Below are 57,671 nucleotides of genomic sequence, written 5' to 3'. Positions count from 1 at the left end.
TCGTGGGGCCTGGGATAAAGTAAGAACAGATCCTGTTCTTAAATTTTTCGTTGTCGCTATTACAGGCTATGGTATGGCTACTTTTGAAGGGCCAATGCTCTCACTTAAAAATGTAAATGCCATAGCTCACTTTACAGACTGGATCATAGCTCACGTTCACGTTGGAGCCCTGGCTTGGAATGGATTCCTAACCTTTGGTATGATTTACTGGTTGATTCCACGTCTGTTCAAAACCAGATTATTCTCAGTAGGTCTGGCTAACGTTCACTTTTGGCTTGGGACCTTAGGTATAGTCATGTATGCTTTACCCATGTATGTTGCTGGTTTTCTGCAAGCCTCTATGTGGAAACAATTCAATCCGGATGGGAGTTTGGTTTATGGTAACTTTTTAGAGACTGTAACTGAGATTATGCCGATGTATTGGATGAGAGCAATTGGTGGCAGCCTTTATATAATCGGTACGTTTGTAATGATTTATAACGTCATTAGGACAGCTAAATCTGGTTCTAAAGTTGAAGATGAACTAGCAGAAGCTGCAGCTTTAAGTCGGGGAGGTAAAAGAAAAAGAGGGGAGAAGTTCCATACCTGGTTAGAAAGAAAGCCTATTCAATTAACCATACTCGCGACGATAGCTATTTTGATTGGTGGTATCGTTCAAATTATACCAACATTATTAGTCAAATCTAACATTCCAACTATTTCTACTGTAAAACCTTACACGCCTCTTGAGCTGGAAGGTCGAGATCTTTACATCAGAGAAGGATGTGTGGGATGTCACTCACAAATGGTGAGACCTTTTAGAAGTGAAGTAGAACGCTACGGAGAATATGCCAAAGCTGGAGAGTTTGTTTACGACAGACCTTTTTTATGGGGAAGTAAACGTACTGGTCCAGACTTGCTGAGAGTTGGTGGAAAATATTCAGACAACTGGCATTTTAATCACATGTATGATCCGCAAAGCACCTCTTCGGGTTCTATTATGCCAAGCTACCAGTGGTTGATTAAAAGTGAGTTGGATAAATCTTCTACAGAAGATAAAATGCAAACCATGGCCGACTTAGGTGTTCCTTATTCTGATGAAGAAATCGAAAATGCACAGGCGTCTATGCTGGCTCAGGGAACCGAGGTTCAAAACAATCTTTATAACGATCCGGATTTTGTAAAAGCTTATGAAGCAGATAAAGCTTATGCAGAGGAAAATAATCTTGATTTTGTAGAGATGAAAAACAGAGAAATTGTAGCTCTTATTGCTTACCTGCAAAGGCTAGGCACAGATATTAAAATAAAGTCTAACGAAGAAGCAACTTCTTCCAATTAAATTCTTTAGTCATGTTGAAATTTATAAAAGGACATATGGAAACGATACAGGGGATAGAGATCTATCCTATTATTTCCCTACTTATTTTTTTCTTCTTTTTTGTAGTGCTTTTTTGGTGGGTGTTCACTGCCAAAAAAGACTATGTGGAAGAGGTGAGTCAAATTCCATTAGATTCTAAAAACGATAACGAATTATGAGAAATCTTGCATCCATTTTCAGAATAATAGTTTTAACAGCCATAGCCTGGGGAGGAGTCGAACTTCTTTTTGAAACTGAACCAGGACAACTGGCAGTTCTGGTATACCCTAAAACCTTGATTTTTATAGGGATGATATTTTTAGTATCTATCGCCATAGAGGTTTCTGTAGCTGCACTTCGATTTACTTTGTTCAGATCACTTTCAGAAGAAAAGCAGGAAAAGTTCCTGGCTTCAGAAAACAAATTGTTAGACAAACTAAAAGCTAAATATGAAAACCTTCCTCAACTTTTAACGCGGTCAAAACCAGTTGAAGAAGAAGGCGAAATTGAACTAGATCACAATTATGACGGCATTCGTGAACTGGACAATAAATTGCCGCCATGGTGGATTTACAGCTTTTATGCTAGCATCATATTTGCAGTTATTTATATGGCAAGATTTCATGTATTTGATGGTTATACTCAAGAAGAAGAATACATGACCGAAGTAGCTCAAGCTGAAATTGATATTGCCCGTTACAAGGAAACGGCCAAAGATTTGGTTACTTTAGAGACAGTAACTCTTATGGCAGATCCTTCGGACCTGGAGGCTGGTAAGCAAATATACGCCAACAATTGTGTGGCTTGTCACAAAGTTGATGGAGGAGGAGGAATTGGCCCTAACCTTACAGATGAACACTGGATTCTTGGTGGTGGTATCAAAAACGTATATCAAACTCTGGTTGAAGGTGGTCGACCTGGAAAAGGAATGGTCTCCTGGAAAAATGATTTCAAGCCTTCAGAATTACAGCAAGTTGCTAGTTATGTGCTCTCATTGCAAGGCACTGTGCCAGCTGAGCCTAAAGAACCCGAAGGCGAAATTTGGATAGAAGAAACTGAGGAGTAATTCATAATGGTCAATAAGTGGATAATCAAGAAAAATTTAGAGATAGCATAGGTACCTTAGATGAAGAAGGCAAAAGAAGTTGGGTATACCCCAAAAAACCTATTGGTGTTTTCTACAAATACAGAAAATACGTCAGCTATTTCTTGCTGCTTTTCTTGTTTGCTGCTCCGTTTATAAAAATTAATGGAAACCAATTTTTACTTTTTAATATATTAGAACGAAAGTTCAACATTTTTGGTTTTCCCTTTTGGCCTCAGGATTTTTATCTTTTTGTCATAGCAATGCTCATAGGAGTGGTGTTTATTGCTCTTTTTACAGTTGCTTTTGGCAGGATATTTTGCGGATGGATTTGTCCACAAACCATATTTATGGAAATGGTTTTTAGGCGCATCGAGTATGCCATTGAAGGGGATCGCGGCAAACAGATTCGCTTAGATAAAGCGCCATGGAACAAAGACAAAATTTTAAAAAAAGGAACGAAGTGGATAATTTTTGCGATAATTTCTTTTTTAATTGCCAATGTCTTTCTTGCTTACCTTATAAGCAGTGATGAACTTTTTAAATACATTACCAACGGACCTTCAAGTCATTTGGGTACCTTCATTCCACTTCTGATTTTCACAGGAGTCTTTTATTTTATTTTTGCCTGGTTTAGAGAACAGGTCTGCATTATCGCTTGTCCTTATGGTAGACTTCAGGGAGCTTTATTAGATAAAAAATCCATAGTAGTTGCTTACGACCATAAGCGCGGAGAACGCGAAGAGGGACGTCAGAGATTCAGAAAAAATCAAGATAGGGCAGCAGAAGGTGTTGGAGATTGTATTGATTGCTCCCAATGCGTTCACGTTTGCCCAACTGGAATAGATATCAGGAATGGTACTCAGCTGGAATGTGTGAATTGTACAGCCTGTATAGATGCCTGCGATTCCATCATGGAAAGTGTGGATTTGCCCAAAGGCCTTATTCGTTATGCCAGTGAAGAAAATATAGAAAAGAAATCTAAATTTAAATTTACACCAAGACTTAAAGGTTACACTGCAGTCTTAGTCATCCTTACTGGCCTGCTTGTTGGTTTATTATTGATTAGGAGTGATGTGGAAGCAAAAGTGCTTCGGTTACCAGGACAACTTTATGAGCAAAAGGAGAACGGAAACATATCCAATGTTTTCACTTATAAACTTTTAAATAAAACCAATACCCTTATGGATAGCATCCATTTCAAATTAGCTTCTATGCCAGGAGAAATTAAAATGGTCAAAAAAGAGTATTTCACTATCGAGAAAGGAGGGATGCAGAAAGGAACTTTTTTCATAGAAATCGATCCTTCGCATCTCAATGATTCAAAGAATAAAATTGAAGTAGAGGTGTATAGCAAAGGTCGAATTATCGACAGAGCAACAACCAACTTCATGGGACCACGAACATTTAGATAAATAATAGTATGAAATTAAATTGGGGAACATCTATCGTTATTGCCTTTGTGGTATTCATTGGATTCATCATGGTTATGGTAGTTCAAATGCTGTCCAGCGATCAACTTGAGTATGATCTTGTGGTTGAATCTTACTATCAAAAGGAGTTGACTTTCCAGGACGATTTGGATTCTGCTCAAAATGCTGAAGATTTAGATAACCAGGTCAATGTGGAGGTTGCCTCACAGGGCGTTCAAATTATATTCCCTTCAGATTTTGATTATTCTCAAATACAGGGAGAGGTTTACTTGTACAGACCATCAGATAAAGCTTTGGATTTTACATTAAAGCTTCATTTAGAGGCCGGTGAGTATGTAGTGCCAAGATCTTTGATGCAAGATGGATTATGGGAAGTTAACCTTAAGTTCAGTTATAAAGGCGAAGACTATTTCATCCAGAAAAAAATAAGAATTTAAATGTTGTGGACGGCTTTCATACTGGGACTTTTGGGTAGTTTTCACTGCGTAGGCATGTGTGGACCCATTGCTCTCCTGTTGCCTGTAGACCGTCATAATCCATGGCGCAAAGCTTTCCAGATCACCCTGTACCATCTAGGAAGAATTACCACTTATGCACTTATTGGTCTCGTATTTGGGCTCATCGGAGAAAGCTTTGCCTTGTTTGGATTTCAGCAGCAACTTTCTATCATCATAGGAGTTATTATGCTTTCTTCTCTTCTCTTCTCTGAATCTGTTTTAGGGAAACTTAATGTGAGCAGACCTCTATTTAAGTGGGTAGGAAAACTAAAGTCCGAGCTTGGCTCTTCGTTGAAAAAGAAAGAGCTCGACACCTTCTTCTATCTAGGTTTTCTGAATGGTTTACTGCCTTGCGGACTTGTGTACATGGCAGTATTTGGATCTATCGCTATTTCAGGCTTGTTGGAAAGTTCTTTATACATGGCTTTCTTTGGGCTGGGAACTATTCCGCTTATGAGTGTCGTTATTTATGCAAAAGAATGGCTTAATTCTGTGTTGAAATTCAATCCTAAACGGCTAATACCTTTGGCGATTGCTGTTATTGGGATTTTATTTATCCTAAGAGGCATGGGTTTAGGAATTCCTTACGTTTCACCAAAACCAGCACAAACACAAGTTTCTTCTTCTGTGGAGTGTCATTAACTCTTCATCTGTCATTTTTTTACTCACTTTAAAACTTCGAAAACGATTAAGTTCAGTTAAAGTTCAATTTTAACATAAAAAACAGTAAATAATACTTGATTCGATAATGACTTTCTATATAATTAACTAGTTTTAGGAGTTAATTCTTAGAATAATAGTTTAATAGTTAGTTATGAAGAGAGATTCAATGTATGATAGTAGCTTCGAACACGATGCCTGTGGAATAGGAAGCGTTATAAATATCGATGGCAAAAAGGAGCATCAGCTTATAGATGATGCTTTGACGATGCTTGAAAATATGGAGCATCGTGGTGGAACTGGAGCAGATCCTGAAACTGGAGACGGTGCTGGTATTCTAATTCAAATCGATGATGAGTTTATAAAGGAAATTGCTGAAGAAATTCAAGTTGATATTGATTCTGAAAAGCCAATTGGTGTTGGAATGCTATTTTTTCCAAAAGTTCAAAGTGTTGCAGATCAATGTAAAGATGTTTTAGAGAAGCATGCTGAAGAGTTAGAAATTCAGATTTTAGGTTACCGTTCAGTTCCCGTGGACTCCAAAGTACCTGGAATGGGAGCAAAACCTGTAGAACCTTCTATTCAGCAAGTCTTATTTCAGCCAAAACAAAAAATGTCTAATGAAGAGCTGGAACGGAAGCTTTTTGTTTTACGAAATTACACGACTCATCATATTGGAAAACACATAAAAGGAAATAACAAGGCCTTTTATGTGTGTAGTATGTCCACAAATACCATTATTTATAAAGGACAGCTCAGAACCAACCAATTAAGAGAATACTTTCACGACTTAAGAAACCCAAATTTAAAGTCGGTTTTTGCGATCATACATTCCCGGTTTTCTACCAATACTTTTCCTAATTGGAAACTGGCTCAGCCTTTCCATTTTATATCTCATAATGGAGAAATCAATACCATTCGTGGTAATGTGACCAAGATGAAATCCAAGGAAGCCAATTTTAAATCTAAAGTGTTTTCAGAAGTAGACCTTCAGCGTTTATTACCAGTTACCAATCCGGAACATTCAGATTCTGCTAACTTAGATAGCCTCGTAGAAATGTTAGTTTTGGATGGTCGTCCACTAGAGCATGTCATGATGATGCTGGTGCCAGAAGCATGGCAGGACAACAAATCCATTGATCCAGAACGGAAGGCATTTTACAAATATCATGCATCGGTAATGGAGCCTTGGGATGGCCCTGCAGCACTAATTTTTACTGATGGTAAGCGAGTAGGTGCTACATTGGACAGGAATGGATTAAGACCTTCACGATATTGTATTACTTCTACCAATCGTCTCATTATCTCTTCAGAAGCCGGGGCACTTCCTGTTAAATCTTCAGAAATAATAAAAAAAGGGAGATTACAGCCAGGCCGTATGATTCTGGCAGATTTGAATGAACATAAAGTTCTTTACGATGATGAGATTAAAAATCAAATTGTAAAAGATAAACCTTATCAGCAATGGATTGTCAATCAGCGCATCAAGTTGAGGCTGCAGCCCGTACCTGAATTTCAAAAAGAACAGCTCACTAGTCAACAACTTCTACTTCGGCAGAATGCTTTCGGCTATACATCCGAAGAATTAAAGGTGATTCTGGCCGATATGGCGGTGAGAGCAACCGAGCCAATAGGGTCTATGGGAGCAGATACACCACTAGCAATCCTAAGTAAACAAAGCCAGCATGTGGCTAATTACTTTAAGCAACTTTTTGCACAAGTCAGTAATCCACCCATCGATCCAATTCGAGAGCGAATGGTGATGTCTTTATTTACCAGAGTTGGAGAAAGTTTAAATATCCTGGACGAATCTGAATTACACACCAAGCAAATTCACATCTCACAACCCGTGTTGCTGGACTCTGATATTGAAAAATTCAAAAACTTAAAAGACAAAGGTTTCGATTATGCTTTTATCAACTGTGTATTTGAAGCGGATGGAAATCCTGGAAGTCTTGAAAAAGGTATTGATGCTGCTTGCAAAGCAGCAGAAGATGCTGTGAAATCTGGTAAGAAAGTTCTCATTCTTTCCGATAAAAATATAAACAAGACACATGCACCCATTCCATCTTTACTTTCTACTGGAGCAGTGCACCACCATCTTGTGAAACTGAATTTAAGAACAAAAGCAGGGATTATTGTGCAGGCAGGAGACGTAAGAGAAACGCATCACTACGCCACCCTAATTGGTTACGGAGCCAGTGCAGTCCATCCTTACTTAGCGCTTCAGTCTATTCAGCATCTCCATGCGGATGGTAAATTAGATGCTGAAATTAATAAAGAAGAAGCCGAAGCCAACTACCAACAGGCCATAGGTTATGGGCTTTTGAAAATCCTTTCAAAGATGGGAATCAGTACTGTTCAATCTTACCAGGGTGCTCAGATTTTTGAAGCTTTAGGCCTGCATACAACTGTGATTGAAAAATGTTTTAAAGGCACTATTTCAAGAATAGAAGGAATTGATTTTGATGGACTTGCTCAGGAAGTTCTGGTAAGACATCACAAGGCTTATCCTAAAAATGATGAGGTGAAAAAAAGTCTGGAAGTAGGTGGAGTTTATCAGTGGAAGTTAAGGGGCGAAAAGCATCTTTTCAACCCGGAGACCATACATTTACTCCAGCGTTCTACCCAAACAGATAACTTTACGCTTTATAAAAAGTTTGCTAAAACCGTCAACGACCAATTGAAGGATTCGCTGACCTTAAGAGGCCTATTTGAGTTTAAAAAACGAACGCCAATTTCGCTTTCAGAAGTGGAACCAGCTGAAGATATCATGAAGCGTTTCGCGACAGGAGCCATGTCATTTGGTTCGATTTCTCATGAAGCACACTCAACCCTAGCCATTGCAATGAATAGAATTGGAGCTAAGAGTAACAGTGGGGAAGGAGGAGAAGATGAAGTTAGATTTGAAGTTAAACCAAATGGTGACTGGGAGCGCTCTGCTATCAAACAGGTTGCTTCGGGGCGTTTTGGGGTGACAAGTTATTACCTCACCAATGCCGAAGAACTTCAAATCAAAATGGCTCAGGGAGCCAAACCTGGTGAAGGTGGTCAGTTACCAGGCCATAAAGTGGATGAGTGGATTGGAAGAGTAAGACACTCTACTCCAGGGGTTGGATTGATTTCACCACCACCACACCACGATATTTATTCCATTGAAGATCTGGCCCAACTTATTTTTGATTTGAAAAACGCCAACAGAAAAGCCAGAATCAATGTGAAATTAGTGTCACAGGCAGGAGTAGGAACTGTTGCAGCAGGAGTGTCTAAAGCCAACGCAGATGTCGTTTTGATATCAGGTGCAGATGGAGGTACCGGAGCTTCTCCTTTGAGCTCTATTCGCCACGCAGGATTACCCTGGGAACTTGGACTTTCTGAAGCCCACCAAACCCTGGTAAAAAATAATTTAAGGAGTAGAATTACAGTTCAGGCTGACGGACAATTGAGAACGGGAAGGGATATTGCCATTGCTACACTTCTGGGAGCGGAAGAATGGGGAATTTCCACTGCAGCCTTGATTGTGGAAGGTTGTATCATGATGAGAAAATGTCATACCAATACCTGCCCGGTTGGAGTGGCGACACAAAATCCAGAATTGAGAAAACTATTTACGGGGAATCCAGACCATGTGGTCAATTACTTTAGGTTCCTGGCAGAAGACCTCAGGGAAATTATGTCACAACTTGGTTTTAGAACGATCAACGATATGGTTGGGCATTCGGAAGTGATGAAAGTGAGGAAAGATGTCCCGTTTTGGAAATTAAAAGATCTGGACTTAAGTCCAATTTTATACCAAGAGCATATCGCAGAACAAGTGGGTGTATTTAAACAGATAGACCAGGATCACGAAATTGATAAGGTTTTGGACTGGCAGCTCTTAGAAGATGCGAAACCCGCTTTTGAAAACGGAAGTCAGGTGAAGAAATCATATTCAATCAGAAATGTAGATCGTGCCACTGGTGCTATTTTGTCTAATGAAATCAGTAAAAAATTCAAAGCCGAGGGATTTAAAGAAGATACCTTGCACTATGCATTTAAAGGTTCTGCAGGACAGAGTTTCGGTTCCTTTTTAGCAAAAGGTGTCACTTTTGAAGTGGAAGGAGAGTCCAACGATTATTTTGGTAAAGGCTTGTCTGGTGGGAAATTAGTCATCTATCCACCCAAATCCTCTAGATTTAATTCAGAAGAGAATATCATTATAGGAAATGTGGCTTTTTACGGGGCAACTTCCGGAACAGCTTACATCAACGGTATGGCAGGCGAGCGATTTGCAGTGAGAAATTCTGGTGTGAATGCAGTTGTAGAAGGAGTTGGAGATCATGCCTGTGAGTACATGACTGGAGGTAAAGTTGTAATTTTGGGAGAAACCGGTAAAAATTTTGCTGCAGGTATGAGTGGAGGTATTGCTTACGTGCTAGATGAGCAAAACACGTTTGAGGCTAACTGCAACAAAGCAATGGTAGGTTTAGAAACACCTTCCAAAGAAAATTTTGATGAGCTTAAAACCTTAATTGAATATCATTTTGAATTAACTGCAAGTAAAAAAGCCAAACAGGTATTAGACCACTTTGAAGAGTTGAAGCCTCAGTTTGTTAAGATTATACCTCACGATTACAAACGTATTTTAGAAGAGAAAGAAGATAAAGATCAACAACAAAAAATAGTAGCATAATGGGACAGTATGATGGATTTTTGAAATATGACAGGGAGTTACCAGACTCAAGACCTCCTAAAGATAGAATTGGAGATTTTAAAGAAATCTTTGAACCCTTCCCTGAAGAAAAGACCAAAACACAAGCTGCCAGATGTATGGATTGCGGAGTTCCATTTTGTCATTCTGGATGTCCACTGGGCAATATCATTCCAGAATTTAACGAAGCGGTTCATGACGAAAATTGGAAAGATGCGGTTTCTATTTTATATTCCACAAATAACTTCCCCGAATTCACAGGACGAATTTGTCCAGCGCCATGCGAAGCCAGTTGTGTTTTAGGGATCAATAAGCCACCGGTTGCTATTGAGCATATAGAAAAATCAATAGCTGAAAAAGCTCACGAACTTGGTTATATAAAAGCAAATCCACCCAAACAACGTACTGGCAAAAAAGTAGCAGTAATCGGTTCTGGTCCCGCAGGATTAGCAGCTGCAGATCAGCTTAACAAGGCTGGACACTGGGTGACAGTTTATGAAAGAGATTCCGGAATAGGAGGCTTGCTGAGGTACGGGATTCCAGACTTTAAACTTGAAAAATGGGTGGTAGATCGTCGAACCCAAATTATGGATGAGGAAGGTGTGCGTTTTAAAATCAATGCCGAAGTGGGTAAGACCATCAATCCAGATATGCTAAAGGAAGATTTCGATTCCATAGTGGTTTGTACAGGGTCTACAGTGCCACGAAACTTACCTATTCCTGGTAGAGAGCTGAAAGGTATTCATTATGCAATGGATTTCCTTAGTCTTCAGAACAAGGAAATAGCAGGGATCAAGTTTGACGACAAAATTACTGCCGAAGGCAAAAACGTGGTGGTTATTGGTGGCGGTGATACAGGATCAGACTGTATAGGTACCTCTCACAGACAAGGAGCGGCCTCTGTTTTGCAACTCGAGCTAATGCCAAAACCTCAAAGCAAAAGAGGAGAGAACGATCCCTGGCCAATGTGGCCGATGACTTTGAGAACCTCTTCTTCCCATGAAGAAGGCGGTGAGCGAAGATGGAGTATCCTGACCAAGGAATTTATAGGAAATGACCAAGGCGAGCTAACCCATATCAAACTTGTAGATATAGAATGGGTCAGCCAAGGTGGAAGACAACAGATGAAGGAAATAGAAGGCACAGAGCGACTGGTTCCCTGCGAACTTGCTTTGCTGGCTATCGGTTTTACTCAGCCTGAAAGTTCACTTTTGGAACATCTGGGTGTTTCTCAAACCCAGTCTGGAATTATAGAAGCCAGTAATTATCAGACCAATGTTGAGTCTATTTTTGCAGCAGGTGATGCCCGCAGAGGCCAATCGCTGGTAGTTTGGGCTATTTCAGAAGGACGAGAAGCAGCACGAGAAGTAGATGAATATTTGATGGGAAGTACAGAACTTCCTTCCAAAAACGATTCGTTTTTAAGCCTGGAAGTATAAAATTATTTTAATTTTGAGAAAAAAATTTGAAAACGATTTCTTACGCCACAGTAAATCAAACCGCATTTCCTCTCATCACCGTCACATTTACTGGTGAGAAAAGTACAAATGCTAATTTCAAGGCTCACTTAAAAGAACTTGACGATTGTTACTTTGCACAACAGAAACTGGCTATCGTTTTTGACGCTTCAAAGGCTGTTGTGCCAAAACTATCTCATCAGATATTGCAGGCCAACTGGTTAAAAGAAAATACTACTTTGATGAAGGAGCTTTGCTTAGGAACAGCTTACGTTATTCCAAACAAGACCATACAATGGGTGTTGAAGATGATTTTTCTGCTTCAAAAACAGCCAGTTCCTTATAAAGTATTTTCTTCATACAAGGAGGCTCAAGCCTGGGCTTGGGGTCAAATTCAAAAGAACTGATTTATTTTCTTCGGATTTTGCCACAGGTTTGATTTCTGTTTAGAAACCTTCCTTAAAACTGATTGAAATCATATAAATCTTTGTTTAAGCCCAAGTTTTCTTGAGTTGTAGACTGTATTTTTGTAATTCAAAATAAGATCAAAAGATATGATTCATCAACTTAATAAAGTAACTGCTGAAGAAGCTGTTTCAAAAGTAAAATCAGGAGAAAGAGTTTTTATACAAGGTGCAGCCATGACACCTTTAAAATTAATAGATGCTTTAGTTTCCAGGTATGAGTCCTTAGAAAATGTTGAAATTATGCATATGCATACTGAAGGTCAGGCTGCTTATTCCGAAGAGCCTTACTCTAAAGCATTCAAGATAAACAGTGTCTTTGTAGGTGGGAATGTAAGAAATTCGTTAAGGAAAGGAAATGGAGATTATATCCCTATTTTTTTAAGTGAAATCCACAGGTTATTCAGACGATCTATTTTGCCTTTGGATGTTGCTTTTATTCAAGTATCACCTCCAGATAGTCATGGTTTCTGTTCACTTGGTGTCTCAGTAGATATTACAATTCCAGCCATTCAGACGGCAAAACTTGTTATAGCTCAAATCAATCCTCAAGTCCCTAGAACTCATGGAGATGGAATAATTCACATGAGTGAGTTGGATTTTGCAGTTGAAGTGAATGAGCCTATTTTTGGTCATGAACAAGCTCCAGTCTCAGAATTGGAAAGCAAAATTGGAGCTAATGTGGCTAGTCTTGTAGAAGATGGTGCGACTTTACAAATGGGAATTGGAGGCATTCCAAACGCGGCGCTTCAAAATTTAGGAAGTCACAAAAACCTTGGAATTCATACGGAGATGTTTTCAGATGGAATCCTGCCGCTAGTAGAAAGTGGGGTCATCAACGGAAGTCAGAAGGAAGTCAAAACAGGAAAAATAGTGACTTGTTTTGCTGTAGGTTCTCAAAAGCTTTATGACTTTATGGATGATAATCCTTTGGTCCATATGAAAGAAGCTGCCTACACAAATGATACAGCAATTATTAGACGAAATCCAAGAGTAACAGCTATTAACTCAGCAATCGAAATTGATCTGACAGGTCAGGTTTGTGCAGATACTATTGGAAAAATGCAGTTTTCTGGAGTGGGAGGTCAGATGGATTTTATTCGGGGAGCATCCTTATCTGATGGAGGAAAAGCAATTATAGCTATGCCCTCAATTACCAATAAAGGGATTTCAAAAATCACTCCTTTCCTCAAGGAAGGTGCAGGTGTGACAACAACAAGAGCTCATGTGCATTATATTGTTACTGAGTATGGAGTTGTTAACCTTTATGGTAAAAACTTAAAGCAAAGAGCTGAGGCCTTGATTTCAATTGCCCATCCAGACCACCGAGAGAGTTTAAATCAGGCAGCTTACGAACGTTTTAAATCTATGTAAGGATTATACTTACCAAACGTCTAATGTTCAAAATTATATAATTATGAATCAAAAATTTAGTGAAATCATACAAAGTGATACGCCTGTGCTAATCGATTTTTTTGCCGATTGGTGTGGACCCTGCAAAATGCTTGCTCCAATTCTCAAAGATGTAAAAGAAGAGCTTGGAGACGCGGTTAAAATCATCAAGATAGATGTTGATAAAAACCAGCAGTTAGCCGCGAAATATCAAGTTAGAGGAGTGCCCACTATGATTGTTTTCAAAAATGGAGAAGAGAAGTGGAAGCAAAGTGGAGTTTTGCAAAAAGATGAGATCGTTCAAGTCATAAAATCCAATTCATAACTCCATTGCTTAAATTCAACTAAATTAAGCACCTTATTTCAAGGTGCTTATTATATGTCATTTGTATCAATTTAAATTTTCAAGGTTAATACAGGTATTTCTGCGTGATTCAACACGTCTTCACCTATGCTTCCGTTAAAGAAATGAGAAAGCCCTTTTCTGCCATGAGTAGGCATAATAATAAGGTCTGCTTTTAAATATTTTGCCCCATTTAAGACTCCCTGTTCTATTGTGTAATCATTAAATATTTCGACATTTTCTTTATTGAGTGGCATCTCAACCTTATTCAAGAAAACGCGCATTTGTTCTTGAATTTCCAAAGTACTGTTAAACTGATTACCAGGTAAATTGACATATAGCATTTTCATTTTCGCACCAAAAGTATCAGCAAACTTTTTTCCTTTTTTATAAGGTTCAAGGTTTTCTAGTTCAAAATCAGAAGCGAAAACTACAGTTTTAATAGCTATGTTTTTAATTTCACTTTTAATGACCAGAACGGGCACTTCAGAATATCTGACCACCTTTTCTGTATTGGAGCCAATTATAATTTCCTCAATACCTGATGAGCCGCTTGAACCCATCACAATCATGTCTATATAGTTTTTTCTTACTACTTCCCGAATAGCCAAAGAGGTAGAACCTGGCTCTACATGTTCTTTAAAATTAACGTCCTTCATATAATCCTTTTTCAAGAAATCTTCAAAACGCTCTTTAGCTAATTTCATAAAGAAGATGATCTGCTGATCATTCACATTAAATTGTTCTGCACCAAACAGGGATTCTGCCAATTCAATCACATGTAAAACATGAAGTTCTGAATTGTTTTTTTTCGCGAGTTCCGCAGCAAACTTGAGTGCATTTTCTGACGGTGTTGAGAAATCAACTGGTACGAGTATCTTTTTCATAAGTCTTGGTTTTAAATAGTCATTGAAAATAATTGCGATTCTGTTTGTTTAGCTTTTAATCTAAGATCGAATGCCATGCATATATTTCTTATGAAAGCCTTGCCATTAGATTTCACTTTAATAACGTCACCTTTTAGTGTTAGCAATCGATCAATTTCAAACTCTGCTAAATCATTTTTGATTTCTGATTGAATATTTAAATCTAAATCTTCAAGGTTAGTTTCAAAATGACACATTAAATCTAATATTTTTCTTCTAATTATAAGATCAGTTTCATCTAAAATATGACCTCTGGAAACCGGCAATTCATTTTTAGATAAACTATCGTAATAGTGATTTAGATTTTTGTGATTTTGCGAAAAGCCAAACCAGCTGTCGCTTATGGCAGAAACACCAAGACCGATCATTTTATCGGTTTTAGTCGTGGTATAACCCATGAAATTTCTATGAAGTGTTTTGTTTTTAAAAGCTACTGCCAATTCATCTTCAGGTAAGGCAAAGTGATCCATACCAATTTCTATATATCCCTGTTCTTCAAGCATTTTTTTACCCGTTTCATACTGCTTGCGTTTCAACTCTGCTGAAGGGAGGTCCTTTTCATCATAACCGCGTTGGCCATTTCCTTTGGTCCAGGGCACATGAGCATAGCTATAAAAGGCAATGCGATCTGGCATCAACTCTGTTGTTTTATGAATGGTTGAGATGACATCTTCAAGAGTTTGCATTGGTAAACCGTAAATCAAGTCATGACTTACGGATTTATAACCCGATGCTCTGGAAAGCTCTGTGATGTTTTTTACCGTTTCAAAAGATTGTATTCTGTGTATTGCGATTTGAACTTTAGGATTATAGTCCTGAATGCCATAACTCACTCGATCAAAACCAAGATGTCTCAAGGTCTCCAGGTGATTTGTTGTGGTGTTATTAGGGTGGCCTTCAAAACTGAAGCTGACATCTTCAGGAATATCACAAGAGTCTTTTATCGTTTTAAGAAGATATTCTAAATGCTTTGGTTCAAAAAAAGTAGGTGTTCCTCCGCCAAGATGTATTTCTTTTAAAACAGGTTTATCTTTAAGAATTTCGAGATACATGTTCCATTCTTTCAAAAGCGCCTCGATGTAAGGGATTTCTACTTCGTGCCTTTTGGTAATGCGCTTGTTGCAAGCACAAAACGTGCATAAACTTTCACAAAACGGAAGATGAATGTATACGCTGATCTCCTTTGATGAATTATCTTTTTGTAAACTTTTTATCCATGAAGATACACTGTAAGTGGATTCATCCCAAAATGGAACCGTTGGATAGCTTGTATATCTTGGACCGGGGACATTGTATTTCTGAATTAACTCTTGCATTTGTATTGCATTTTATTCAAAAATAGCCCGATACATCATTTCTTAAAATGATATAAATCAGAAATCTGCGAAAAATTTCAGCATTGTATAAGTTGTTATCTTTGTATAAAAAGGTAATATGCCCAAAACCAAAGATGTTATTCTAGTTGCCATTCAGTTTTTCCTGATGCTAGTTTATTTTTTAAACGTAAACTGGTTTTCGATCAGTTTTATAGAACATTTTATTTGGTTATATCCAGGTATTTTTGGGGTTGTTATTTCTGGCATAGCTTTCTTACAATTGAATTTTCAACTGTCTCCATTTCCAACACCAAAGCCAAATTCCAAGCTGATAACAAAAGGAGTTTTTAAATGGAGTCGGCACCCTATTTATACGGGGATATTGATCTTTATGTTTTGCTTTTCGTTTTGGCTTGGCGATGGTTATAAGCTTTGCGTCAGTCTGTCGACTTTAGCATTATTTTATTACAAAACGCGTTACGAAGAATCCCTTCTTGAAAACTCTTTTAAGGATTACAAGGCATACAAGTCAAAGGTCGGTCGGTTTTTTCCTAAATTTTGAGTTCTAACTTCTCAGATAACTAGCTCCATTCACGTCTATGATAGTCCCAGAAGAGTAAGCAGCTTCATCCGATGCCAGAAATAAAATGGCATGGGCGACTTCTTCGGGTTTGGCCATACGGTGAAACGGAGTTTCTTTGAGCATGTTTTCTTTTTTGTCTGGAGTCAGGGTTTCCGTTGCCATATCTGTTTCTGTAAATCCAGGGGCTACGACGCCTACATAAATCTTATGCGGAGCTAACTTTTTGGCCAAAGATTGGCTCAACGCATTTAGACCAGCTTTACTGGCTCCATAGGCTGGCTGATCGGGTTCTCCTCGAAAGGCACCTCTGGAAGACACATTGACGATATGACCTCCTCCAGATGTTAGCATGTGTTGAGCCGCTAAGTAAGACAAGTTAGCTGCTGCAAACAGATTGGTTTGTAAGGTTGTTTCCCAGGCCGAAGTCCAGTCGTCGAAGCTTGCCTCATCTATGTTGTGTGATACCGCTATTCCTGCGTTATTAACCAGCACATCTATTTTTTCATATTGGTTTATAAAATCATCGATGAGTGCTTTTGCTTCTTCCTTTTCTGAAATATCCCTCTGGAAAAGACGATGCCCTTCTCCAGAAAGTTCGGCAAGTGTTTTTTTAGCTTCATCCACCCGACTTCTGAAATTGATACCAACTTTAGCTCCTTTGCTGGCAAAAGCGATAGCGGTGGCTTTTCCTATTCCTCTTGAAGCTCCTGTAATCAATACATTTTTATTTTTAAAATCCATAGTCTTAGTATAGGTTCGACATTCTCGATAGAAATAAAAATACAGCTTTTCAAGAGGACGACAGGCTTTATTTTACAAATAATGTAAGCATTATTCCCGATTTAAAATTTAAAAGACTATTGTGATTTATGATACATTATAACTCAAGCTGAGGTCTTAATTTTGCAAATCGTTATGGAAAAATATGTTGACATCTTTTTAAATTCATTCAGTGGATATTTCAACTACTTAATGAATGAAATTCAAAATCCTTCACTTACCAACTACTTTTGGTGGCTGATTGGACTTTCGTTTTTGGTGCTTTTTATGGAAATCATCATCCCCTGGCGAAAAGACCAGAAAATCATCAGAAAAGGCTTTTGGCTGGACGTTTTTTATGTGTTTTTCAACTTTTTTATTTTCTCACTCATTGGTTATAACGCAATTTCCAACGTATTCGTTGAATTATTTAATGACTTTTTGGGTCTTTTTGGGATAGAAAATCTGGTCGCCTTTCAAGTCCAGAATTTCCCGGTTTGGTCTCAGTTTTTAATCATGTTTTTGGTAGCCGATTTTATACAATGGAATGTGCATATCCAGTTACATAAGCGTTCCTGGTTGTGGAAATTTCATAAAGTCCATCATAGCGTAAAAGAAATGGGATTTGCAGCCCAATTCAGATTTCATTTCATGGAGACTATTGTCTATAAAGTGATTCAATACGTTCCTTTGGCCATGATAGGTTTTGGAATTCAGGAATTTTTTATTGTTCATATGTTTGGTGTTTTAGTAGGGCACCTCAATCATGCCAATGTGGGGTGGGATTATGGACCTTTTAAATACATATTCAACAATCCTAAAATGCACATCTGGCACCATTCCAAAGCTTTGCCAGAAGCACGGCCTTACGGAATGAATTTTGGTTTAAGCCTGAGTCTTTGGGATTATCTGTTTGGAACCGCTCATGTTCCTGAAGATGGGAAAGATATTGAGCTTGGGTTTGAGAATGATGAAAACTATCCTCAGGACTTTTGGAATCAGCTTAAAAAACCGTTTAAGGAGTAGATTATTAAACCAAAAGTAACGGTTCAGTATCATTATGTCTCAAACGTTTTCACGCTAAGATCGCTAAGCTTATCGCAAAGGAAGCAATTTATATAGTGATGATTATTATTAATTATCTGCGTGGCTTTGCGTTTTTCTTTGCCTACCCTGTTTGCCGAAGTTACACACAGGCAGATTTGCGTGAAATAAAACTTTGATTTTCAATCTTCAAAATAGACTGATTAGCTACAATCAATCGTTAAACAAGGCTTTCATTAAAGTTTTTATACCTAAAAACATCAAAAAAATAGCTCCTGCACAAGCCAATAAACCCAGAATTAAAATCGGCCAATACAAAGGTTTGTCTTGATTGTTGAACGCACTAAAAATCACAGCAGGACCTATAAACGCAAGTGGTAGAGCGCCTGCAAGAAATTTCACACCTCTGGCTAAGGTTTCTTTATTGGTGTGTTTCATGTTCAATAGCTTTTCTCACACTTCCGTGAGTTTTCAACAGTTCAGCAGCTTTTTCTTCTGAAACTCCTAAAGCTTCAGAAATCAAAAGTCTACCACGTTTTTTGAGTTTGGCATTGCTCAGTTGCATATCTACCATTTTATTATCTTTTACACGCCCTAATTTTATCATGACTGAAGTTGTAATCATGTTGAGCACCAGCTTTTGAGCGGTTCCTGCTTTCATTCTTGAACTTCCCGTGACAAATTCTGGACCTACAATCACTTCAACAGGAAAATCTGAAACTTTGGAGATGGGTGAATGAGGGTTACAGACAATGCATCCTGTTATAATTCCTTTACTCTGGCAAGCCTCCAGTCCGCCAACTACATAAGGTGTAGTCCCTGAGGCAGCAATTCCTATCACGACATCTTCTTTTTGAATGTGATGGGCTTCCAGATCTCGCCAGGCCTGTTTGGTGTCATCCTCGGCATGTTCTACCGCTTTTCTAATGGCCTTGTCACCGCCGGCTATCAGGCCGTTTACCAATTCCGCAGGAACTCCAAAAGTGGGAGGGCATTCACTGGCATCCAGTATGCCGAGACGGCCGCTGGTGCCTGCTCCGATGTAAAATAATTTTCCTCCCTTCTGAAATTGTTTTACAATCACTTCAACCACATCTTCTATGGATTGAATTTCCCTCTGAACGGCTAGCGGAACTAACTGATCCTCTGCATTGATATTCTTTAATAGCTCTTGGGTTGACATCTTTTCTAAATGTCTGTATTTTGAAGACTGCTCTGTGATTTTTTGAATCTCTTTACTCATTACTGAACTGTATAAATAACTTTATCGACTTCTGAAAGTCCAAAATAACCAAAAATTAATTCGTCAGCATCCTTTTCATTTTTAATATTCCCTCTTACGGTGGCCGGTTGCGTTTCAAAAGGGCCACCGGCACTTCCGGCCTGAGCCAGTAATATTTCCAAGAAATTATAATACTCTTTTGAAATTCCATGCAATTGAATGCTAACATCCATTCCAGGCTCGAGGTCTTCTTCTGAAAATAGTCCAAATATCTGGTTGCCATCATTAAACTCATCATCAAATACTGACAAGTCTGGAAACGCTAAAAATGGCGCGAAGAATTTGAATAAATAGTAATTTTCTTCGCCTTCAGGGTCTGTATAAAAAGCTTTAAGTTCGATATCTTCACCAGAGAATCCACCCTGATCGATTTGTTCTATTAAATCTATGGGAACTACAGGTTTCAGTGTTTCCTCTGCACTGTAGACGTCACCATTAAGCTCTATCCTTAGGCTATAAAACTCATTTAGCTCTGGTTCGAAACTACTAGTGACATATTCACCTGGAGAAATTTCCTCAAAATTGAATTCCACATTTGAATTGCTGCTCACCACAACTCTAGCTCCTGAAACTGGCCTGGGCTCCTCTTCAAAAAAACCACGCGTACGACTAAGCTTTATCGTCTGATTTTTACCAGTAGTTCCTTTTTCCCACTGCAAAATAGCATCGACTACAAGTCTTGGCTGTGCTTCTTCCAGGTCGACTTCAACAACGTCTTCGCAGGCGATGAACAGACTTACAAATCCCAGTAAAATTAAAAGTTTTCGCATCATTTAAAATTTAAAGCTATAACTCACAGAAGGTACTATTCCAAAAATAGAAAATCTTACGGCTTCATTTTGACCTGTGCTTGTGTTTTGCTCAAAGTTAAGGGAAGCTGCATTTCTTCGGTTATACACATTGTAAATTCCAAAATTCCATGACGAAGTCCACTTTTTGTTTTTCTGTTCCGGCGTGTAAGTTGCAGATACATCCAATCTGTGAAAAGTTGGTAACCGATTTAAGTTTCTGCCTTCAAACACAGGAATATTAAGATCCTGAAATTCAAACTGACCCACAGGAAAATTAACTGGACGTCCGGTTTGTAGCACAAAATTGCTATTCAACACCCACTTATCACTGAGTTCGTAACTGCTGGTCAAAGAGATGTCATGCGTTTTATCATAACCGTTGAGATACCATTCTCCGTTGTTGATACCAATTTCACCCTGGGTTCTTCCTGGGGTGCGCTGCTCGCTTCTGGATAAGGTATAGGACAGCCAGCCCGTGAGTTTCCCCGTGTTTTTCTTAAGGTAAAATTCAAGGCCATAAGCTCTGCTTTCGCCATTTAGGATCACGCGTTCTATAGCATCATTGGCAATCAAATTGGCACCATCTATATAGTCAATTCTGTTGTTGATGCTCTTGTAGAAGACTTCGGTTTCAAAAGTAAAGGGAATGTTTTCAAAATCTTTAAAAAAGCCTAAGGCATATTGATCTAACTTTTGAGGCTTGATGTAAGTTCCACTCGGAGTCCACACATCAAATGGAGTAGGGGATGAAGTATTGGATAGCAAATGTAGGTTTTGCACCATTCTGTTATAACTTGCTTTTATAGACGTGTTATCGTCCAAAACATAAGATATGCCTAATCTAGGTTCTAAATTGAAATAGCTTTTATTCACTTTGGAAGTATTGCCACTTATAGTTTCAATAGGTTCAGCTTCCACATAAATATCTCGAATATTATCATATAACAACGGATTATCGTTCGCATAACTATCGATAGATTTGTCTTGCATTCTCAAAAAAGCACTGACTCTCATACCATACTGGACGTTTATTCTTTCACTCAAGGACTGACTCACAGAAACAAAAGCAGCATTATCAAAAGCGTATTTATTATTCAGTTGTCTTGGATTAATAGGAGATTCTGGAGTAGTTGGTACAATTATCCCTGGGTTAACAGTATATCGAATAGTACTTAGTCCATAAGATAGACTCAAATCCGGATGGATGACCTGGTCAATTTGATAACTTAAATCGAAGTTGGAAATGTCATTTTGAAAATTGAATCCTACCAGGGCCAGGTCCAGCTCATAGTCATATTGGCTGTAGGAAAAATTTAAACTCGATTTTATATCTTCATTAAATTGGTGCTCCCAGTTCAAGATACCAAATGCATTGCCGTAAATATTGGTGAAACTATCATTGATATTGACGTAGTCCAAACCATAATAGCCAGAAAAATTCAAGGAATTTTGCTCATCGATATTGAAATTCAATTTAGTGTTCAAATCGTAGAAATACGCGGAATTGGCATTGTCTGTCAATTTTAAAAAAAGATGGGCATAAGTCCCACGGCCACTTAAAAAAAATGAACTTTTATTTTTTTGAATGGGGCCTTCCAAAGTCAGTTTACTTGAAATGACTCCGATGCCTCCTTGGCCTTTAAGTTTTTGGCTGTTGCCTGTTTTTTGTTGAATATCCAAAACCGATGCGACTCTTCCCCCATAACTGGCAGGAATGCCACCTTTGTAAAGTTTTAAATTATCAACAGCATCTGCGTTGAAGATGGAGAAAAATCCGAAGAGGTGAGAGGAATTATATACCAAAGCATCATCGATCAATATCAAATTTTGATCTGTAGCACCACCTCTTACGTTGAAGCCGGAAGCCCCTTCACCAGCATTGGAAACTCCAGGAAGTTGGAGCAAAGAGCGAATCACGTCTACTTCACCAAAAATAACAGGGATTTTTTTTATGCTGGAAGCATCGAGTTTACTAACACTCATTTCAGGATCCCTTATGTTGATGCCCTCTATATTATCGGTGACAATGACTTCTTCGAGGTTTTCCGTCTGTGGTATGATAGTGAAGTTTAGTGTTTGGTCTGAATTTAGCTTGATCTGCTTTTCAACAGGTTTGTAACCCAGGTAAGTAACCTTCACTATATAAGTGCCTCCTGTAAGTTGAATAGAGTAATTTCCATTCCTATTGGTGACGGTTCCCAGGTCTTTTTTTATAATAAGTATACTTCCTCCAGATATAGGTTGGCCGGAAATGCCGGTGACTGTTCCTGCTAATTCAAAGCTCTGTCCGAAGCCAAGATGAACCAAAAAAAGAAATAGAAAATGGGATAGAAGTCTGATTGCTTATTTTTGGTCAAATATATTTAACCTGACCTATATAAGTTCTGTATAAACCATTAAATTAAACCAAAAATTTCACTAATTCTTATCGTTTTCTGGAGATGGTAAATCCGTCTCTAACGGGTAATAAGACAGTCTCTACTCTGGGGTCCTCTTTCAGTTTCAGATTATAGTTCAGTAAAGCTTTAGTGTCCTTATCTTTTGGATCAAGTTTTTCAATAACCTTTCCGCTCCATAACACGTTATCCGATAAAATAAGTCCACCAGGTTTCAGTTTATCGATAATCAGTTCAAAATAAAGCGGATAAGAGGATTTGTCGGCATCGATAAAAACCAAATCAAATTCAGCATCGATTTCAGGAACTATTTGTCTTGCATCTCCCGTATATTGGATAATTTGCTCTCCATATCCGCTGAGATCGAAGTATTTTCTTTGTAAATCATAGAGTTCTTCATTGCGGTCTATGGTGTGAAGTTTTCCTTTCTCTGAAAGGCCTTCAGCTAAACTTAAAGCCGAGTAGCCAGTATAAGTGCCTATTTCTAAAACAGATGTTGGATGAACTAATTTTGAGATTAAGCTCAGTAACCTTCCTTGATAATGTCCGCTGAGCATTCTAGGCTGAAGCACTTTTTGCCAGGTTTCTTTAGTCAATTGCTGAAGTAATTCGGGTTCGTCTTCTGAATTTGCTTCTACGTAGGTTTGAAGTTTTGAAGGGATAAAATCCATTAACTGATGATCTTATTGACTAATTCTTCTTTTTTCTTCTGATCGTCACCAAAAAGCCACTGCAGAACGTTATCCGACCAGATTTCTTCTTTTTCTATTTCGGTGATGACGTTTTGCTCTAAAGCCAGATCCAATATTTTACCAGGATAGGAAGATTGCGGCTCGCTTTCCATTTCGCCCAGTGGATAGGGATCATCAAGGCCAGCAAGAATCTGAGAGCTTTTTTGGTTTTCTAAAAGCAGTTTTAAAGACCGGGTATCGTGAACCAGGGTGTCAAAGAATATATTTTTATGTCCAACCGATTTTCTGGGGTGAACTTTACCTTCAAACAAATCTGGCCTTCCATCAAAACCCTGGATTCGTCGACCCAGATTAATCTGTGCCAGTTGTCCTCCGTGTGCAAAACATACCCGCATATTAGGATACTTGTCCGGATAGCCGTTTAAGGTTAAAAAGTGATACGCATCCGCACACTGAGCCAGCATCCAGATGAGGTGAAAGCGCCAGGACGTGTTTTCGAGTTTGATGAATTTTTCCCCGTCGTAGGGATGAATTTCAACTGCCAGATTGTACTTGCTCGCCAGTTCAAAAATGGGTTCATTTTCTTCATCAAAAATACATCGCCAGGTGCCTATGCTATCCATATAATGAGTTGGCAGGCAAAGCAATTTCAGGTCCAGCTCTTCCACGCAGCGCTCAATTTCCCAGAGGGCACCTCGCACAAAACCGGGATGAACGACAAACCCACAGGTGAATTTATCGGGGTGATTTTGTTGAATTTTGGCATTGAAATCATTTTGAAAACGCAGGGCTTTTTTCATTTCTTCTACACGAAGTCCGTTTCCGTAAAGCTGAGACAAGTTGAGAACAACAGCATGGTCGATGTTGTAACGCTCCATCCACTCCAGCTTTTCGTTCAGAAAAAAACTAGAATCGGTAACAGGACGCTTCCATCCTTTTTGAAGCATGAATTTTTTATCTTCATCGATCCAGAAAATTTCCTTTTCCCTCATGAAATCAGGAATTTCTTTCGGATAAGGTAGAAGGTGAGAATGGCCGTTGATTCTGAGTTTTCGTTTTGTCATCTCTACTTTTATTTATACGTTTAAGACATTAAAGTAACTAAATTTAATTCAAAAAAAATTGCAACCGCTTTTAAGAACGATTGCAATTTAATGATAAAATAAAGTATACAACCGAAGAAATTTCTTCAGTAATTTAGGTTTATTGTTTTTTCCAGAATTTGGTGGTTAAACTTCTATCTAGATTTTTGATTTCAAGATCAATGTTTTTGAATTTAGCGGTTTGTTTAAATTCTTCAATGATTTCAAAAATATCGTGGTGAACAAACTTCGCTTCACTACCATCGATAAGGAGTTGGCTCTTCTCTGGGACGTGGTCAAGATACAACATGATGTCTGCTTTGTTCAAAAAGGTAGTTTCCTGTGCTAGTTTTAAAACCTTTTTATCCTTGCTTTTTGAAGTTTTGTCGTGAATGTATGCGTTTTTATAGTTGTCTCTTAAGATAAAGAAAACTGCTACAGAACCACCAACTATAATTCCAGTGATAAGATCAGTGAACATAACGACAAGTATAGTAATGATAAACGGTAAAAACTGTTTTTTACCTTGTTTATAAACACCCTTATAAATACTGAGACTTGTCAGTTTATAACCTACTACAAAAAGCACAGCAGATAAAGCTGCGAGTGGAATTAAATTCAATATGAAAGGGATGGCAAGTACACAAACAAACATGATGACACCGTGTGTTATAGTGGCAGTTTTGGTTCGACCCCCAGCATTTACGTTTGCAGAAGTTCTTACAATAACTGCAGTTACTGGTAATCCACCAATCAATCCAGAAACAATATTACCTATACCTTGAGCTTTCAGTTCTCTGTTGGTAGAAGTTCGTCTTTTATAAGGGTCCAATTTGTCACCAGCCTCTGTACTCAGTAAAGATTCTAAACTTGCAATAAATGCAATGGACAAAGCAATGGTATACATTTCCATGTTTGCAATGACAGAGAAATCTGGAAATTGGAAAAAATTAAAAAATTCTCCTATGGAATCTGATACAGGAAGATTTACCAAGTGACTGGTGTTTAATGCTAGACTTGGAACTGAAGCTTTAAAATATTCGTTCAACAAAATACTCATAATTACCGCAGCAAGCGCTGAAGGGAAGAATTTAAAAAAAGTAAATTTCTTTAAAAAAGGATTATCCCAGCCTATGATAATAAATAGTGAAACTAATGTGATTATCAAAGCACCATAGTTGATATGGCCAACGATATTAAATAATCCAGAAAAGGTGTTGGTACCATCATTGTTTCTAAAACTATCAATACCTTCAAATACTTCATCTACGCCGAAAGCATGAGGAATTTGTTTGAGAATTAAGATCAATCCTATGGAAGCTAAAATACCTTTTATCATCGCATTTGGGAAGAAGTAAGCTACCGTTCCTGCTTTCAAATATCCTAAACCAATTTGAATAATACCTGCAAGTATGATAGCAACTAAAACGGCTTCAAAACTACCTAAAGTTTGAATAGCTGTGAAGATGACCAAAGCAACACTTGCGGCAGGACCACTTACATTAATACTAGAGTTACTTGTGATACCCACAACAATACCACCAACAATACCAGCTATAATTCCAGAAAAAAGTGGAGCTCCAGAAGCTAAAGAAATACCAAGACAAAGCGGCAAGGCAATTAAAAAAACAACAAGACCTGAGGATAGATCTGTTACAAAATGTTTTTTGATGAAATTTAAATTTTCTTTCATAGAATATTAACTTTAATTTTTAAAAGTTGCAAAACTAATGAAAATAAAGAGCTTAGTAGATTAAGATAGTCTTAAACTTTCAATGACTATGAGCTGATTTTCAGTATTACGTATTCAACATGTAATATCCAATGTCTAATAGTTTAACAATCTAAAATCTACTCTTCAATCAAATTTTTCATCTTCCAGGCTTCGTAAGTGTTGAGAATTAAACCTGCAATGGTCATGGGGCCAATGCCACCAGGAACAGGAGTAAGGTAGCCCGCTTTTTTGGAAACTTCTTCAAAATCACAATCGCCAACCAGTTTTCCGGAATCTAAACGATTGATACCCACATCAATTACCACCGCCCCTTCTTTGATCATATCTGCAGTCAGGAAGCCAGGCTTTCCAACCGCTACAATCACGATATCTGCTTTTTGAGATTCTTCTTTTAGCAATTCTTTTGGGGTGTGAATATCGCAGGAGGTTACTGTAGAACGACCCACTTCAAAGTCATTGCCAAGCATGATGGAGATGGGTTTTCCTACAATGTTGGATCTTCCAATGACCACAACATGCTGACTATTGGTTGGAATGTCATAATGCTGTAATAATTTCAAAATTCCATAAGCCGTGGCTGGACGCATCGATTTTTGTCCCAATGCCATTTTTCCAAAATTGAGGGGATGAAATCCATCAATATCCTTGTAGGCACTTATTTCGTTAATGATGGAATTTGGCTCAATATGTTCTGGGAGTGGCAACTGAACTATAAAGCCATCAAAATGTGATTTATTCAGTAATTTGATTTCTGAAATCAAATCAAATGTAGAAATCGAATCCTCAAACCGTATGATTTTATAATTGATTTCTGCTTTTTCACAGGCTTTTGTTTTAGCGCGAACATAGGATTCACTTGCGGCATTATGACCTACCAGAACAATAGCCATGCTGGGACGAGACAAATTATAGCCCAAATGCTTTTGGTCGATGAAATGGTCTATATCTGCTTTTACTTTTTTTAATATCTCCTGGGAGACTGCTTTGCCGTCTAGTAATTTCATGGGTTATGAATTAAGATCGAAAATCAATTCGTTGTGTTCTGCTTTTTTGGAAACTTCAAGCACCAAATTTAATTTTTCTTTAAGACTCATCTCAGGTTTCAGGATATTTTTTCTCAGCATTTCCTGAATCACAAGATCCTGAGCACGTCCCTGACTTATAGCTTTGGAGTAGGGAAGGTCTTCTCTGAACGTAACCAAGGCGTATTTGGAATAATATTCAGTTGGAAATTGGTTTTCAAAATCCAGTTCCAGTTTTCTTTTCTCCAGGAAGACTTCATCGGCCGTGTGAGATTTCATTTCATGAAAATTATCCAAAGCTAAATCAGCAATCGCATCCGCATCTGGCTTTCTGTGTTTGCTGAAGTTGTTGAAAGCAGCTTCTAGATTGAAATCAGATTCAGCTAACATATTATCAAATTCAACCACATCTTCAAAGGAAGCATTCATGCCCTGTCCGTAAAAAGGAACAATGGCATGAGATGCATCGCCCATCAGCAGGGTCTTGCCGTAAGTCCATGGAAAACATCTAACGGTTCCCAGCGGAGCCGTAGGATTTTCAAAAAATTCTGTTTTCAAATCCGGCATCAGTTTATAAGCATCGGGGTACATTTCTTTGAAGTATTCCACCACTTTTTCTTCAGTAGTCAAATTATTGAAATTATATGTTCCGCCTTCATATGCTAAAAATAAAGTTACCGTAAAACTCTTATCCTGGTTAGGAAGCGCAATGACCATGTTTTCTCCTCTTGGCCAAATGTGCAGCGCCCCTTTTTCAGTGGCATAATCACCATCTTTGGAAGCTGGAAAAGTCAATTCTTTATAGCCGTGGGTCAAAAACTCCTGAGAATGACTAAATAGAAATCCTCGTTCGTGTTCCATTTGTTGTCGAACTATAGAGCCTGCACCGTCTGTGCCGATAATGTAATCTGCCTGTAAGGTATATTCTGAACCTGCCCGACTACCAGATTCAGGCGGGTTTGTCTCTGCTGACTTAAAGCTGGCGTTCGCCTGCTTGAGATTGACGTCACAACAGATTTCTTCAAACTTTAAAGTTGCGTTAGCATAAGTTTCCAACTTATCCAGCAGCAAGGCATTAAGACCAGTTCTGGAAATAGAATTGATGTATTCACCTTCACGGCCGCTGTATTTTGAAAGTTGGGTTTCCCCCTGAAGGTTGTGCAGCATCCGACCATGCATCGGGATGCACAGACTTTCCACTTCCTTTTCGAGACCAACAAGTTTTAAGCCTTTAAGTCCGCGACTGGATAAGGCCAGGTTGATGGAACGTCCGGCAGCTAATTTGGCTTTTCGTAAATCTGCTCGTTTTTCGGTTAAGGTAACAGGATAACCTAACTGAGCCATGCGTAAGGCAAGTAAGGAACCGCAAAGACCAGCACCAATTATGAGAATATGTTCTTTATTTGTCATGAAGACAGTGTTTTAAAAGTTGTACAAATTCGTAAACATCCGTAAACGAATTATAGAGAGGGGCAGGAGCAATCCGAATCACATCGGGTTCCCGCCAGTCAGCAACCACGCCTTTTTCTGTGAGCTGATCAAACAGAGAACGGTCGGCATTTTTCATTTGAATAGATAGCTGGCATCCGCGTTGATCAGGTGATCGCGGCGTTAAAATCGAAATATTTTCATTATCGAGTTTATCAATCAGAAACTCGAGAAAGCCGGTTAGTTTGATGGACTTTTCTCTAAGATTCCCAAAGCCTGCCTTTTCAAACAGGTCTAAAGATGAGCGTGTTCCTGCCAAAGATAAGATAGGCGGGTTGCTCAATTGCCAGCCATCAGCCGTTGGTGTAGGGTTGAAATCCACCCTCATATTAAATCGGGAGTCTTTATGATGTCCCCACCAGCCTACAAACCTGTTGATGCTTTGGTTTTGGATATGCTTTTCGTGAACAAAGCAACCCCCAATGCTGCCTGGTCCGGAATTCAAATATTTATAGGTGCACCACACGGCGAAGTCAGCCCCGATGTTGTGTAAATTGGGCTGAATGTTGCCAGCTCCATGGGCCAAGTCGAAACCAACTGTTATGTTTTCGTCCTGACAGGCTTTGACAATGCGTTTCAGGTCAAACGCCTGCCCAGAATAATAATTGGTGCTTCCTACCATCACCAAAGCGATTTCATCTTTGTGAGTTTCCAGAAGCTTTTCAAAATCTTTGTGTCGGCATAAGTGCTCACCTTTTCTGGGTTTCCAAAGAATCAAACCTTCTTTAGGGTCAATGTTATGGAATTTTAATTGGGATTCCACCGCATACTTATCGGAAGGAAACGCATCGCTTTCAATCAGGATTTTGAATTTCTTTTGAGTCGGTTTGTAAAACGACACCATCATAAGGTGAAGATTCACCGTCAAGGTATTCATAATAACGACTTCCTCGGGTTTTGCGCCTACAATTTTGGCCATGGGTTGTGCCAAATCTTCGTGAGAAGTCAGCCAGGGGGTTTTGGCATCGGTATGGCCTTCAACTCCAAAATTTGCCCAATCCTTTAATTCCTGCTGAACATAGTCAGCCGTTTGTTTAGGCTGGAGCCCAAGTGAATTTCCGCACAGATAAATTTTAGGTGAACCGTCTGCTTTGACCGGGAAGTGAAACTGACTTCTGAAGGGGTTTAGAGGATCGTTTTGATCCTGTTCTTCTGCAAAAGCTCTGGAATTGATGTATTTCATAAATTAGTTGACGCTTATATCGGTAAAGAAAATTTTAAACTGGCCTTCTTTGGTATCGTGCATCCGGGCAATTTTGATGCCTTTAAAGTCATCGTAATCTTCCCAGGTGGTCGCCAGTCTTGGTTCATCGCTACCGCTGGGGGTGTATGACCATTCACGAATCATGTTAGTGTCATCCACGTAAACATGGTAGGTGTCGCCAGGGGTATAACCCGCTTTATTTTTATACATGACGGCAATTTCCTGCATCAATTCATCAGAAATCGGTGCTTTTACTTGTTCTGTAACTTTGTGCTCAAAATTATCGTCCCAAACCAATTGAAACGGAAATAACAACCAGTATTTGTCATTGACAAAGCTCCTGTCTGCAAAGGCAATTTCCTCATTAACATCAGATGTATTATAAGTGAGGGTAGTATCTTGAGTCATCATGGTTACCTCCCCTGTTTTAGGCTTCCAGGTCCAGGAACGGCTGGAGATATTCTCACCGTTTTGAGCATTAAAGGTGTAAGAAATAGAATCTACATCAGACCAGTTGTCGTAACCATTGGCATAGGCGATTTCTTCGAGAAGACTCAGGTCTTTTTTAGAGGTCACTTCAGAAGTTGACGTAGCTTTAGAGTCTTCAGACTTTTCTTTTTTCTGCTGACATCCAACTAGGATGAGTAAAGATACACATAATAAAGCAAAATGTTTCATGGTGTTTATTTTTGAGTAAAGTTAAGCGATGCATAAGGCTTAGACAAATAAAATGAAATGGCAAGGAATTTATTTAACAGCTGTCGGAGATCTAAGTATTTGAAATTTTTAAAATATACTTTTGTATTTCAAGACCTGAAATTTAAATATTTATTAATTTCAAACCTTATAAAAATCATAAATTAAATGTGTTTTGAGTTTTAAAAAGAAGATTAATGTCTATCGGAAAAAAGCAACCAAGTCTATAACCAAAAATTTACTAGACCAGCAAAGCATTAATCTATCCGATCGAGAGGATATCAAACGCATTTTGATTACTCGTCCCAATCATCGGCTTGGTAATCAGTTGCTTATTTCTCCTTTAGTGAAAGAAGTACACCGGCAGTTTCCTGGGGCCAAGATCGATTTATTTCTAAAAGGTAATCTTGGTGAAATCCTTTTTAAAAATTATGAGTATGTAGATCATATCATCAGTTTGCCAAAGAAGCATTTCAAAGAATTAGGTCGTTATCTAATCTCATGGTTTAAGTTGAAACGCCTTAAATATGATTTGGTGATCAATGCGGAAGCCTCTTCTTCCTCCGGACGTCTGTCGACTAAGGTGGCGAGAGCTAACTATAAATTTTTTGGTTATGAACGGGAGTTGAATCTTTTCGATGTAGCCAATGTAGATCATATTTCTAAATACCCCATTTACAGTTTGCGTTACTTTCTGAAGCAATCCCTTACAGAAAAGCCCTTACCCGACTTAGAAATTAAATTGACAGCTGAAGAATTAAATCACGGAAAAAAAATATTAGCTGAGTATGCTGATTTAGAAAAACCCACAATTTGCTTGTACACGTTTGCTACAGGTCATAAATGTTTTTCAAAAGCGTGGTGGAATCAGTTTTATACAGCTTTAAAAAATGAGTATCCTCACTATAATATTATTGAAGCATTACCAGTAGAGAATGTATCGTCCTTAGATTTTAAAATCCCCGCGTTTTACAGTAAAAATATAAGAGAATTGGCTTCATTTATCTCTCACACATCCGTATTTATTACTGGAGATTGTGGTATCATGCATTTGGCTGCAGCGACAACCACACCTACCATTGGGTTGTTTAATGTCACCGCAAAAGCGATGTACGAGCCTTATAATGTGGCCTGTTCAGGGATAGATACCAACCAGAAAAGCGCAGAAGAAATTTGCCAAATCCTGAGGACTCACATAGAGAGTCTGGACTTTGCTGAAAGTGAGATTTGAGTTTTTTAAATCAGATGTCAGGGCTCTGCCCCTCAACACATAAGTTGGAAGCGTGTTTTACGAAGATTTGAGGGCTCTGCCCCCTCCGTCGGATGAGTATATGTTCGTGTGGTGATGATTTAGGAGCTGTGCTCCCTTTTAAAAGGGCGTAGTCCTAATAGTCTTCATATCCTAAGGGAATGCATGTAAAAATTTTAGCCCCAATATTCTTTATAACGAAAAACACGCGGAAGGGGGTAGAGCCCCGTCATCTTCTTAGCCAAAGAAGACAGTATATTAAGGAGGGGCGTTAGCCCCGCAATCTTCGTAACCAAAGAAGATGAGGTATATGAAAGGGGCGTTAGCCCTGACATCTTAAAAACTAAGTTTTATAGTAGTCTGTGTATCTATAATTTGTGATAGTTTGAACTATAAATCCTAATAAAACCTAACTAGCACGCGAGCGAGACATTCGCTCTAGCAACGGGATGTTAAAGGTGATCTATAAGTTGTAATCTGGGTTTAAGTTAATTCTTTAATTTTTTTCCCTGATGTAGATGCCAGGGCTCTGCCCCTCCGTACATTAATTAGATACGTGTTTTACGAAGATTCGAGGGCTCTGTCCTCTTTTTTTAAGGGGCATCGCCCCGCAATATTCATAGCCAAAGAAGATGAGGTGTGTAAGAGGGGCGTTAGCCCTGACATCTTCGTAAGAGAAGTATGCGAGTAAACATGATAGGGGCGAAGTCTCGCAATCTTCGTAACCAAAGATGTTGTGGCATATGTAAGGGGCATCGCCCCGCAATATTCATAGCCAAAGAAGATGAGGTGTGTAAGAGGGGCGTTAGCCCTGACATCTTAAAAGCGATGCGTCTAAAATTAGTCACCATCCTAAAACGGACATCACAGTAACACGTGCTGAGCTTTGTAAACTTGTCCCGTCTTTTGGGACAAGTTTACAAGCCTGGACGCTAAGCTGAAATCAACTTAAGCTTTTAAGCTGAGTCTCGTCATGGATTTAAGCCAACTCAAAACAAATTCAGAAAAAAAGATTTATAAATCGAAAGCCTGTTTCAGTTTATCGACGTAATCCAGTTTTTCCCAGGTGAACAATTCGACTTCACGGTGGACTTCACCGGAATAATTGGAACGGAAAATCTTAATTTCGGTGCGTGGTTCTTTCCCCATGTGACCATAGGCCGCTGTTTCACGATAGATAGGGTTGCGTAACTTGAGGCGTTCCTCGATCATTCCCGGGCGCATATCAAAAATCTGTCTGATTTTCTTGGCGATTTCACCATCGCTGAGGTCGATGTGTTTGTTGGTTGTGTTCACCAAAATAGAGGTGGGTTCACTTACGCCGATGGCATAAGATACCTGGACTAAAACTTCGTCGGCAATACCGGCAGCTACCATGTTTTTGGCAACGTGTCTGGCCGCATAAGCCGCAGACCTGTCCACTTTGCTGGGATCTTTCCCGGAAAACGCACCACCACCGTGGGCGCCTTTTCCACCGTAGGTGTCCACGATGATTTTTCTGCCTGTAAGACCTGCATCGCCGTGGGGTCCGCCAATCACAAATTTCCCAGTGGGATTGATGTGGTAGGTGATATCCTCATCAAATAAAGCCTGGGTGTCTTCATCAAACAAAGCTTTGACTCTTGGAATCAGGATGGATTTGATGTTATCGGCAATTTTCTTGAGCATGGCGTCATCTTCATCAAATTCATCATGCTGTGTGGAAACTACGATGGTATCGATACGCTGCGGCACATTATCATCGGAATATTCTATAGTCACCTGCGCCTTGGCATCTGGTCTTAAGTAGGTGATGTCATCGTTTTCTCGACGAAGTTTTGCCAGCTCAATCAATAGTTTATGAGAAATGTCGAGTGCTAAAGGCATGTAGTTTTCAGTCTCGTTAGTGGCATAACCAAACATCATCCCCTGGTCACCGGCGCCCTGGCTTTCTTTAGATTCTTTATCAACCCCCTGGTAAATGTCCTGGGACTGCTCATGAATTAAAGAAATCACCCCGCAGGAATCTCCGGAAAACTGATAGGCGCCTTTGGTATAGCCAATATCATTGATGACATCTCTTGCAATTTGCTGAACGTCCAGGTAGGTGTTGCTTCTCACTTCACCTGCCAAAACCACCTGACCCGTAGTGACCAAAGTTTCACAAGCTACTTTTGAGGTTTCATCAAAAGCTAAAAACGAATCGAGTAAGGCATCACTGATCTGATCGGCGATTTTATCCGGATGTCCCTCAGACACACTTTCCGAAGTAAATAAATATGACATAAATTAAGATTTAAAGTTATAGTCTGGAGGAAAGGAAATTTGGACTACGGTCTTCAAAAAAGTACTGCTTTAGCATTTTAAAAAGAGGTTGCAATCAGTCAAATCTTTCCTCGATGCAAACATAATAAATTTGAGTCATTCTAAATTGTATTAAGTTATTTTTAGCAGAGTTATGATTTAGATTGCTTTTTTTTGTAGAAAAATAGAGTATCATGAAAATCAGTTTACATAAAAAAACCAATAGCGACGTGCATTTTGAAGCTGAAAACAGCTTAGGTCACAAGATTGAACTTTACAATTCCTCAGCTCCCAATCCACAGGCGCCAAGCCCCATGGAATTGATATTGATGGGAACGGCTGGCTGCAGCAGCATCGATATTGTTCATATTCTAAAAAAACAAAACCTGGAGATCGAGGATTTGAACGTGGAGGTGGAAGGTTTCCGAAAGGACACCGATCCTAAAATTTTTCATACCATTAAACTACTGGTGAAGCTCAAAGGCGATATTCCCGCCAATAAAGCCAAGCGTGCCGCTCAGTTGTCTTTTGAGAAGTACTGTTCGGTTTCCAAAATGCTGGACCAGACCGTGGATATTCAGTACCAGGTGGAGCTGAATGGGGAGGCTTTAGAGTAGGTAGTCAGTGAGTTTTTGAGTCACTGAGTTAGGGAGTAGGAGGTTAATTTTTCTCTGTGCTCTCTGTGTCTTTGTGGTGACAAGAATTTTGTGAGTTTATGAGTCAGTGAGTCAGTGAGTTGTTGAGTTTGTGAGTTTGGGAGTAGGTTTTAATATCACATTTTAAAAAGAGACTAGTGAGTCAATTCCCCTCCTTGGGAGGGGGCTAGGGGAGGCTTCTCTTATACATCAAATATGGCTGTATTTTGGCTTTGTAGGTATCCAGGTCAGTTTGCCAGTCCGCTCTTATTTCCCGTGCTGTTTTTCCCTGCTGAATTTGTTCCTGCAGGCTTGAATTTCCTGCCAGTTTATTGAAAAAATCGTTGAAAAATGAGGCCTGGTCCTGGGTGTGATGATACGCCTGAAGCAGCCATTCCAAATTTAAATAATCGAGATCGCTGTGATTTTGAAGACTTCTGCCAAAACATAGCTTATTTTCATGTTTAGGGTATTTGGCGCCGTCCATTGATCGTGGCGTGTATTCAAAATCAAAGACTAAAGGATCCAGGAATGGAGAGCCAAAGATTTGAAACTGCATCGACGTTCCCCGACCGGCATTCACATTGGTCCCTTCAAAAAAGCATAAGCTCGGATACAGGTTGATGGATTTGGCATTGGGTAGATTTGGTGAAGGTTTGATGGGTAAATCATAGGCCATCGATGGTGAATAAGCTTCCATGTCTACAATTTTCAATTCACAGGAAATGCCGTTTTTGAGCCAGTGTTCTCCATTGATCATCTGAGCATATTCAGCAATGCTGAGTCCATGCACCACCGGGACAGGGTGCATGCCTACAAAACTTTTAAATTCATCTTCCAAAACCGGCCCGTCTATATAATGTCCGTTAGGATTTGGACGATCCAAAATAAGCAGTGGAATATCCTGCTCGGCACAGGCTTCCATGATGTAGTGCAGTGTGGAAATGTAGGTGTAAAAGCGTGCCCCCACATCCTGAATGTCGAAGACCATGATATCGATGTCTTTCAGATGTTCAGGGTCTGGTTTCTTCTGACTTCCGTACAGTGAAATGACAGGAATGCCGGTTTTGGAATCTATGCCATCTTTGATGAGTTCGCCGGCATCGGCAGTGCCTCGAAAACCATGTTCTGGTGCAAAGACTTTTGTGATGTTGATATGTCGATTCAAAAGTGAATCGACCAGGTGAACGTAATCAGATTCAGAAGTAAATATCACAGAGGTCTGATTGCCAACCACACCCACCTTTTTATTTTGAAGTAAATCAAGATAGGCTTGAGTTTGATTGGCGGCGACTCCAAGGTTACTAAAATTTTTAGTTTGTGGTTCTTGCGCTGTACACGAAATACATGCTAAAAGAATAAAATAAACTGTATTTTTGAATCTCTTTAAAACCATAGGTCAACTTGAATTTTGAATATTTTATTTCCAAACGGCTAGTTACTAAAACCGATCATAAAAGTAACATATCGGCTCCGATAATTAAAATTGCTATTTCTGCGATAGCCATTGGGATTATCATGATGTTTGTGGCGATTAGCACGGGGTTTGGACTTCAAAATAAGATTAGAGAAAAGATTGCTGCCTTCAACGGCCATATGGTCATCAACAATTTTTCCAACAATCAGTCGAATATCACTCAAAACCCGATCTCTACCCGGCAGGATTTTTATCCAGAATTTGAGGCAGTTCCCGAAATTGAGCACATTCAAAAGGTAGCGACCAAATACGGCATCATCAGAACCGAAACCGATTTTGAAGGCGTTGTCGTGAAAGGAGTAGGAGAAAACTACCGCTGGAAGTATCTAGATGAGTATTTAGTCAGAGGGAAACTCCCGGTTTTCGACGAAAAGATAAGCAGAGAGGTTTTGATTTCAAATTACCATGCCAGTCGGCTGGGTTTTGATGTGGGTGATAAATTGATTGTTTATTTTTTAAGAGAAGATCAGGATCGTTTGCCACGTTCAGTTGGGCTAACGATTTCAGGAATATTCGATTCTAGTTTTCAGGAATTTGATGAAACATACATCATCACTGATTTAAAACAAATCCAACGATTAAACAACTGGGAAGATCATCAAATCGGTCAGTTTGAATTGTTTGTTGAGGACTTTTCAGAATTACAGGAAGTGGGTTATAAAGTTTATCAGGAAGTCGATTCATTTCTCAATGCGAGCACCATCATCGAACTCTATCCCTCCATTTTTGAATGGTTGAAAATGTTTGATTTTAATATTATTCTCATTATCGGCATTATGATTTTGGTCGCAGGTATCAATATGGTGACAGCTTTGCTCGTTTTGATTTTGGAGCGTACGCAAATGATAGGTATTTTAAAAGCTCTTGGCTCTTCCGACTGGTCAATTCGTAAAATCTTTCTCTACAACGCCGGGTTTTTGATTTTCAAAGGCTTGTTTTGGGGGAATCTCATCGGTCTCTCCTTATTACTCATTCAAAAATATTTAAAAGTGATTCCGCTGAATCCTGAAACCTACTATGTTTCACAGGCACCTATTTATTTGAATTGGGATTATATTTTAGTGATTAATATTGGAACCTTATTGTTATGTGTGTTGATGCTTTTGATCCCCTCTGTTATCATTACTAAGATTTCACCGGTGAAAGCCATGAAATTTGACTAAAATATAATTGGAATTAGTCTAAAGCTAATAACTCGGTATTTGACTTTTACTTTTTTATATTTGCACCTCTAAATTAAAACTATGGATTACGCTGAAAATATCCTTGGAACTATTGGTAACACACCAATGGTGAAAATGAACAAAATAGTTGAAGACATCGATGCTTTGGTTTTGGCCAAGTATGAGACCTTCAATCCAGGGAACTCTGTAAAAGACAGGATGGCTTTGCAGATGATAGAGGATGCTGAGGCATGTGGTGCTTTGAAGCCTGGAGGGACCATTATAGAAGGAACTTCCGGAAATACAGGAATGGGACTGGCTTTGGTAGCCATCGTTAAAGGCTATAAAGTGGTTTGCGTCCTGAGTGACAAGCAAAGCAAGGAAAAAATGGATATTTTGAGAGCTGTGGGCTGTGATGTTCACGTCTGCCCTACAGATGTCGCTCCAGATGATCCACGGTCTTATTATTCAACCTCTGCCAGATTGGCTAAGGAAACGCCAAACTCCTGGTACGTCAACCAATACGATAATCCATCCAATTGTAAGGCACATTTCAAAACCACGGGTCCTGAAATATGGGAACAAACCGACGGAAAAATCACGCACTTTGTGGTAGGTGTTGGAACTGGCGGAACTATTTCTGGCGTGAGCAGTTATCTGAAAATGAAAAATCCAGATATTAAAGTCTGGGGTATCGATACATACGGTTCCGTATTCAAAAAATACCATGAAACGGGAATTTTTGATGAAAATGAGATTTATTCTTATGTCACCGAAGGCATTGGAGAAGATATTTTGCCTTTAAACGTCAGGTTTGACGGCATCGATGGCTTTACTAAAGTTACCGATAAAGACGCTGCGGTGTATACACAGCGGCTAGCGAAAGAAGAAGGTATGTTTCTGGGAAATTCTGCCGGAGCTGCAGTGAAAGGACTTTTGCAGCTGAAAAAACATTTCAAGAAAGACGATGTGGTGGTTGTTCTGTTTCACGATCACGGAAGTCGTTATGTTGGTAAGATGTTTAATGATGACTGGATGCGGGAGAAGGGGTATATAGAGTAATTCTAAGATCTTACTTCATCAGGCTAGCGCCTGTTCCATCAGGCTAGCGCCTGATGTTAAGATATGTCGCCCCTTCGGGGCTGAGCAGGTTTGTGCCTGTTCCATCAGGCTAGCGCCTGATGTTAAGATATGTCGCCCCTTCGGGGCTGAGCAGGTTTGTGCCTGTTCCATCAGGCTAACGCCTGATGTTAAGATATGTCGCCCCTTCAGGGCTGAGCAGGTTTGTGCTTGTTCCATCAGGCTAGCGCCTGATGTTGAGGTATGTCGCCTCTTCAGGGCTGAGCAGGTTTGCGCCTGTTCCATCAGGCTAGCGCCTGATGTTGAGATATGTCGCCCCTTCGGAGCTATCTTGAAGCCTTAAGCTATTAGCCCCAACGGGGCGATATGTGTTAATGATGCGCAAAGCGCATCAGAATAATAAGCTGTAACTATAAAGCCCTGAAAGGGCGATATACCTTTCTGATTCAGTAAGTTTTGTCCCATTTAATGTACTAAACAAGCTTTTGAATACGTTTCAATTAGGTTGTAATTTTCTAAAATTAGATTATGGGACAATCGCTTGTTAAAAATTATATCCACATTGTATTCAGCACTAAATATAGGAAACACCTTATTGACGAGGAAATCCAAGAAGAACTATTCGCTTATCTTGGAGGTGTTTGTAATCAGTTAGAGTGTTATCCTATTAAAATAGGTGGGTACACCAATCATGTTCACATTCTTTGTAAACTCTCTCAAAAGGTTCTACTTATGACCCTTTTAAATAAGCTTAAATCTAATTCCTCAAAATGGATCAAAACGAAGGGTAAGCGGTATTCACAATTTTATTGGCAAGATGGATATGGTGCTTTTTCAGTAAACCCTTCGCAAGTGGGTATTGTGATTAATTATATAGCTAACCAAAAACAGCATCACAAAATGAAAACCTTCAAGAGTGAATATAGAGCCTTTCTTCATAAATATAATGTAGATTATGATGAACGTTATGTGTGGGATTAGGTATGTCGCCCCTTCGGGGCTGAGCAGGCTTGCGCCTGTCTCAACAGGCTTACGCCTGATGTCGGGGTATGTCGCCCCTTCGGGGCTAACTTATGGCGGAAAGCAGGTTCCCGGCTCAAAAAACATTAGAACTCAGAGGTGAAATGAAATGTAATGTTAGGATACTTCTGCTGTGTCATTTGCAATGAGAATTCGGAGTCGGCCAGGAATACGAGTTGGTCTGACTTGTCATGAGCCAAAAATTTCGATTTTACACGTTTGAATTCTTTGAACTCTTCACTTTTAGGATCTTTGGGTTCTACCCAGCAAGCCTTATGAACGTTTATGTTTTCGTAAGAACATTTGGCACCGTATTCGTGTTCCAGTCTGTATTGAATGACTTCGTACTGTAAAGCCCCGACAGTTCCTATAATTTTTCTGTTATTCAGTTCCAGGGTGAACAACTGCGCCACACCTTCGTCCATCAACTGTTCAATGCCTTTGTTGAGTTGTTTGGACTTCATCGGGTCAGCATTGTTGATGTACCTAAAATGCTCTGGTGAAAAATTAGGGATACCTTTATACTGAAGAATTTCGCCTTCGGTGAGGGTGTCACCAATTTTGAAAGTCCCTGTATCGTGTAAGCCGACAATATCTCCTGGGAACATCTCATCGACAACTTCCTTGCGTTCGGCAAAAAAAGCATTGGGACTGGAAAATTTTAAATTTTTATTGCTTCTGACGTGAAGGTAAGGCTTGTTTCTTTCAAATTTTCCTGAAACTACTTTCACAAAAGCAAGTCTGTCTCTGTGGCGAGGATCCATATTGGCATGAATCTTAAACACAAAACCGGTAAACTTATCTTCCTCGGGTCTTATTTCTCTGGTGTCACTTTGCTTTGGTCGGGGTGGCGGAGCAATTTCAATAAAGCAATCCAGGAGTTCACGCACGCCAAAATTGTTAAGTGCTGAGCCAAAAAAGACAGGTTGTAATTCTCCCTTTTTGTATTGATCTATATTAAATTCAGGATATACGCCCTGTGCAAGTTCTAGTTCTTCTCTCAGGGTATCTGCTGAATCAGTTCCTATAAGCTGGTCGATTTCATCTGTGGATAAATCGCTGACCTGAACTGTTTCTTCAATGTCTTTTTTGGGATCACCGGTGAAGAGATTGACGTTTTTCTCCCAGATGTTGTAGATTCCCTTAAAATCATAACCCATACCGATAGGAAAACTCAAAGGAGTGACGTGAAGTCCAAGCTTTTGTTCGATTTCATCCAAAAGTTCGAAGGCATCTTTACCTTCTCTGTCCATTTTATTGATGAAAACGATGATAGGGATGTTTCGCATTCGGCAGACCTTTACCAGTTTCTCCGTTTGCTCCTCCACCCCTTTCGCGACGTCAATGACAACAATGACACTGTCCACGGCGGTTAAGGTTCTAAAAGTATCTTCAGCAAAATCCTTGTGACCTGGCGTGTCTAAAATATTGATTTTTATATTTTTATACTCAAATCCTAAAACGGAAGTCGCTACCGAAATTCCTCTCTGGCGCTCTATTTCCATAAAGTCACTGGTAGCTGTTTTCTTTATTTTATTATTTTTTACTGCGCCAGCCTCTTGAATAGCACCTCCAAACAAAAGTAATTTTTCAGTCAGTGTGGTTTTCCCGGCATCAGGGTGAGACACAATACCGAAGGTTCTACGGCGATTGATTTCCTTATTTATTTTCATGTGGCAAATTTAATTTTTTATAGACTGAAATCAATTATTAGAGCTTTTTTGTTGATTATATTTTTTTTTAAAAAAAAGTTAACGAAAAATCATAAAAGTTAAAATATTTGATACATTTGATTAAACAATCTACAAACATGAGAATAACTACTTCTTCTTTTATATTCTTATTTTTAATTTTTTTTCAAAGCTTCTGGGTTAATGCTCAAGAAGAGACCAAATTTACAAATCCCTTTGCAGATCTTATGCAAAAGTTAAAAGCTTCTGGCGTCATAGAAGGTTTTATCTACGCAGATTTTAATGGTAATGGTACACAGGATGCTGGAGAGCCAGGATTAGGGGGCGTTCGGGTTATTATTATTAATTCTGATGGACAGGGTGTGTCTGTATTAACAAATGCTGATGGAATTTGGTCTTTAGCGGTTGAAGAAGGTACTAAATCGATTATAATGGACAGTTCAAGTTTGCCTCCTGGAGCTGTATTAACTGAAGGTTCAGACCCTAACACTGTCCAGGCTATAGCAAACACTACAGTTCAAGCACAAACCAAGGGTTATACATTTCAGGGAGATGCTACAGGTCACTTGTATTTTGATGTCAATGGAAACGAAACTCAGGATGCAGGAGAACCAAATATGCCAAATGTTGATGTTTTTATTACAGATCAATATGGAAATACTCAACCAGTAACTACAGATGCTGATGGAGTTTGGCTGGCAACTGTTCTTTTTGGAAATATAGAAGTTAACATAGATGAAACGGATGTTGATTTCCCAACAGGTGCGCTTCAAACAGAAGGGATCAATCCATCTACACACAACATTCCTCAGGGTCAAACTACATTTACTGAAAATGATGGTTTTTTCGAATCTGGAATCCTTAGGGGAACTCTCTATTTCGATGCTAACGAAAACGGAAATCAAGATGCTAATGAACCTGGTTTACCTGATATTCCTGTTGTAATTCAAACATCATTAGGTGATAATATTACTCTAACTACAGATGTTGACGGATTTTGGGGCACAAGAGTACCTAAGGGATCAACTGTAAGTTCTATTGATGAAACTGTCCCGCAATTTCCTAATGGCGCAACCCAAACGGAGGGCACAAATCCAACAACAACTCAAGTCCTAAATGCACAAACCTATGAGGAGACTGATGGATTCTTCGGATCAGGTATTTTAACTGGTCATTTGTACTTCGATACCAATGGTGATGCTACTCAGAATGCTGGAGAAGCTGATATGCCAGATGTTGATATTTCTATCACAGATCAGTATGGAAATACCCAAACAGTAGTAACAAATGCAGAGGGAAACTGGACAGCCAATGTTTTATTAGGGGCTGTTGTGATTAATATAGACAAAACAGATGCAGACTTTCCTACAGGTGCCTTTCAAACCGAAGGCGATAACCCATCCTCCCATACAACTCTTCAGGGCCAAGCTATTTTTACCGAGAATGATGGATTCTTTAAATCAGGAACTCTCTCTGGAATCTTGTATTTTGATAGTAATGCCAATGGAAACAAAGATGCTGGTGAATCTGGCATCTCAGATGTTTCAGTTAACATTACAACTTCACAGGGTAATAACATTGAAGTAGTCACAAATGTGAATGGATCTTGGAGTACACGAGTTCCTGAAGGTACTACAATAAGTTTTATTGATGAAGATGATCCTGAATTTCCAAATGGAGTTTCACAGACTGACGGAGAAAACCCAACAACTACTGAAGTTGTGAATGGACAAACTTATGAAGAGTTTGATGGATTCTTCGCTTCAGGGATTTTAACTGGTCATTTGTACTTCGACACCAATGGCAATGGTGTCCAGGATGCTGGTGAGGCTGATATGCCGGATGTAAATGTGAGAATCACAAACCAGTATGGGAGTCCTCAAACAGTAGTTGTGACAAATGCAGAGGGAGACTGGACAGCCGATGTTTTGATAGGTTCTGCTGAGGTTAATATAGACGAAACCGATGCGGATTTCCCGACAGGTGCTTTGCAAACTGAAGGAGCCAACCCATCCACTCATACCGTTATGCAAGCTCAATCTACGTTTACAGAAAATGATGGGTTTTATAAATCTGGTATACTTTCTGGAATTTTATATTTTGATAACAATGGAAATGGAACTCAGGATACAGGTGAATCTGGTATCTCAGATGTTTCAGTTGAAATTACAACATCATTGGGTAATGTCATAGATGTAATTACAGATGAGAATGGAGCCTGGAATGCAAGAGTTCCCGAAGGTGATACAGAAAGTCTTATTGTTGAAGAGGATCCTGAGTTTCCAGAGGGAGTTTCGCAAACGGAAGGTTCAAATCCAACAACAACAGAAGTCATAAATGGGCAAACCTATGAAGAGTTTGATGGATTTTTCAGCACAGGCGTTTTGACAGGTCATTTGTACTTCGATACCAATGGCAATGGCGTTCAGGATAATGGGGAGACTAATATGCCAGATGTTGATATTTTCATTACAGATCAGTATGGAAATACTAAAACAGTAACCACAAATGCAGATGGAGACTGGACAGCCGATGTTTTATTTAGTGCTATTGAGGTTGATATAGACGAAACCGATGCAGATTTCCCTACGGGCGCTTTTCAAACTGAAGGCACAAATCCGTCAACACATACACCAATTTTTGGTGAAGTTACCTTTACAGAGAATGATGGATTCTATGAATCTGGAATTCTCTCCGGGATATTATATTTTGACACCAATGGAAATGGAGATCAAGATGCTAATGAATTAGGAATTTCAGATGTTTCAGTAGAAATAGAAACCTCTTTAGGTGAGCCCATAAGCCTGACTACAGATATAAACGGTAGTTGGAGTACACGAGTTCCTAAAGGTTCAACAGTGAGTTCAATCGACGAAACCGACACTGATTTTCCAGATTCAGTTTTACAAACAGAAGGTACAAATCCAACAACAACAGAGGTTATAGTTGGAAAAACCTACCTGGAGTTTGATGGATTTTCAGCTTCAGGAACGATAATCGGTCATCTCTATTTTGATACCAATGGAAATGGAACTCAGGATGCAGGGGAAGCTGATATGCCCGATGTTGATGTTATAATTACCGACCAGTATGGAACTCCTCAAACAGTGACAACAACTGCAGACGGAGACTGGCTTGCTGATGTTTTAATCGGTTCTGTGGAAGTTGATATAGATGAAACAGACACTGATTTCCCTACTGAAGCTCTTCAAACTGAAGGAAGCAACCCTTCTATTCATAGAGTTATTCAAGATCAAATAACGTTCACAGAAAATGATGGATTTTACCAATCTGGAATTCTCTCCGGAGTATTATATTATGATGCCAACGGAAATGGAAACCAGGATACTAATGAATCTGGTATCTCAAATGTTTCAGTTGACATTACGACATCTTTGGGAGATATTATAACCCTAACTACAGATGGAAGTGGAATTTGGAGTACAAGAGTCCCTGAAGGTTCTACAGTGAGTCAAATTGTTGAAACGGATCCTGAATTCCCTGAAAGGATTTTACAAACAGAAGGCACAAACCCGACAACTACTGATGTGATAAATGGACAATCTTATACTGAATCTGATGGGTACATCGGTTTAGGAATTTTAAGGGGGCATTTATATTATGATGCCAATGGTAACGGCACTCAGGATGCTGATGAGGAGGATATGCCAGATATAGATATTGAAATCATAGATGTTTTAGGAAATACTACTATTTTAGTTACTGATGTTAACGGGGATTGGAATATTGAAGTCCCAGCTGGAAATACAATTTCCAACATAGATCAGCAAGACCCCGACTTTCCTCAAAATGTAGTTCAAACTGAAGGTACCGATCCTACAGAAACATTAGTAGTTTCAGATGATGATATATCATCAGATAACGATGGTTTTTTTGAAAACGATCCTCAAATAGAAGGAACCTTATCCGGTCACTTATATATGGATGTAAACGGTAACGGCGATCAGGATTCTGGGGAACCTGATTTACCAAATATTGATATCGAGATTACAGATACATTTGGTGGTAAAACTATTTTGTCTTCAGATGCTAATGGGAATTGGTCCATCGTAGTACCCGCTGGAAATACAATATCGGATATTCTTCAAACCGATCCTGATTTCCCTGAAGGAGTAATTCAAACAGAAGGAACAGATCCAACAACTACTTTTGTGCCTGCAGATGCTGAAGTAGTATCAGATAATGATGGATTTTTTGAACAAGATTCCTCTAATGAAGGAACCTTATCAGGACATCTGTATTTCGATAATAATTCAAATGGCATTCAGGATGCAGATGAGCCAGATATGCCAGATGTTTTGGTTCAGGTCATGGACGAAGCCGGAATAAGCCAAAACTTAATCACAGATGTCAATGGAGACTGGACTGCTCAGGTAGCTGCAGGTTCAGTTACATCAACTATTGATTTAACAGATGCAGCATTTCCTCAAGGAGCTACTCAGACGCAAGGCACAAACCCAACGTCTAGTCGGGTAAATGCGGGAGGTGTAATCGAAGAAGAAGCTGATGGTTTTTATACAACCAACCAAACAGGATTGCTTAGTGGTATTCTCTATGATGATGAGAATAACAACGGAATTCAAGATAATAATGAATTGGGTATTGCTAGCAATGAAATTCAAATTGAAGAATCTGATGGTAGCATAAGTTCAGTAACTACAAATTCTGAAGGCGAGTGGTCCATGGTTGTTTCTATTGGAAACACGACATCTACTATAGATGTTAACGGTCCCAATTTCCCTATAGGAGCAGACCAGACTCAAGGAACTAACCCGACGACAACATTTGTTGGATCAAATGCGAATGTTGCTGAAGTTCCTGATGGCTTTTTCTTTTTAGAAACCCGTGGAACAGTATTAGGAAGGCTTTATTATGATGAAAACACTAATGGAACACAAGATGCTGACGAAGACGGAATTTCAAATGTCAGAATTTTTATTACTGATGCAACGGGTGCTGAATTTGAGACGGAAACCAATTCAGATGGAGACTGGTCTTTTGAGGTTTTAGCTGGTGAAATCATATCAGAAATCGATCAAAACGACATTGATTTTCCTACAAATGTTATTCAGACCGAAGGTACAAATCCAACAACAACTTTGGTAGTAGCTGGGGAAACCATCAGATCTGATAATGACGGATTTTATATCGAAACCATCAAAACATTTAATGCTATTGCCACAGAAGGAAGTATTTCGAATAATAAATTTTTTAGAATCGAGGGTATAGAAAATTATCCTGAGAATTCTGTTCAGATTTTCAATCGACAGGGAGCTAAAGTATATGACGTTACAAATTATGATAATACAAATGTCAAATTTGCAGGTTATAGTGCTGGTAATGTCAATATGCAAAAAGACAAACGTTTACCACCAGGCACTTATTTCTATATTTTGAATTATGTCAATAGAAACGGTAAACCGATGAGAAGAACAGGATATATACATTTAAATTGATACTCAATCTTATGACTAAATACCGAATTGTACATATAAGTTTGTTGTTTTTCTCACTCCTATTTAGCAACCAGGCAGTTGCTCAGCAGGATCCTAATTTCACTCAGTACATGTATAATACAATGGCTATAAATCCTGCTTATGCTGGATCTCGAGATGTATTAAGTGCTGCCGTACTTCACAGATCTCAGTGGCTAGGATTTGATGGTGCTCCAAGTTCACAGACTTTCTCTGCCCATTCCCCGATTAAAGACGGAAAAATGGGTTTGGGCTTTAACCTAGTTAATGACAGAATTGGGGTTACTCAGGAAACAGATTTCAATGCTGTTTACAGTTATGCTATTGAATTTCCTGAAAATACAAAACTATCTTTTGGGCTCAATGCAGGAATAAACATGCTAAGTGTTAACTTTAATGAATTGAGTATTTTCGATCCTAACGATCCTGAGTTTAACAATTTCGAGGATAAAATTTCTCCCCAATTGGGACTGGGCGCATTATGGTATAATGATCAATACTATGTTGGACTTAGCGTACCGGCTTTATTACGAACAGATCGATTTTCAGAAAATTCTGTTGCAGATGCCCAAGTTAGAGACCGCTTGCATTATTACCTGACTGCTGGCTATGTTTATGACATTAATCCTACTTTAAAATTTAAGCCATCCATTTTACTGAGACATGTAAGTGGAGCTCCAGTATTAGCTGAGGTATCGTCAAATTTTTTAATCAACGGCAAATTTACAGTAGGTGCTGCCTACAGAATTAACTCAGCATTCTCTGCCTTATTTGCATTTCAAGCTAGTGATGCCATATTGCTTGGTATTGCTTACGATAGAGACACGTCAAAATTGTCAAATTATAATGATGGTTCCCTGGAGTTTTTTGCAAGATTTGAATTATTCAAGAAGTATAAAAAAATGTATTCACCAAGATTTTTCTAAAATGAAATTGAATTTAAATCATATCTTTTATGTATTGGCCATACTGTTTTCCTGTTTGGGAAATGCACAGGAGGAGAAATTGAAAGAAGCCGATAAGATGTTTGAAGGTTTTGCCTTTATAGATGCTCAAAAAATTTATCTTGAAGTTGCTAAAACCGGGTATAAATCTGAAAATCTATTTAAAAAACTTGGAGACTCTTATTACTTCAATAATGATTTGGAGAATGCTCTGAATTGGTACGCAAAATTATATGAGTTAAACCCCAACCTTCCGAAGGAGTATTTATTCAAATATGCTCAGTCTTTAAAAAGCGTTAAGCAATATGATGAGGCGGATTTAATCATGTTAAAATTTAATGCCTTAAATAAAAATGATAGCAGGGTCTCTAGACTTAAAAACGAACGTGACTATTTGGAAATTATAGACATGCAGTCAGATAGATTCACCCTTAGTGAGACTCCTATAAATTCTGAGTACTCTGAGTTTTCTCCTTCCTTCTATAAGGACAAATTAGTATATGCTTCCAATAAGCCTAAGTTCTCTTTAATGAGAAGAATTGATGAATGGAGCAACCAACCTTACCTTAACCTATATAGCGTAGAACTTTCAGACTCTTTGGAAGTCACATCTCAGCCAATCAATTTTTTAGATGAATTAAACTCTAGATTTCATGAGTCATCACCCGTATTCACGCGTGATGGGAAAACTGTATATTTTACAAGAAATAATCTGGTAGATAATCAACTTAAACGCGGAGATGATGGTGTAAGTTATTTGAAATTATTCAAATCTGAATTAGGTGAAGATAATAGCTGGTCAAAGCCACAGGAACTACCGTTCAATAGTGATAATTTTTCTATAGCTCATCCAGCCTTGAGCAGTGACGAAAAAACCCTTTATTTTTCTTCAGATATGGAAGGCACAAGAGGCAGATCCGACCTTTATAAAGTCGACATTATAGATGACAATACTTATAGCGAGCCCGAAAATCTTGGAGACGCAATTAATACTGAAGGGCGAGAAAGTTTTGCCTTTGTGAGTGAAGATAACATGCTTTATTTCTCATCCGATGGTCATTTAGGTCTGGGAGGTCTGGATGTTTTTGTTGCTGCTATAAAAGAGAATGGAGAACTAGGAGAAGTATTTAATGTTGGAAAACCGATTAACAGCAATAAAGATGATTTTAGTTTTATTATTGACTCTAAAATTAAAAAGGGATTTTTCGCTTCCAATAGAGGAGAAGCAGATACAAGTGATGATATTTATTCATTTAGACAACTTCAAGAATTGATGACAGCATGTTTTCAATCCATAAATGGTAAAATCTATAACTTTAGTACAGACGAGGCTCTCAAAGGTGCTAAAGTAGAGTTATATGATGAGGATTTGAATTTGTTGCAATCCACAGTAACTAGCTCAGAAGGATTATATCAATTTGAAATCGAATGTGGTACTAAGTATGTTGTAAGGGTTTCTAAAGATAATTTTATAACTGAAGAAGAATTCGTCAAAACAAACACCGATTTTGATACTGAGAATTCTTTAAATTTCAACGTGCAGGGTGGAAATGAGCTCGGTGTAACCGAAGTTGATAATGGGGATGATCTTAGCGAATTACTTCAATTAGATCCAATTTACTTCGATTTCGATGCTTTTCAGATTCGTCCGGATGCTGAAGTGGAATTACAGAAAATTATTGCTGTGATGAAATCCTACCCCGAATTGCGAATAGAAATACGGTCACATACAGATAGTAGGGGAGATGATGCGTACAATAAAGCGTTATCAGAAAAACGCGCAAAAGCTACCAGGGATTATATAGTTAGCAAAGCCGGTTTAGAGAGCAGCAGAATTATTGCAAAGGGTTACGGAGAAACTCAACCGGTCAATAGTTGTTCGAATGAATCCGTTTGTACACAAGAAGAGCATGACCAAAATAGAAGATCCGAATTTATTATTTTAAACGAAAATAATACTAAAGAAGATTAAATTTTAAGATTCATCATCTTCAGTCTAAGAACTCTATGCTCATGATAGCGAAGCTTTAGTCAAATTTGGAAGTGCAATCTTATAATGTTATGCCATGTTCTAAAATCTGATTTTAAATACTTTTTTATTTATCAATTTCAAAAAGGATATAAAAAAATTGAGTGTGAAATTGCTCAAGAAACAACGTCTGAGGGACGCGCATAGGCTGTAAGTTTTCTAGATATGTATTTGATTGATTTTTTTAAGTCAATTACTAAATAATTCATAAATAACATCTTTTCATTGAAGGTGCTTTCCTTATTTGTAGTCTTATGCAAGTTATTTTGTACTTTTGAAACTATGATAGAAAGCACTACCAATTATGTAATTCTTGTGGATGAAAACGATAATCCACAAGGAACCATGGAAAAAATAGAAGCTCATGAAAAAGCTAAGCTTCACCGGGCTTTTTCAGTTTTTATTTATAATTCAGACAACGAATTAATGTTGCAGCAACGCGCACTGACAAAGTATCACACGCCAGGTCTTTGGACCAACACCTGCTGTAGTCATCAAAAACTTGGAGAATCTAATATTGAAGCGGGCAAAAGACGTCTTCAGGAAGAAATGGGTTTTAGCACAGAGCTTCAGGAAACCATTTCTTTTATCTACAAAGCTCCGTTTGAAAATGGTCTTACTGAGCATGAATATGATTATATCCTAGTTGGTGAATTCAATGAAGAGCCTAAGCCTAATCCAGAAGAAGTTCATGCTTGGAAATGGATGAAGCTTGAAGATATTGAAGTTGATATTAAAAAAAATCCAAAGGATTATACAGAGTGGTTCAAAATTATTTTTGAAAAACATAAAAGTGAAATGATAAAATCCTCAACCTAAGCTTATGAAAGTTACTGTACACCGCAAAGCTCATTTTAATGCCGCGCACAGATTATATAGAAAAGACTGGAGTTTTGAAAAAAATGAACAAATTTTCGGGAAGTGCAATAATCCTCACTACCATGGTCATAATTACGAACTCATCGCCTCTGTAACCGGCGAAATTGATCCTGAAACAGGCTATGTCATGGATGTGAAAGTCTTAAAAGATTTTATCAAATCTGAAGTCGAAGACGCTTTTGATCATAAAAACCTTAATGAAGAGGTTCCCGAGTTTGAAAACCTAAACCCCACAGCAGAAAATATTTCTGTTGTAATTTGGAATAAATTAAAGCCTAAACTAAAAAAGGGTCATGAGCTAGAAATCACGCTTTATGAAACTCCTCGAAATTTCGTAACCTATAAAGGAAATTAAAATGTCAATAGAAAAAGGAGAAAAAGTACCACAGTTTGAGCTAAAAGATCAAGAGGGTAATAGTTTTAATTCAGAAAGTATTGTAGGTAAAAAACCAGCAGTTATTTATTTCTACCCAAAAGACTTTACACCTGGTTGTACCAAAGAAGCCTGTAGTTTTAGAGATAGTTATGAAGACTTTAAAGAAGCTGGTGCAGAGGTGATTGGAATCAGCAATGATTCAGAAAAGTCACATGCTAAATTTGCTAAAAAATATAAACTCCCCTTTATTTTACTTTCCGATCCTAATGGCCGAGCTAGAAAAAAATTTGGAATTAAAAAAAGCCTTTTAGGACTGGTGCCTGGGAGGGAAACTTTTGTTATTGATGCTGAAGGTCAGGTGATTTTCAAATTTAATAGTCTTGACGCTTCCAAGCACATGAAAAAAGCACTTAACGCCATTAAGAAATTGGATTGATGTTGTATCCACTTAAGTTTAACTCAATTTTGAAAGAAAAAATTTGGGGAGGGAATAAGTTATATTTCAAAACCGAAGAAAAGATTCACGATAAAAAAATAGGAGAAAGCTGGGAAATCAGTGGTATTAAAAATGAAGTTTCTGTTATTAAAAATGGTAGCCTTAGAGGCAAAAGCCTCCAGGACATACTTGAAGAATTCGAAGATAAGTTAGTTGGGAAATCAGTTTTTGAACGATTTAATTATGAATTCCCAGTTTTAATTAAACTTATTGAGGCTAAAGAAAATCTTTCTGTTCAGCTTCATCCAGACGATCGCCTGGCAAAAAAACGTCATAACAGTTTTGGTAAGACGGAAATGTGGTACATCCTTGAGGCAGAGGAGGATTCTAGATTAATTATTGATTTTAATGAATCCATAACTGTTGAGAGGTATCAGGAATTATTAAAAAAAGGAGACTTAGAGGCTGCATTAAACACTGTTAAGGTGAAGGAAGGTGATGCCTTTTTTATAAAACCTGGATTAGTACATGCTATAGGTGCAGGTATTACTTTGGCGGAAATTCAACAAACCTCGGATATAACTTACCGTCTTTTCGATTGGAATAGAACAGATAAAGAGGGGAACCCCAGGCAGCTTCATACAGATCTTGCTTTAGATGCTATTAATTTTGATAGTCATAACGATTACAAAATTCAATATCATCCAAAACTAAATTCTAAAGTTTCATTAGCAAGTACACCTTATTTTATCACTAATTATTTGAAAGTAAAAGGGGGACTGGATTTGAATTATTCAAATCTAGATTCCTTCACTATACTTATGAATGTTGGTCATGAGGATGCTTTTATAGTTCATGAAAAGCTTAACTATACTATTTCTTCTAAAGAGACTTTACTTATTCCAGCTTGCCTTGATTTCATCAGATTAGAATCAAAAGGCACCAAACTTTTAGAAATCAGTATTTAGTTTCAAAATTAGTTTACTTTTGCCAAAAATAATTTTTTATAAAATGGCAAGTAAAAAGCAATTAAAAAAAGAACTAAACAACCGCTTTGGTGAAATCATTGACGGTGCATTAATCAATCAAGAAGCAAATTCAGAAGATATAAAAAATAAGACGGAAGAGCTTGTGGATGATATTATAGCTGAATTTGATAAGCAAATTGAGCAAATCAACAAAAGCGATGCGGAAGACAGAGCCAAGCACTTAAAATCTGTGAAAGAATCTATAAGTAAAAAAGCAGATGAGTTTGTGGAAAGACTCAACAAGCTTTAATTTGACTCTTCAATACTGAAGTTATTGATTATTGTTCTTTTGAAACCTTATCAATAACTTCAGTTTTTACAGTTTCTTCATCATTTCTCTTCCTATCCTCAATTAACTCCTTGAGCTGCTTTCCATATAAAGATTTCTGAATAGGCCTGTCTAAGGCGTTATAGATTGTGTCCAAATACTTAATCTTAGCATCAAAAGCTTCAGAAAGGATCACATAAGGAGATACTTCTAAATTTTTATTATTTAAGGCGAAATTCACTGTGTAGAGATATTTTCTTTTTAAAATAGAATTAAATCTTTTATTTAAACTGTCTAATTTTAGTTCATTCTGAGCTTTACTGGCTTTAAAATTAGCCTCAACTAGACCTAATCGTTGATCATTAAAACGTTTCACTACTTCGTTGTATTCCTCAAGTTTCTTTTGGTTTTCAAAATCAGAAACGATTTCCAGATCCATCCCGTAATTCTTCAAAGAAGTTGTTAGTGCTAGTTCTCCTGGTTCAGCAAAAAACCTGATTAGTTCTGCGTAATCCTCTCCGTTGTAACGCTCTAGTTCGATGAACATGATTTGTGGCTCTTCTATATAGGTGTTGAATACAAATTCAGAAGAACCAGAAATTTGAATTGAATCTACCGTAACCAAACTGGAATCCCCTATTTTTTGAAGATAAAGAGTTCCTTTCTTGAGACCGTCTATGTCTCCAGTGATAAATAAGTTATCATTTTTATTTTGGCATGAAGTTAAAATGATTGCTATAAGGACAAGAGATAAAAAATGTTTCATGTGATGTTTTTTATAAGTTTGATGAGATTTCCATTAATATTGTGCAACCTAATGCGGCATACGTCCCAACTACGTATCCAAAAACCGCAAGTAATACTCCAACGCTGGTTAATGAAGGGTGAAATGCAGAAGCTACAACTGGTGCAGAGGCAGCTCCGCCCACATTGGCCTGGCTTCCTACTGCTAAGAAAAAATAGGGAGCCTTTATAAGTTTGGCTACTAAGATAAGCAAACCGGCATGGATACTCATCCAAATCAATCCAATAAGTATCAATCCAGGATTTTCAAATACAGCAGCAAGATCCATTTTCATTCCAATAGTAGCTACTAGAAAGTAGATAAAAATACTGCCAATCTTACTGGCTCCTGTACCTTCATAGGATTTAGCCTTAGTGAAAGACAAGGCAACTCCAAAAAAAGTTGCGATGGTAATCATCCAGAAAAAAGTTGAGGAGAACGAAGCCAAAGCAGAAGTCTTATCTCTAAACACTTCAAAATTAGCCAGGAGAAATCCAGAGATATACTCTGAAGCCCAGTGAGAAAAGCCGACTGTCACAAAGGCTAGACCAAGCATAATCATATAGTCTTTAAGCTCTGGTGTTCGAGAAACACTTTTGGTATAAGTCGACACTTTCTCTTTCAATTCTTCTATGGCTGAGGTATCAGCCTTTAGCCATTTATCAATCTTATCAGACCTTCCAATGCCAAGTAAAATAATAGCCAGCCATAGATTAGCAACCACTATATCTACCAAAACCATCCCACCGTATTTCTCAGGATTGTATTTAAAAATCTCTAGCATTGCAGCTTGGTTTGCTCCACCACCAATCCAGCTTCCTGCAATTGTGGACAAGCCTCTCCACACAGCATCGGGACCAGCGCCACCAACGGTTTCGGGAGAGAAAGTAGAGATGATGATAATGGCTAGTGGTCCGCCTATAACTATACCAAACGTACCGGTGAGAAACATAATCAAAGCTTTGAAACCAAGATTTTTGATAGCTTTTAAATCTATGCTTAAGGTCATTAAAACCAACGATGCTGGCAAGAAATAACGACTTGCCACAAAATATAGATTGGATGTTGAGTCACTTATGATATTTAGAGAATTAAATATAGCAGGTACTAGATAGCACATTAAAAGAGCAGGAACTATTTTGTAAAACTTATTCCAAAAACCACTTTTTATGCCCGAGGTATAAAAAATCAGTCCAATGGATAGCATTAAAATACCTAAGACAACAGCATCGTTTGTAAATAGCGGAGTTGGGTTCATTTTAAAAACTTGGAGCGTAAAAGTAAAAATTATTAGCAATTATAAGACTCTATCACATTTTAAAATAGGCCAGTAAAAATTCAGCAACACCATCCTCCTTAGCATTCCCTATAATTTCATCAGCTGCCAGTTTCACTTCGTTTTTCGCATTTCCAACAGCTACGCCGTGTCCAGAAGCTTGTAGCATTTCTATATCGTTATAATTATCACCAAAACTTAGCACATCAGACAGGTGTAGACCAAACTCAGAAGCAATCAAAAACTCGATAGCAGACTTTTTAGAAATCTGTTTAGGAGCAATTTCAATATAAGTGTCTTTAGACCTGTACAGGTGGAGATCCTCAGTTAATTTTTTAGCTAACTCATCGTAAAATTCACTCACCAATTTAGCATCCCCCATACACATAATTTTATGAGCCCCGTTATTGTTCCGTTCCCATAATTTCAAAACGTCTTCATTCGATTTGATAGTTGGATTAACCTTAGTATTATTGATTTCTCGTTTTGTCCATTGGTCTAGCTGTGGAGCAAACCAATCATCATTATGATACAGACTTAAATGCAAATCATGAGTATTAGATTTCACGATCTTTTTTACAAGTTCAAAAGAAATGGTCGTGCTTTGTTTGGTAACATTGTTAACAGAAATCAGCCCCCCGTTATACGCGACAAACGGCTGGTTTTGGATACCAAGCTGCTTTTGTAAATGTCTCATTGCTGAAGGCATTCTTGCAGAAATAAGAACAACAGGTACTTTGTTCTTCAATTTATCAATTACAGAGATGGTTTTAGATGAAAGGTCTCTCTCAGCATTTAGGAGGGTTCCGTCGATGTCACTACAAATAAGCTTTTTCATTTTCCTTTCTGTTGATTTTATTACTGCCCAAATTAAAGCGTTTAGATTGTAAGTATATAACTTTTAGGCAAATTAATGTGGATGTTTTTTTTAGAAAAAACTGAAAGCATAATGTTCACTTAAAACAATTCCATTTATATTTGAAAAAAATAAATATGTAGCCGGCATGATTAAACTAATCCTTCAATACCTTGTGAAAAGATTAGTTTTATGACTAAGGCATACACATGCCCGACCGAGTCATTAAGGCCGTTGTGGTCATCAAAAACAAAAAAAATGCACATGAAATATCTCTTAGTTTTTTTAATTCTATCTCAAACTTTATTTGCCTCTGAAGAGGATTGGGGACAAAACGGTCATCGCGTAGTAGGAGAGACCGCAGAAAGTTATTTAAAATCAAAAGTAAGTAAAAAAATAGATAGAATTCTAAACGGTCAATCTCTTGCAGATGCTTCTACTTATGCTGATGAAATCAAAAGTGATAGCGCTTACGATCAATATAAGCCATGGCATTATGCCAACATTCCTTTTGACCAGACTTATAAGGAAGCAGAAAAGAATCCCGAAGGTGATATCGTCTATGGAATTGAAGAATGCATTTCTAAATTGAAATCGGGTCAACTTGATAAAGAACAAGAGCAGTTTTATTTAAGAATGTTAATCCATTTAGTTGGAGATATGCACCAGCCCCTGCACTTTGGTCTCAAAGAAGATAAAGGCGCCAATGATTTTAAAGTGAAGTGGTTCTATCAGCCCACTAACTTGCACAGCGTCTGGGATACCAAAATGATTGAAAGTTATAATATGAGTTATACAGAGCTATATCAAAATTCCCCAGAGCTTAGTAAAACCAAAGTAAAAGCTATTGAATCAGGAACTCTTTTGGATTGGGTGGAGCAGAATCGTGAATTAACTCGCAAAGTATATACATCTGCAGAAGCTGGTGAAAATTTGAGTTACAGATATATGTACGAATGGTTTAATGTTGTGGAATTGCAAATGAAAAAAGCAGGAATAAGATTAGCAGTAATTCTAAATGATATCTATGCTTAACGCTTAGAAATCTTATTCTGTGTAATTTGCTTCTGTCTAGAAGATTTGAATTTCTTCATTGAGTTTTTACTCAGCTTTTTATGTTTTGTCGCTCTCCCTTGAACGCGTTTACGCCACATCCTGAAGCTTGAGGCTTTCATTTCCTTTTGCATTATTTTGATCACCTCGCTTTCTGTGACGCCGAACTGAAATTCAATTGCTTCAAAAGGAGTCCTGTCCTCCCAGGCCATCTCTATAATTCGGTCTAATTCTCTTTCAGTAAATTCTTTTTCCATAGTCTATATATATAAGTATGCCCACCAAATTAAAACAAACTGTAGTGGAATCCTCAAAAGCAATACCCAAATTGGTATGCCAAGTGAAAATTTTTCTCCGCGTAACATATTGAAGTGAATGAGGAAGAACACTGTCAACATCGATATGATTAGGATGGCAGCGTAAGATCTCGTGTCTTGAAAAAGCAAGCCAAGACCAAGCAGTATTTCAAAAGCACCAGCTACTAAATTTAGAGTTCTGCGTTTTGGTAAAAATTTAGGAATGATTTTTACGTAAGCTTTTGGTTTTACGAAATGCATGGTTCCTGCGAAGACATACATTATTGACATTAGTAGTAAATCCCATTTCATAGTACAAGTTTATGCAATAAATGTCTAAAATATCAAGTACACGTATTTTTTAATCAATTTTTCACATGAACAAGCTTCAAATAAATATATAACTTAAAGATAGAGCGAAAGTTATGGTTTCGGATTTAATTTTTTTCAAAAAACCTCTTAAAAAATTTGGATTGAAGAGGGAAAGAGTTGTAGTTTTGCACCCCGCTAATTGAGGTACTGAGAAGATAACGCAAGGATAAAGTAGGGGTAACGTTAAGTCATTTTTACTTGTGAGATGAGGAATTAAGTTGTAGGTTTGCGCTCTCAAAAAAAAAGTTAGTTTTCGTTCTTAAAAAAGTTTTATTTTTTTCAAAATTATCACTTGTTGAATCAAAAATAAGTGTTAGTTTTGCATCCGCTTAGAGAACTAGGCGTACGGGTTTAAGTATCTTTGGTTAGATTTTAAACGACAAGAATTTCTCTTCATCCCTTGAGTGGGAGGTGTTGACTTCGGGTTGACATAAGAGAAAAAGTTCATTGACATATTGAATTGACAATTATAAGTAAGAGATTTACTTATAGAATTAGAAACATTAAAAGATTAGACTAATTGTAACAGATTAGAGTTAATTCCTGAGAATAAGATGTAAGAGTCGAATTCATTTAGACGTTAAGATATATAAGATTTAACGATGAAGA

General features: G+C 38.2%; 49 protein-coding genes (1 of these 49 running past the window's edge). 27 read left to right on the top strand and 22 right to left on the bottom strand.

The genetic code is table 11. The annotated features are described in order from the left end of the window. From ccoN to trxA, 11 genes are all read left to right on the top strand, one after another. Positions 1-1,318: the 3' portion of a cytochrome-c oxidase, cbb3-type subunit I gene (gene ccoN, locus LB450_RS06750; protein WP_224487109.1), read on the top strand. Its footprint begins 878 nt before the window's first position; 1,318 of the gene's 2,196 nt are visible here — the last part of the coding sequence; the start codon falls outside the window, past its left edge; its stop codon occupies positions 1,316-1,318. Between the two features lie 11 nt (positions 1,319-1,329). Beyond that, the gene (locus tag LB450_RS06745) at positions 1,330-1,515 is read left to right on the top strand and encodes a CcoQ/FixQ family Cbb3-type cytochrome c oxidase assembly chaperone (protein ID WP_224487108.1); all 186 of its coding nucleotides are present in this window, start codon (positions 1,330-1,332) and stop codon (positions 1,513-1,515) included. Next, positions 1,512-2,402, top strand: coding sequence for a cbb3-type cytochrome c oxidase N-terminal domain-containing protein (locus tag LB450_RS06740; protein ID WP_224487107.1), 891 nt, complete (start codon positions 1,512-1,514; stop codon positions 2,400-2,402). The genes LB450_RS06745 and LB450_RS06740 overlap by 4 nt, the downstream gene beginning before the upstream one ends. Positions 2,403-2,419: 17 nt before the next feature. Next, positions 2,420-3,835: a cytochrome c oxidase accessory protein CcoG gene (gene ccoG, locus LB450_RS06735; protein ID WP_224487106.1), complete on the top strand. Its 1,416-nt coding sequence runs from the start codon at positions 2,420-2,422 to the stop codon at positions 3,833-3,835. An 8-nt stretch (positions 3,836-3,843) separates the two neighbouring features. Further along, on the top strand, positions 3,844-4,290 hold the full coding sequence (locus LB450_RS06730) for a FixH family protein (protein WP_224487105.1): 447 nt from the start codon (positions 3,844-3,846) through the stop codon (positions 4,288-4,290). After that, positions 4,291-4,992 (top strand): sulfite exporter TauE/SafE family protein, encoded by a 702-nt coding sequence (locus LB450_RS06725; RefSeq protein ID WP_224487104.1) that lies wholly within the window; start codon positions 4,291-4,293, stop codon positions 4,990-4,992. It begins immediately after the preceding gene. Between the two features lie 172 nt (positions 4,993-5,164). Continuing rightward, a complete protein-coding gene (gene gltB, locus LB450_RS06720) occupies positions 5,165-9,682 on the top strand; it encodes a glutamate synthase large subunit (RefSeq protein WP_224487103.1) in 4,518 nt (1,505 codons plus the stop codon). Next, positions 9,682-11,139 carry a glutamate synthase subunit beta gene (locus tag LB450_RS06715; protein WP_224487102.1) on the top strand — a complete coding sequence of 486 codons (1,458 nt, stop codon included), beginning with the start codon at positions 9,682-9,684 and terminating at the stop codon, positions 11,137-11,139. The genes gltB and LB450_RS06715 overlap by 1 nt, the downstream gene beginning before the upstream one ends. Before the next feature lie 26 nt (positions 11,140-11,165). Beyond that, entirely contained in the window at positions 11,166-11,564 is a 399-nt protein-coding gene (locus tag LB450_RS06710) for an STAS/SEC14 domain-containing protein (protein WP_224487101.1), read from the top strand. A 147-nt stretch (positions 11,565-11,711) separates the two neighbouring features. Continuing rightward, positions 11,712-12,995: an acetyl-CoA hydrolase/transferase family protein gene (locus LB450_RS06705; protein ID WP_224487100.1), complete on the top strand. Its 1,284-nt coding sequence runs from the start codon at positions 11,712-11,714 to the stop codon at positions 12,993-12,995. Then, complete coding sequence (trxA, locus tag LB450_RS06700) at positions 12,961-13,338, top strand: thioredoxin (RefSeq protein WP_322962765.1); 378 nt, start codon at positions 12,961-12,963, stop codon at positions 13,336-13,338. The genes LB450_RS06705 and trxA overlap by 35 nt, the downstream gene beginning before the upstream one ends. Positions 13,339-13,409: 71 nt before the next feature. Here trxA and LB450_RS06695 read toward each other — a convergent pair whose 3' ends face one another. Both LB450_RS06695 and hemN read right to left on the bottom strand, forming a co-directional pair. After that, positions 13,410-14,243, bottom strand: coding sequence for a universal stress protein (locus tag LB450_RS06695; RefSeq protein WP_224487098.1), 834 nt, complete (start codon positions 14,241-14,243; stop codon positions 13,410-13,412). 11 nt (positions 14,244-14,254) lie between these two features. Beyond that, complete coding sequence (gene hemN, locus LB450_RS06690; RefSeq protein WP_224487097.1) at positions 14,255-15,598, bottom strand: oxygen-independent coproporphyrinogen III oxidase; 1,344 nt, start codon at positions 15,596-15,598, stop codon at positions 14,255-14,257. 118 nt (positions 15,599-15,716) lie between these two features. Between hemN and LB450_RS06685 the strand changes: the two genes are divergently transcribed. Beyond that, positions 15,717-16,160 (top strand): methyltransferase family protein, encoded by a 444-nt coding sequence (locus tag LB450_RS06685; RefSeq protein WP_224487096.1) that lies wholly within the window; start codon positions 15,717-15,719, stop codon positions 16,158-16,160. A 3-nt stretch (positions 16,161-16,163) separates the two neighbouring features. On the opposite strand, the gene LB450_RS06680 is transcribed toward LB450_RS06685, so the two are convergent. Continuing rightward, complete coding sequence (locus LB450_RS06680; RefSeq protein WP_224487095.1) at positions 16,164-16,922, bottom strand: SDR family NAD(P)-dependent oxidoreductase; 759 nt, start codon at positions 16,920-16,922, stop codon at positions 16,164-16,166. A gap of 174 nt (positions 16,923-17,096) precedes the next feature. On the opposite strand from LB450_RS06680, the gene LB450_RS06675 reads away from it, so the two are divergent. Further along, positions 17,097-17,966: a sterol desaturase family protein gene (locus LB450_RS06675; protein WP_224487094.1), complete on the top strand. Its 870-nt coding sequence runs from the start codon at positions 17,097-17,099 to the stop codon at positions 17,964-17,966. A gap of 231 nt (positions 17,967-18,197) precedes the next feature. Here LB450_RS06675 and LB450_RS06670 read toward each other — a convergent pair whose 3' ends face one another. The 11 genes from LB450_RS06670 to LB450_RS06620 all read right to left on the bottom strand — a co-directional run bounded on the left by LB450_RS06670 (position 18,198) and on the right by LB450_RS06620 (position 30,354). Then, complete coding sequence (locus LB450_RS06670) at positions 18,198-18,422, bottom strand: DUF6095 family protein (RefSeq protein WP_224487093.1); 225 nt, start codon at positions 18,420-18,422, stop codon at positions 18,198-18,200. Next, positions 18,406-19,227 carry an N-acetylmuramic acid 6-phosphate etherase gene (gene murQ, locus LB450_RS06665; protein ID WP_224487092.1) on the bottom strand — a complete coding sequence of 274 codons (822 nt, stop codon included), beginning with the start codon at positions 19,225-19,227 and terminating at the stop codon, positions 18,406-18,408. Before murQ ends, LB450_RS06670 begins: the two co-directional genes overlap by 17 nt. Then, positions 19,227-20,036 carry a DUF4249 domain-containing protein gene (locus tag LB450_RS06660; RefSeq protein ID WP_224487091.1) on the bottom strand — a complete coding sequence of 270 codons (810 nt, stop codon included), beginning with the start codon at positions 20,034-20,036 and terminating at the stop codon, positions 19,227-19,229. Before LB450_RS06660 ends, murQ begins: the two co-directional genes overlap by 1 nt. Positions 20,037-20,039: 3 nt before the next feature. Beyond that, the gene (locus tag LB450_RS06655; protein ID WP_224487090.1) at positions 20,040-22,364 is read right to left on the bottom strand and encodes a TonB-dependent receptor; all 2,325 of its coding nucleotides are present in this window, start codon (positions 22,362-22,364) and stop codon (positions 20,040-20,042) included. Between the two features lie 118 nt (positions 22,365-22,482). Continuing rightward, positions 22,483-23,124, bottom strand: coding sequence for an O-methyltransferase (locus LB450_RS06650; protein WP_224487089.1), 642 nt, complete (start codon positions 23,122-23,124; stop codon positions 22,483-22,485). Continuing rightward, positions 23,124-24,209, bottom strand: a complete 1,086-nt coding sequence (locus tag LB450_RS06645) for an amidohydrolase family protein (protein ID WP_224487088.1) — start codon at positions 24,207-24,209, stop codon at positions 23,124-23,126. Before LB450_RS06645 ends, LB450_RS06650 begins: the two co-directional genes overlap by 1 nt. 139 nt (positions 24,210-24,348) lie before the next feature. Continuing rightward, positions 24,349-25,920: a SulP family inorganic anion transporter gene (locus LB450_RS06640; protein ID WP_224487087.1), complete on the bottom strand. Its 1,572-nt coding sequence runs from the start codon at positions 25,918-25,920 to the stop codon at positions 24,349-24,351. A 158-nt stretch (positions 25,921-26,078) separates the two neighbouring features. Then, on the bottom strand, positions 26,079-26,966 hold the full coding sequence (locus LB450_RS06635; RefSeq protein WP_224487086.1) for a bifunctional 5,10-methylenetetrahydrofolate dehydrogenase/5,10-methenyltetrahydrofolate cyclohydrolase: 888 nt from the start codon (positions 26,964-26,966) through the stop codon (positions 26,079-26,081). A gap of 3 nt (positions 26,967-26,969) precedes the next feature. Further along, complete coding sequence (locus LB450_RS06630) at positions 26,970-28,394, bottom strand: FAD-dependent oxidoreductase (RefSeq protein ID WP_224487085.1); 1,425 nt, start codon at positions 28,392-28,394, stop codon at positions 26,970-26,972. Then, on the bottom strand, positions 28,384-29,655 hold the full coding sequence (kynU, locus tag LB450_RS06625) for a kynureninase (RefSeq protein ID WP_224487084.1): 1,272 nt from the start codon (positions 29,653-29,655) through the stop codon (positions 28,384-28,386). Before kynU ends, LB450_RS06630 begins: the two co-directional genes overlap by 11 nt. Positions 29,656-29,658: 3 nt before the next feature. Beyond that, positions 29,659-30,354 (bottom strand): hypothetical protein, encoded by a 696-nt coding sequence (locus LB450_RS06620; protein ID WP_224487083.1) that lies wholly within the window; start codon positions 30,352-30,354, stop codon positions 29,659-29,661. 193 nt (positions 30,355-30,547) lie between these two features. Between LB450_RS06620 and LB450_RS06615 the strand changes: the two genes are divergently transcribed. Further along, positions 30,548-31,603: a glycosyltransferase family 9 protein gene (locus tag LB450_RS06615; RefSeq protein WP_224487082.1), complete on the top strand. Its 1,056-nt coding sequence runs from the start codon at positions 30,548-30,550 to the stop codon at positions 31,601-31,603. Between the two features lie 1,032 nt (positions 31,604-32,635). Here LB450_RS06615 and metK read toward each other — a convergent pair. After that, complete coding sequence (gene metK, locus LB450_RS06610; protein WP_224487081.1) at positions 32,636-33,886, bottom strand: methionine adenosyltransferase; 1,251 nt, start codon at positions 33,884-33,886, stop codon at positions 32,636-32,638. A 212-nt stretch (positions 33,887-34,098) separates the two neighbouring features. Between metK and LB450_RS06605 the strand changes: the two genes are divergently transcribed. Continuing rightward, positions 34,099-34,521 carry an OsmC family protein gene (locus tag LB450_RS06605; RefSeq protein WP_224487080.1) on the top strand — a complete coding sequence of 141 codons (423 nt, stop codon included), beginning with the start codon at positions 34,099-34,101 and terminating at the stop codon, positions 34,519-34,521. Positions 34,522-34,726: 205 nt separating this feature from the next. Here LB450_RS06605 and LB450_RS06600 read toward each other — a convergent pair whose 3' ends face one another. Then, the gene (locus LB450_RS06600) at positions 34,727-35,935 is read right to left on the bottom strand and encodes an exo-beta-N-acetylmuramidase NamZ family protein (RefSeq protein WP_224487079.1); all 1,209 of its coding nucleotides are present in this window, start codon (positions 35,933-35,935) and stop codon (positions 34,727-34,729) included. 8 nt (positions 35,936-35,943) lie between these two features. Here LB450_RS06600 and LB450_RS06595 point away from each other — a divergent pair, with 8 nt between their 5' ends. The 3 genes from LB450_RS06595 (at position 35,944) to tnpA (ending at position 39,240) form a co-directional block, all read left to right on the top strand. Further along, entirely contained in the window at positions 35,944-37,179 is a 1,236-nt protein-coding gene (locus LB450_RS06595) for an ABC transporter permease (protein WP_224487078.1), read from the top strand. Between the two features lie 81 nt (positions 37,180-37,260). Further along, positions 37,261-38,241, top strand: a complete 981-nt coding sequence (locus tag LB450_RS06590; RefSeq protein WP_224487077.1) for a PLP-dependent cysteine synthase family protein — start codon at positions 37,261-37,263, stop codon at positions 38,239-38,241. Between the two features lie 546 nt (positions 38,242-38,787). After that, complete coding sequence (gene tnpA / locus LB450_RS06585) at positions 38,788-39,240, top strand: IS200/IS605 family transposase (protein WP_224487076.1); 453 nt, start codon at positions 38,788-38,790, stop codon at positions 39,238-39,240. Between the two features lie 125 nt (positions 39,241-39,365). Here tnpA and LB450_RS06580 read toward each other — a convergent pair whose 3' ends face one another. Continuing rightward, the gene (locus tag LB450_RS06580) at positions 39,366-40,952 is read right to left on the bottom strand and encodes a peptide chain release factor 3 (RefSeq protein ID WP_224487075.1); all 1,587 of its coding nucleotides are present in this window, start codon (positions 40,950-40,952) and stop codon (positions 39,366-39,368) included. A 245-nt stretch (positions 40,953-41,197) separates the two neighbouring features. Between LB450_RS06580 and LB450_RS06575 the strand changes: the two genes are divergently transcribed. The 8 genes from LB450_RS06575 to LB450_RS06540 all read left to right on the top strand — a co-directional run bounded on the left by LB450_RS06575 (position 41,198) and on the right by LB450_RS06540 (position 52,407). Continuing rightward, positions 41,198-46,447, top strand: coding sequence for an SdrD B-like domain-containing protein (locus tag LB450_RS06575; RefSeq protein WP_224487074.1), 5,250 nt, complete (start codon positions 41,198-41,200; stop codon positions 46,445-46,447). An 11-nt stretch (positions 46,448-46,458) separates the two neighbouring features. Next, on the top strand, positions 46,459-47,391 hold the full coding sequence (locus LB450_RS06570) for a PorP/SprF family type IX secretion system membrane protein (RefSeq protein ID WP_224487073.1): 933 nt from the start codon (positions 46,459-46,461) through the stop codon (positions 47,389-47,391). 1 nt (position 47,392) lies between these two features. Then, positions 47,393-49,381: an OmpA family protein gene (locus LB450_RS06565; protein WP_224487072.1), complete on the top strand. Its 1,989-nt coding sequence runs from the start codon at positions 47,393-47,395 to the stop codon at positions 49,379-49,381. A 339-nt stretch (positions 49,382-49,720) separates the two neighbouring features. Next, complete coding sequence (gene idi, locus LB450_RS06560; protein ID WP_224487071.1) at positions 49,721-50,257, top strand: isopentenyl-diphosphate Delta-isomerase; 537 nt, start codon at positions 49,721-49,723, stop codon at positions 50,255-50,257. A gap of 4 nt (positions 50,258-50,261) precedes the next feature. Next, positions 50,262-50,672 (top strand): 6-pyruvoyl trahydropterin synthase family protein, encoded by a 411-nt coding sequence (locus LB450_RS06555; protein WP_224487070.1) that lies wholly within the window; start codon positions 50,262-50,264, stop codon positions 50,670-50,672. Between the two features lies 1 nt (position 50,673). Further along, the gene (locus tag LB450_RS06550) at positions 50,674-51,129 is read left to right on the top strand and encodes a peroxiredoxin (RefSeq protein WP_224487069.1); all 456 of its coding nucleotides are present in this window, start codon (positions 50,674-50,676) and stop codon (positions 51,127-51,129) included. Continuing rightward, entirely contained in the window at positions 51,129-52,097 is a 969-nt protein-coding gene (locus LB450_RS06545; protein WP_224487068.1) for a type I phosphomannose isomerase catalytic subunit, read from the top strand. Before LB450_RS06550 ends, LB450_RS06545 begins: the two co-directional genes overlap by 1 nt. Positions 52,098-52,140: 43 nt before the next feature. Next, the gene (locus tag LB450_RS06540) at positions 52,141-52,407 is read left to right on the top strand and encodes a hypothetical protein (RefSeq protein ID WP_224487067.1); all 267 of its coding nucleotides are present in this window, start codon (positions 52,141-52,143) and stop codon (positions 52,405-52,407) included. Positions 52,408-52,435: 28 nt separating this feature from the next. Here the strand turns inward: LB450_RS06540 and LB450_RS06535 are convergent, their stop codons facing one another. Genes LB450_RS06535 through LB450_RS06525 form a run of 3 tightly spaced genes read right to left on the bottom strand, consistent with a single transcriptional unit; the run spans position 52,436 to position 55,323 of the window. Further along, positions 52,436-53,191: a DUF4369 domain-containing protein gene (locus LB450_RS06535; RefSeq protein WP_224487066.1), complete on the bottom strand. Its 756-nt coding sequence runs from the start codon at positions 53,189-53,191 to the stop codon at positions 52,436-52,438. 10 nt (positions 53,192-53,201) lie between these two features. Next, positions 53,202-54,467 (bottom strand): DUF819 family protein, encoded by a 1,266-nt coding sequence (locus tag LB450_RS06530; RefSeq protein ID WP_224487065.1) that lies wholly within the window; start codon positions 54,465-54,467, stop codon positions 53,202-53,204. Between the two features lie 52 nt (positions 54,468-54,519). Further along, complete coding sequence (locus LB450_RS06525; protein ID WP_224487064.1) at positions 54,520-55,323, bottom strand: Cof-type HAD-IIB family hydrolase; 804 nt, start codon at positions 55,321-55,323, stop codon at positions 54,520-54,522. A gap of 282 nt (positions 55,324-55,605) precedes the next feature. Between LB450_RS06525 and LB450_RS06520 the strand changes: the two genes are divergently transcribed. Beyond that, complete coding sequence (locus LB450_RS06520) at positions 55,606-56,376, top strand: S1/P1 nuclease (protein ID WP_224487063.1); 771 nt, start codon at positions 55,606-55,608, stop codon at positions 56,374-56,376. Here the strand turns inward: LB450_RS06520 and LB450_RS06515 are convergent. Further along, positions 56,373-56,651 carry a TIGR03643 family protein gene (locus LB450_RS06515; protein ID WP_224487062.1) on the bottom strand — a complete coding sequence of 93 codons (279 nt, stop codon included), beginning with the start codon at positions 56,649-56,651 and terminating at the stop codon, positions 56,373-56,375. The two genes, LB450_RS06520 and LB450_RS06515, sit on opposite strands and share 4 nt — an antisense overlap. A 3-nt stretch (positions 56,652-56,654) precedes the next feature. Further along, positions 56,655-57,002 (bottom strand): DoxX family protein, encoded by a 348-nt coding sequence (locus tag LB450_RS06510; RefSeq protein ID WP_224487061.1) that lies wholly within the window; start codon positions 57,000-57,002, stop codon positions 56,655-56,657. Positions 57,003-57,671: the final 669 nt, after the last annotated feature.

The organism is Psychroflexus curvus (assembly GCF_020164585.1).
Classification (GTDB): Bacteria; Bacteroidota; Bacteroidia; order Flavobacteriales; family Flavobacteriaceae; genus Psychroflexus; species Psychroflexus curvus.
Note: the sequence above shows the minus strand (reverse complement) of the source record. Positions and strands in the feature narration are given on the sequence as shown.

Bases quoted from the DNA above. Each gene is read 5' to 3' on its own strand.
- LB450_RS06745 (WP_224487108.1), top strand. From the start codon at position 1,330: ATGTTGAAATTTATAAAAGGACATATGGAAACGATACAGGGGATAGAG.
- LB450_RS06740 (WP_224487107.1), top strand. From the start codon at position 1,512: ATGAGAAATCTTGCATCCATTTTCAGAATAATAGTTTTAACAGCCATA.
- LB450_RS06730 (WP_224487105.1), top strand. From the start codon at position 3,844: ATGAAATTAAATTGGGGAACATCTATCGTTATTGCCTTTGTGGTATTC.
- LB450_RS06725 (WP_224487104.1), top strand. From the start codon at position 4,291: ATGTTGTGGACGGCTTTCATACTGGGACTTTTGGGTAGTTTTCACTGC.
- gltB (WP_224487103.1), top strand. From the start codon at position 5,165: ATGAAGAGAGATTCAATGTATGATAGTAGCTTCGAACACGATGCCTGT.
- LB450_RS06715 (WP_224487102.1), top strand. From the start codon at position 9,682: ATGGGACAGTATGATGGATTTTTGAAATATGACAGGGAGTTACCAGAC.
- LB450_RS06705 (WP_224487100.1), top strand. From the start codon at position 11,712: ATGATTCATCAACTTAATAAAGTAACTGCTGAAGAAGCTGTTTCAAAA.
- LB450_RS06695 (WP_224487098.1), bottom strand. From the start codon at position 14,243: ATGAAAAAGATACTCGTACCAGTTGATTTCTCAACACCGTCAGAAAAT.
- hemN (WP_224487097.1), bottom strand. From the start codon at position 15,598: ATGCAAGAGTTAATTCAGAAATACAATGTCCCCGGTCCAAGATATACA.
- LB450_RS06685 (WP_224487096.1), top strand. From the start codon at position 15,717: ATGCCCAAAACCAAAGATGTTATTCTAGTTGCCATTCAGTTTTTCCTG.
- LB450_RS06680 (WP_224487095.1), bottom strand. From the start codon at position 16,922: ATGGATTTTAAAAATAAAAATGTATTGATTACAGGAGCTTCAAGAGGA.
- LB450_RS06675 (WP_224487094.1), top strand. From the start codon at position 17,097: ATGGAAAAATATGTTGACATCTTTTTAAATTCATTCAGTGGATATTTC.
- LB450_RS06670 (WP_224487093.1), bottom strand. From the start codon at position 18,422: ATGAAACACACCAATAAAGAAACCTTAGCCAGAGGTGTGAAATTTCTT.
- murQ (WP_224487092.1), bottom strand. From the start codon at position 19,227: ATGAGTAAAGAGATTCAAAAAATCACAGAGCAGTCTTCAAAATACAGA.
- LB450_RS06660 (WP_224487091.1), bottom strand. From the start codon at position 20,036: ATGCGAAAACTTTTAATTTTACTGGGATTTGTAAGTCTGTTCATCGCC.
- LB450_RS06650 (WP_224487089.1), bottom strand. From the start codon at position 23,124: ATGGATTTTATCCCTTCAAAACTTCAAACCTACGTAGAAGCAAATTCA.
- LB450_RS06645 (WP_224487088.1), bottom strand. From the start codon at position 24,209: ATGACAAAACGAAAACTCAGAATCAACGGCCATTCTCACCTTCTACCT.
- LB450_RS06640 (WP_224487087.1), bottom strand. From the start codon at position 25,920: ATGAAAGAAAATTTAAATTTCATCAAAAAACATTTTGTAACAGATCTA.
- LB450_RS06635 (WP_224487086.1), bottom strand. From the start codon at position 26,966: ATGAAATTACTAGACGGCAAAGCAGTCTCCCAGGAGATATTAAAAAAA.
- LB450_RS06630 (WP_224487085.1), bottom strand. From the start codon at position 28,394: ATGACAAATAAAGAACATATTCTCATAATTGGTGCTGGTCTTTGCGGT.
- kynU (WP_224487084.1), bottom strand. From the start codon at position 29,655: ATGAAATACATCAATTCCAGAGCTTTTGCAGAAGAACAGGATCAAAAC.
- LB450_RS06620 (WP_224487083.1), bottom strand. From the start codon at position 30,354: ATGAAACATTTTGCTTTATTATGTGTATCTTTACTCATCCTAGTTGGA.
- metK (WP_224487081.1), bottom strand. From the start codon at position 33,886: ATGTCATATTTATTTACTTCGGAAAGTGTGTCTGAGGGACATCCGGAT.
- LB450_RS06605 (WP_224487080.1), top strand. From the start codon at position 34,099: ATGAAAATCAGTTTACATAAAAAAACCAATAGCGACGTGCATTTTGAA.
- LB450_RS06600 (WP_224487079.1), bottom strand. From the start codon at position 35,935: ATGGTTTTAAAGAGATTCAAAAATACAGTTTATTTTATTCTTTTAGCA.
- LB450_RS06590 (WP_224487077.1), top strand. From the start codon at position 37,261: ATGGATTACGCTGAAAATATCCTTGGAACTATTGGTAACACACCAATG.
- tnpA (WP_224487076.1), top strand. From the start codon at position 38,788: ATGGGACAATCGCTTGTTAAAAATTATATCCACATTGTATTCAGCACT.
- LB450_RS06580 (WP_224487075.1), bottom strand. From the start codon at position 40,952: ATGAAAATAAATAAGGAAATCAATCGCCGTAGAACCTTCGGTATTGTG.
- LB450_RS06575 (WP_224487074.1), top strand. From the start codon at position 41,198: ATGCAAAAGTTAAAAGCTTCTGGCGTCATAGAAGGTTTTATCTACGCA.
- LB450_RS06570 (WP_224487073.1), top strand. From the start codon at position 46,459: ATGACTAAATACCGAATTGTACATATAAGTTTGTTGTTTTTCTCACTC.
- LB450_RS06565 (WP_224487072.1), top strand. From the start codon at position 47,393: ATGAAATTGAATTTAAATCATATCTTTTATGTATTGGCCATACTGTTT.
- idi (WP_224487071.1), top strand. From the start codon at position 49,721: ATGATAGAAAGCACTACCAATTATGTAATTCTTGTGGATGAAAACGAT.
- LB450_RS06555 (WP_224487070.1), top strand. From the start codon at position 50,262: ATGAAAGTTACTGTACACCGCAAAGCTCATTTTAATGCCGCGCACAGA.
- LB450_RS06550 (WP_224487069.1), top strand. From the start codon at position 50,674: ATGTCAATAGAAAAAGGAGAAAAAGTACCACAGTTTGAGCTAAAAGAT.
- LB450_RS06545 (WP_224487068.1), top strand. From the start codon at position 51,129: ATGTTGTATCCACTTAAGTTTAACTCAATTTTGAAAGAAAAAATTTGG.
- LB450_RS06540 (WP_224487067.1), top strand. From the start codon at position 52,141: ATGGCAAGTAAAAAGCAATTAAAAAAAGAACTAAACAACCGCTTTGGT.
- LB450_RS06535 (WP_224487066.1), bottom strand. From the start codon at position 53,191: ATGAAACATTTTTTATCTCTTGTCCTTATAGCAATCATTTTAACTTCA.
- LB450_RS06530 (WP_224487065.1), bottom strand. From the start codon at position 54,467: ATGAACCCAACTCCGCTATTTACAAACGATGCTGTTGTCTTAGGTATT.
- LB450_RS06525 (WP_224487064.1), bottom strand. From the start codon at position 55,323: ATGAAAAAGCTTATTTGTAGTGACATCGACGGAACCCTCCTAAATGCT.
- LB450_RS06520 (WP_224487063.1), top strand. From the start codon at position 55,606: ATGAAATATCTCTTAGTTTTTTTAATTCTATCTCAAACTTTATTTGCC.
- LB450_RS06515 (WP_224487062.1), bottom strand. From the start codon at position 56,651: ATGGAAAAAGAATTTACTGAAAGAGAATTAGACCGAATTATAGAGATG.
- LB450_RS06510 (WP_224487061.1), bottom strand. From the start codon at position 57,002: ATGAAATGGGATTTACTACTAATGTCAATAATGTATGTCTTCGCAGGA.